The organism is Agilicoccus flavus, assembly GCF_014857905.1.
GTDB classification, from domain to species: domain Bacteria; phylum Actinomycetota; class Actinomycetes; order Actinomycetales; family Dermatophilaceae; genus Agilicoccus; species Agilicoccus flavus.
On the sequence record NZ_JACYXE010000011.1, the window covers coordinates 114,139 to 158,099 of the forward strand.

General features: G+C 74.9%; 38 protein-coding genes, 2 pseudogenes and 1 other annotated feature (1 of these 41 running past the window's edge). Of the genes and pseudogenes, 24 read left to right on the plus strand and 16 right to left on the minus strand.

The window, feature by feature from the left end; translation table 11 throughout:
- Positions 1-563, minus strand: a pseudogene (locus ICW24_RS16085) (IS3 family transposase) (it extends 734 nt beyond the left edge of the window).
- Positions 137-286, minus strand: a sequence feature (AL1L pseudoknot). (Overlaps the previous pseudogene by 150 nt.)
- Before the next feature lie 55 nt (positions 564-618).
- Positions 619-855: pseudogene (locus ICW24_RS16090) on the minus strand (transposase); the annotation flags it as partial.
- 318 nt (positions 856-1,173) lie between these two features.
- Between ICW24_RS16090 and ICW24_RS16095 the strand changes: the two are divergent.
- Together ICW24_RS16095 and ICW24_RS16100 are read left to right on the plus strand one after the other, a co-directional pair.
- A complete protein-coding gene (locus ICW24_RS16095; protein ID WP_226346741.1) occupies positions 1,174-1,902 on the plus strand; it encodes a class I SAM-dependent methyltransferase in 729 nt (242 codons plus the stop codon).
- Positions 1,899-3,461, plus strand: a complete 1,563-nt coding sequence (locus ICW24_RS16100) for an FAD-dependent oxidoreductase (protein ID WP_307781363.1) — start codon at positions 1,899-1,901, stop codon at positions 3,459-3,461. The genes ICW24_RS16095 and ICW24_RS16100 overlap by 4 nt, the downstream gene beginning before the upstream one ends.
- Positions 3,462-3,518: 57 nt before the next feature.
- Here the strand turns inward: ICW24_RS16100 and ICW24_RS16105 are convergent, their stop codons facing one another.
- From ICW24_RS16105 to ICW24_RS16130, 6 genes are all read right to left on the minus strand, one after another.
- A complete protein-coding gene (locus ICW24_RS16105) occupies positions 3,519-3,932 on the minus strand; it encodes a VOC family protein (RefSeq protein WP_226346742.1) in 414 nt (137 codons plus the stop codon).
- 80 nt (positions 3,933-4,012) lie between these two features.
- Positions 4,013-5,218, minus strand: a complete 1,206-nt coding sequence (locus ICW24_RS19790; protein WP_226346743.1) for an FAD-dependent oxidoreductase — start codon at positions 5,216-5,218, stop codon at positions 4,013-4,015.
- Complete coding sequence (locus ICW24_RS16115) at positions 5,212-7,389, minus strand: DUF5914 domain-containing protein (RefSeq protein WP_226346744.1); 2,178 nt, start codon at positions 7,387-7,389, stop codon at positions 5,212-5,214. The genes ICW24_RS19790 and ICW24_RS16115 overlap by 7 nt, the downstream gene beginning before the upstream one ends.
- A 10-nt stretch (positions 7,390-7,399) precedes the next feature.
- Positions 7,400-8,932, minus strand: a complete 1,533-nt coding sequence (gene crtI / locus ICW24_RS16120) for a phytoene desaturase family protein (RefSeq protein ID WP_226346745.1) — start codon at positions 8,930-8,932, stop codon at positions 7,400-7,402.
- Positions 8,929-9,615: an isopentenyl-diphosphate Delta-isomerase gene (gene idi, locus ICW24_RS16125; RefSeq protein ID WP_264176699.1), complete on the minus strand. Its 687-nt coding sequence runs from the start codon at positions 9,613-9,615 to the stop codon at positions 8,929-8,931. The genes crtI and idi overlap by 4 nt, the downstream gene beginning before the upstream one ends.
- A complete protein-coding gene (locus ICW24_RS16130) occupies positions 9,612-10,979 on the minus strand; it encodes a cryptochrome/photolyase family protein (RefSeq protein WP_226346746.1) in 1,368 nt (455 codons plus the stop codon). Before ICW24_RS16130 ends, idi begins: the two co-directional genes overlap by 4 nt.
- 106 nt (positions 10,980-11,085) lie before the next feature.
- On the opposite strand from ICW24_RS16130, the gene ICW24_RS16135 reads away from it, so the two are divergent.
- The 4 genes from ICW24_RS16135 to ICW24_RS16150 all read left to right on the plus strand — a co-directional run bounded on the left by ICW24_RS16135 (position 11,086) and on the right by ICW24_RS16150 (position 14,984).
- Positions 11,086-11,580 carry a MarR family winged helix-turn-helix transcriptional regulator gene (locus ICW24_RS16135; RefSeq protein WP_226346747.1) on the plus strand — a complete coding sequence of 165 codons (495 nt, stop codon included), beginning with the start codon at positions 11,086-11,088 and terminating at the stop codon, positions 11,578-11,580.
- Between the two features lie 262 nt (positions 11,581-11,842).
- Complete coding sequence (locus ICW24_RS16140) at positions 11,843-12,322, plus strand: pyridoxamine 5'-phosphate oxidase family protein (RefSeq protein WP_226346748.1); 480 nt, start codon at positions 11,843-11,845, stop codon at positions 12,320-12,322.
- Positions 12,323-12,368: 46 nt separating this feature from the next.
- Complete coding sequence (locus tag ICW24_RS16145; RefSeq protein WP_226346749.1) at positions 12,369-13,643, plus strand: MFS transporter; 1,275 nt, start codon at positions 12,369-12,371, stop codon at positions 13,641-13,643.
- A 9-nt stretch (positions 13,644-13,652) separates the two neighbouring features.
- Positions 13,653-14,984: a glycosyltransferase gene (locus ICW24_RS16150; RefSeq protein WP_226346783.1), complete on the plus strand. Its 1,332-nt coding sequence runs from the start codon at positions 13,653-13,655 to the stop codon at positions 14,982-14,984.
- 441 nt (positions 14,985-15,425) lie between these two features.
- On the opposite strand, the gene ICW24_RS16155 is transcribed toward ICW24_RS16150, so the two are convergent.
- Positions 15,426-15,881 (minus strand): DUF3817 domain-containing protein, encoded by a 456-nt coding sequence (locus ICW24_RS16155; protein ID WP_226346750.1) that lies wholly within the window; start codon positions 15,879-15,881, stop codon positions 15,426-15,428.
- A 450-nt stretch (positions 15,882-16,331) separates the two neighbouring features.
- Here ICW24_RS16155 and ICW24_RS16160 point away from each other — a divergent pair, with 450 nt between their 5' ends.
- From ICW24_RS16160 to ICW24_RS16170, 3 genes are all read left to right on the plus strand, one after another.
- Entirely contained in the window at positions 16,332-17,621 is a 1,290-nt protein-coding gene (locus ICW24_RS16160) for a DMT family transporter (RefSeq protein WP_226346751.1), read from the plus strand.
- Positions 17,618-18,796 (plus strand): glycosyltransferase, encoded by a 1,179-nt coding sequence (locus ICW24_RS16165; RefSeq protein WP_226346752.1) that lies wholly within the window; start codon positions 17,618-17,620, stop codon positions 18,794-18,796. Before ICW24_RS16160 ends, ICW24_RS16165 begins: the two co-directional genes overlap by 4 nt.
- A gap of 479 nt (positions 18,797-19,275) precedes the next feature.
- On the plus strand, positions 19,276-19,737 hold the full coding sequence (locus ICW24_RS16170; protein ID WP_226346753.1) for an MOSC domain-containing protein: 462 nt from the start codon (positions 19,276-19,278) through the stop codon (positions 19,735-19,737).
- A 321-nt stretch (positions 19,738-20,058) separates the two neighbouring features.
- Here ICW24_RS16170 and ICW24_RS16175 read toward each other — a convergent pair whose 3' ends face one another.
- Together ICW24_RS16175 and ICW24_RS16180 are read right to left on the minus strand one after the other, a co-directional pair.
- A complete protein-coding gene (locus ICW24_RS16175; RefSeq protein WP_226346754.1) occupies positions 20,059-21,204 on the minus strand; it encodes a DNA glycosylase AlkZ-like family protein in 1,146 nt (381 codons plus the stop codon).
- Positions 21,205-21,283: 79 nt separating this feature from the next.
- Positions 21,284-22,201, minus strand: coding sequence for an N-acetylglucosamine kinase (locus tag ICW24_RS16180; protein WP_226346755.1), 918 nt, complete (start codon positions 22,199-22,201; stop codon positions 21,284-21,286).
- Positions 22,202-22,391: 190 nt separating this feature from the next.
- Here ICW24_RS16180 and hutH point away from each other — a divergent pair, with 190 nt between their 5' ends.
- Positions 22,392-23,957, plus strand: coding sequence for a histidine ammonia-lyase (hutH, locus tag ICW24_RS16185; RefSeq protein WP_226346756.1), 1,566 nt, complete (start codon positions 22,392-22,394; stop codon positions 23,955-23,957).
- A gap of 54 nt (positions 23,958-24,011) precedes the next feature.
- On the opposite strand, the gene hutG is transcribed toward hutH, so the two are convergent.
- A complete protein-coding gene (hutG, locus tag ICW24_RS16190; protein WP_226346757.1) occupies positions 24,012-24,989 on the minus strand; it encodes a formimidoylglutamase in 978 nt (325 codons plus the stop codon).
- Between the two features lie 180 nt (positions 24,990-25,169).
- Between hutG and hutU the strand changes: the two genes are divergently transcribed.
- From hutU to ICW24_RS16210, 4 genes are all read left to right on the plus strand, one after another.
- A complete protein-coding gene (hutU, locus tag ICW24_RS16195; protein WP_226346758.1) occupies positions 25,170-26,861 on the plus strand; it encodes a urocanate hydratase in 1,692 nt (563 codons plus the stop codon).
- Complete coding sequence (hutI, locus tag ICW24_RS16200) at positions 26,861-28,078, plus strand: imidazolonepropionase (RefSeq protein WP_226346759.1); 1,218 nt, start codon at positions 26,861-26,863, stop codon at positions 28,076-28,078. The genes hutU and hutI overlap by 1 nt, the downstream gene beginning before the upstream one ends.
- A 27-nt stretch (positions 28,079-28,105) precedes the next feature.
- A complete protein-coding gene (locus ICW24_RS16205) occupies positions 28,106-28,864 on the plus strand; it encodes an IclR family transcriptional regulator (protein WP_226346760.1) in 759 nt (252 codons plus the stop codon).
- A gap of 300 nt (positions 28,865-29,164) precedes the next feature.
- Complete coding sequence (locus tag ICW24_RS16210; protein ID WP_226346784.1) at positions 29,165-30,439, plus strand: YjiH family protein; 1,275 nt, start codon at positions 29,165-29,167, stop codon at positions 30,437-30,439.
- Positions 30,440-30,475: 36 nt separating this feature from the next.
- Here ICW24_RS16210 and nagB read toward each other — a convergent pair whose 3' ends face one another.
- Positions 30,476-31,261: a glucosamine-6-phosphate deaminase gene (nagB, locus tag ICW24_RS16215; RefSeq protein WP_226346761.1), complete on the minus strand. Its 786-nt coding sequence runs from the start codon at positions 31,259-31,261 to the stop codon at positions 30,476-30,478.
- A 114-nt stretch (positions 31,262-31,375) separates the two neighbouring features.
- Here nagB and ICW24_RS16220 point away from each other — a divergent pair, with 114 nt between their 5' ends.
- The 4 genes from ICW24_RS16220 to ICW24_RS16235 are packed head-to-tail and all read left to right on the plus strand — an operon-like array spanning position 31,376 to position 35,027.
- The gene (locus ICW24_RS16220; protein ID WP_372360874.1) at positions 31,376-32,671 is read left to right on the plus strand and encodes an NRAMP family divalent metal transporter; all 1,296 of its coding nucleotides are present in this window, start codon (positions 31,376-31,378) and stop codon (positions 32,669-32,671) included.
- Positions 32,672-32,719: 48 nt separating this feature from the next.
- Positions 32,720-33,478, plus strand: coding sequence for a LamB/YcsF family protein (locus tag ICW24_RS16225; protein ID WP_226346762.1), 759 nt, complete (start codon positions 32,720-32,722; stop codon positions 33,476-33,478).
- Entirely contained in the window at positions 33,478-34,170 is a 693-nt protein-coding gene (locus ICW24_RS16230) for a 5-oxoprolinase subunit B family protein (RefSeq protein ID WP_226346763.1), read from the plus strand. The genes ICW24_RS16225 and ICW24_RS16230 overlap by 1 nt, the downstream gene beginning before the upstream one ends.
- On the plus strand, positions 34,167-35,027 hold the full coding sequence (locus tag ICW24_RS16235) for a 5-oxoprolinase subunit C family protein (RefSeq protein ID WP_226346764.1): 861 nt from the start codon (positions 34,167-34,169) through the stop codon (positions 35,025-35,027). The genes ICW24_RS16230 and ICW24_RS16235 overlap by 4 nt, the downstream gene beginning before the upstream one ends.
- 33 nt (positions 35,028-35,060) lie before the next feature.
- Here ICW24_RS16235 and ICW24_RS16240 read toward each other — a convergent pair whose 3' ends face one another.
- Complete coding sequence (locus ICW24_RS16240; protein WP_226346765.1) at positions 35,061-35,972, minus strand: LysR family transcriptional regulator ArgP; 912 nt, start codon at positions 35,970-35,972, stop codon at positions 35,061-35,063.
- Between the two features lie 73 nt (positions 35,973-36,045).
- On the opposite strand from ICW24_RS16240, the gene ICW24_RS16245 reads away from it, so the two are divergent.
- The 5 genes from ICW24_RS16245 to ICW24_RS16265 all read left to right on the plus strand — a co-directional run bounded on the left by ICW24_RS16245 (position 36,046) and on the right by ICW24_RS16265 (position 40,770).
- The gene (locus ICW24_RS16245; RefSeq protein WP_226346766.1) at positions 36,046-37,083 is read left to right on the plus strand and encodes a DMT family transporter; all 1,038 of its coding nucleotides are present in this window, start codon (positions 36,046-36,048) and stop codon (positions 37,081-37,083) included.
- 72 nt (positions 37,084-37,155) lie between these two features.
- Positions 37,156-37,941, plus strand: a complete 786-nt coding sequence (locus ICW24_RS16250; protein WP_226346767.1) for a putative hydro-lyase — start codon at positions 37,156-37,158, stop codon at positions 37,939-37,941.
- 63 nt (positions 37,942-38,004) lie between these two features.
- Complete coding sequence (locus ICW24_RS16255) at positions 38,005-38,829, plus strand: PIG-L deacetylase family protein (RefSeq protein ID WP_226346768.1); 825 nt, start codon at positions 38,005-38,007, stop codon at positions 38,827-38,829.
- Between the two features lie 80 nt (positions 38,830-38,909).
- Positions 38,910-39,743: a CPBP family intramembrane glutamic endopeptidase gene (locus ICW24_RS16260; protein ID WP_226346769.1), complete on the plus strand. Its 834-nt coding sequence runs from the start codon at positions 38,910-38,912 to the stop codon at positions 39,741-39,743.
- 1 nt (position 39,744) lies between these two features.
- Positions 39,745-40,770 (plus strand): NAD(P)H-binding protein, encoded by a 1,026-nt coding sequence (locus ICW24_RS16265; protein ID WP_226346770.1) that lies wholly within the window; start codon positions 39,745-39,747, stop codon positions 40,768-40,770.
- 92 nt (positions 40,771-40,862) lie between these two features.
- Here the strand turns inward: ICW24_RS16265 and ICW24_RS16270 are convergent, their stop codons facing one another.
- Both ICW24_RS16270 and ICW24_RS16275 read right to left on the minus strand, forming a co-directional pair.
- Positions 40,863-41,261, minus strand: a complete 399-nt coding sequence (locus tag ICW24_RS16270) for a hypothetical protein (protein ID WP_226346771.1) — start codon at positions 41,259-41,261, stop codon at positions 40,863-40,865.
- Positions 41,262-41,523: 262 nt separating this feature from the next.
- Positions 41,524-42,552, minus strand: coding sequence for a GNAT family N-acetyltransferase (locus ICW24_RS16275; RefSeq protein WP_226346772.1), 1,029 nt, complete (start codon positions 42,550-42,552; stop codon positions 41,524-41,526).
- A 104-nt stretch (positions 42,553-42,656) separates the two neighbouring features.
- Between ICW24_RS16275 and ICW24_RS16280 the strand changes: the two genes are divergently transcribed.
- Complete coding sequence (locus ICW24_RS16280) at positions 42,657-43,406, plus strand: YsnF/AvaK domain-containing protein (RefSeq protein WP_226346773.1); 750 nt, start codon at positions 42,657-42,659, stop codon at positions 43,404-43,406.
- Positions 43,407-43,961: the final 555 nt, after the last annotated feature.

Genomic DNA, 43,961 nt, shown 5'->3' on the forward strand with positions numbered 1-43,961 from the left:
CCAGCTCAGCGTGGATCTTCCGGGCTCCGTAGACGCCGAGGTTGGCCTTGTGCGCGGTCCGAATGTCGGTGATCAGCTCAGCGTCACGGACCGCTCGTGCCGAAGGCGGCCGCTTCTGGGCGGCGTAGTAGGTGCTCGGGGCGATCTGCACGCCTGCGTCCTTCAAGACGCCGCAGATCGGCTCGACCCCGAACGCCTCGCGGTACTGGTCGACGTAGTCGACGGCCACCGCGGTGGGCACCTCTACCTGATCTTGCGGTCGAGCTCCGCGGCCGCGAAAAAAGCTGCGGACGTCTTCAGAATCTCGTTGGCCCGGCGCAGTTCACGGACTTCACGCTCAAGCTCGGCCAGCCGTTGCGCGTCATCGGTCGTGGTGCCCGGTCGAACACCGCCGTCGATCTCGGCCTGCCGGACCCAGGTCCGCAGCGCTTCGGGATGCACCCCAAGCTGGTCGGCGACCCCTTGATCGCCCCACGCGCGGACTCCGGGTCCTTCCGGGCGTCCATCGCCATCCGCGTCGCCCGCTGCTGGAGCTCAACGCTGTACTTCCTCGGTGCCGCCATGACTCTCATCATCCTTCCCAGGATTCAGAGCCTCCATCAGACCCGGGGCGATTCAGGTCTTCGTCCGCGTTCCGTTGCGGGGGTTGCCGCTGCCACGCCCTGCGACGGCGTGCTTGTCATACCCCAGATGGGTCGACATCTCCTCATCGAGGGCGGCCTCGATCACGGACTTCGTCAGTGCTTTGAGCAGACCGTTCGGGCCCGTCAGCGCCACCACGGAGTCCTGGGCCTGACGGACCAGGCCGGTGATCACCGCAAGCTCGTCCTTCGACAGCTCACGATCCGCTCCCAGGGACGCCGGCTGCGTCGGCACCCCCGCCGCGGCGTTCTGCTGTTCCTCATTGGGTCCACGCCCACCAGTGTCTCGGTCATGGAACGACCCTTCAGCTCCTGCAGGAGCACTCGGGCCGGTTACACCGTTTCTGCGACAGTCCCGCTGCCCGGCCCCTCGGCCGGGCGCTTCGCGGACGAGACGATCGGCCGCCGCATGCGGTGCGCACCCCCGGGGTGGCCGGCGCGTCGTGATCTGACAAGGTGGTGCCACTCTCACGGTCACGGTGGCCGACGCCGGAGGCGTCGCCGTCGACCGGCCGGACGAAAGGACCCACACGTGGCCGAGCAGCTCGACCTCGAGACCGGATTCGACGAGGCGGCGCCGAGGTACGACCTCCTCGTCGCCCTCAACCCCGGCTACCACCACCACCTGCGGGCCGGCGCCCGCGACCTCGTCGACCCTCTGGCCGCCGACGCCGGGGGCGCGTCCAGCCTCGTCGACCTCGGCTGCGGGTCGGGGGCCTCGACGATCGCACTCACCCTCGCCGCGCCCGGCGCCCGGGTCGTCGGCGTGGACGCCTCCTCCGGGATGCTCGCCCAGGCCCGCCGCAAGCCCTGGCCCGACGGCGTCGAGTTCATCCACTCCGCGGCCCAGCGCTTCGACGCGGTGCTCGCGGACCGGGGGATCGGCGCGGTCGACGGCGTCTTCGCCGCCTACCTCCTGCGCAACGTGCCCGATCACCAGCGCGACGACGTCGTCACCGCGGTCGCCTCGGCCCTGCGCCCCGGCGGACGGTTCGTCACCCAGGAGTACTCGGTGGCCGGGCGGCCGCTCGCGATCGGCGTCTGGAGCCTCGTGTGCTGGCTCGTCGTCGTGCCCCTGTCGGTCATCGTGCGGGGCCACCCGCGCCTGTACCGCTACCTGTGGCGCAGCGTGCTCGACTTCGACTCCACCGCGGTCCTGGCCGACCGCTTCCGCCGCGCGGGCCTCGTCGACGTCCGCGTGAGCACCGTCGGCGGCTGGCAGCGGGGCATCCTGCACACCGTCAGCGGCCGTCGACCGTGAGCGCCGCCGAGCCCGGCGCCCGGTTCCCCGGCCGCGACCCCCGCGCCGTCCGCCACCCCGGCGCCCCGGGCGCCCGGCGCGTGGAGCAGGACCGTCACGTGGCCGTCGTCGGCGGCGGCATCGCGGGTCTGGCCGCGGCCGCCGGGCTCGCCGAGCGCGGGGTGCGCGTCACTCTCCTCGAGGCGTTGCCGCAGCTCGGCGGGCGCGTGGCCGCCTGGCCGGTCGGTCAGGGCGACGGCTCATCGTCCGCGCCACGGACGATGAGCCGTGGCTTCCACGCCTTCTTTCGGCAGTACTACAATCTGCGCGCCCTGCTGCGGCGGGCCGACCCGGAACTGTCGCGGCTGCGACCGGTGCCCGACTACCCGCTCGTGCGCGCCGATGGGGTCCGCGACTCGTTCGCCGCCATCCCCCGCACGCCGCCGTGGAGCCTGATCGGGTTCGTCCGGCAGAGCCCGACCTTCCCGCTGCGGGCGCTCGCGCGCGTGGACCTCCGGGCGGCCCTCGACCTCGTCGACGTCGACTACCCCGCCTCCTACCCCGCCTACGACGGGGTCAGCGCGCAGGACGTGCTCGACCGGCTCCGGTTCCCGCAGGACGCCCGCCACCTCGCGCTCGAGGTGTTCGCCCGCTCGTTCTTCGCGCACCCGAGCGAGTTCTCCGGTGGCGAGCTCGTCGCGATGTTCCACACGTACTTCACCGGCTCGGCCGAGGGCCTCCTCTTCGACGTGCCCGACGACGACTACGACACCGCCCTGTGGGGTCCGCTGGGCGGGTATCTCGCCGGGCTCGGGGTCCGGACGCGCACGTGGTCGGGCGTCGACCACGTCGACCTGACCGGGGAACGCGCCGCCGTGCACGTCTCGGGCGAGCGGATGGAGGTCGACGGCGTCGTCCTCGCCACCGACCCCCGGACGACCCGCCGCCTCGTGGGGGAGGGCGCCGGGCTCGACGCGGCGTGGCGGGACCGCGTCCTCGCCGGCCGCAACGCCCCCCCGTTCGCGGTGAGCCGGCTGTGGCTCGATCGCCCTGTCGACCCGCGCCGCGAGGCATTCCTCGGGACCGCGGGCTACGAGCTGCTCGACAACGTCACCGTCCTCGAGCGCTTCGAGGCCGGCGCCGCGCGCTGGTCCGACACGCACGGCGGGTCGGTCGTCGAACTGCACGGCTACGCCCTCGACCCGGACCGCGACCCCCGCGTGGCCGACCACGCCTGGGTGGCCGCCACCCTGCGGGACGAGCTCGCCGCCGTCTACCCCGAGACCGCGCAGGCGCAGACCCGGCACGAGGAGCTGCTCGTCCTCGACGACTGCGGCCTCGTCGGCACGTCGCCGTGGGCGGAGCGGCCGGGGGTGCGCACCCCCGACCCGCGGCTCGTCCTCGCCGGCGACGCCGTGCGCACCGACCTGCCGGTCGCGCTCATGGAACGCGCCGCGACCACCGGCCTCGAGGCCGCCAACGAGCTGCTGGGCGGGTGGGGCGCCGCGGGGCACGACCGCTGGAGCGTGCCCATGCGCGGGCTCTTGCGCCGCCTGCCCGGCCGGGGCCGGCGACGCTGAGCCTCGCTGAGGGCTGCGCGGGCCGAGGTCGTCGTGACCTGTCGAGGGGCGACGGCATCACTCGGGCGCGTGGCAGACGGCCTCCACGTTGACGCCGTCGGGGTCGTTCACGAACGCGCCGTAGTAGGTGGGGTGGTACTCGGCGCGCACGGCGGGGGCGTCGCGCGACGTGGCTCCGGCGGCGAGCGCCGCCTCGTGGAAGGCGCGGACGTCGTCCCGCGTGGGCACGGTGAACGCGACATGCGGGGGCGGGTCGGACGGGCGGCCCTGCACGAGCCAGAAGAACGGCTTGTGCTCCCACCCGAAGCCGTGCATCCACGGGCCGTCGGGACCGGTCGCGCCGGGCGGGACGTCCATGAGGCTGACGATGCCGATTGACTCCAGGGCGGGTGCGTAGAACGCGAGCGCGCGTTCCATATCGGAGACGACGATGTTGAGGTGATCGAGACGGGAGCCGGTGAAGTCGGGCACGGGAACCTCCGGGGCGGATCGGCGGTGGACGCGCTTACTGTGCCCGGCCCAGCGGACGGATCCTGTCCGCTGACCCGTTCCTACGATCGGCGCAGCAGCGCCGCGGCCCGGCCGGCGAGCGACACGGCCCCCAGGGTCGCGGCGGTGGGGACCCGGCCCCGCAGGCGGCGCTGCCACGTCAACGGAGCCAACGACTCCGCGACGGCGGCGGGCGCGTAGCCGAGCATCTCGGCGTACGCGCGCTCGACCGCCTCGGGCACGGCCTCGGGCAGCGACTCCGTCTCCCGCAGGGCCCGGGCGAGGCCGCCGGCGTCTCGGATGGCCGTGCTACCGCCCACGCCGCCCGTCGCGGGCATCGGGTGCACCGCGTCCCCGAGCACCGCGACCCGACCGGCCGAGCGCACCCAGTCCTCGCTCGGCGCCCAGAACGGGAAGCTCGCCACCCCGTCCGGGTCGGAGGCCGCGACGAGGTCGCGCAACGGGGCGGCCCACCCCCGCAGCCGGCGCACGGCCTCGGTGCGCAGCTCGGCGCCGGTGGCCCCGCGCAGGTCGGCGCCGAAATGGCGCGGGGCGGCCGCGATGCTCCACAGCAGTTCCGGGCGATCGGGCCGGCTGCGGTCGAGGGTGAGGAACGCGCCGAGGCCGTCGGGACCCAGCGCGAACGCCGGCCCCGTGAGCAGCGGCGACGCGGCGCGAGGGCCGCCCCAGCCGGCGACGGCGTCGACGTCGACGCCCGCCGTGCCCGCGATGGCGACGACGTCCACGGGGCGGCACGTCGCACCGCCCCGCAGCGGCCGCGCCACGCTCGAGCCCGTCCCGTCGGCGGCCACGAGCAGGTCGAACCGGTCGCTGCGCCCGTCGGAGAACGACACGGTCACGCCGTCGCCGTCGGCGGCCCAGGCGGTCACCCGGGTGCCCCACCGCACCGCTCCCGCCTCCTGCGCGAGGACCTCCCGCAGCCTCGGCCGCGCGACGAGCAGCGCGGGCCCGTCGTCGACGGGCAGGACGATCCGCGCCCGCAGCCGCGCGTCGAGGACCGCGAACGTCCGCAGGGCACGCTCGTCCTCGCCGGCCCCGCGGAGCTCCCGCCACAGCCGCGGGGGCAGCGTCGCGGACAGCACGTCCACCGCGGGAGTCGTCAGGTGGATGCGGTACCCGCTCGTGTCGCCGGGTCCGGCGGAGGGGTCGACGAGCGTGACGTCCCAGCGCTCGTCGAGCGCGCAGGCGAGGGTCGCTCCGGCCAGGCCGGCGCCGGCGATGCAGACCCTCGCCCGAGGGCTCACCACGGCCCGCCGCCCTCGTCGCCGAGGCGGTCGGGCCGTTCCGTGCGCTCGGCGCGCCGCTCGATCCGGCGCGCACGCACGAGGTGCCGGCGCTCGGCGTACTCGAGGTCGTCGACCCACAGCTGTCGCTGGGTGCGTTCCATGAGGGGCCGGACGATCGGCGCGAGCCGCCGTGCGAGGGCGAAACCGGGCCGGGGGGAGTGGGCCACCGTCGCCTCGACCATCATCGTCAGCGGCCGCCCGTCGCAGTCCACCCCGAACGGCGTCGCGTGGGTCTCGACGACGCTGCCGGCGCCCTCGCCCTTCGTGATGTGCATCGCGATCGTGCGGGCGTCCGGGCACGTGAACTCCGCCGTCACCGGCACGCCCCACGTCTTGTCGAGGCGGAAGGTCACGTCGGTGACGAGCCGGTCGTCGGTACTCGCCTCCTCGTCGACGACGAGGTGGCTGAACGCGTACGGGTGGAACCACGCGCCGTGCCACGGGTCGAGGCGGTTGGCGATGATGTCGGCCGGCTCGCAGCGCCCGGGGACGGCGATCACCGACGCGATCGACGCCGCGGCCGGCGGGCGAGCGGTGAGGGTGGGCGCGTCGGCGGGCTCCTCGCCCGGGGTGGGCAGCCGCACCCACAGCAGCACCCCGTCGTCGAGCGCCGGGTAGGGGGACCACAGCCGGTCCCCGTCGGCGTTCAGGGCGAGCCCGTGCCACCGGCACAACAGGCTCGAACCGACGACGGTGCACCCGTGCAGGCTCGCGCCCATGTGCGGGCACTCGCCGGGCCCGGCCACGAAGCGCCCGTCGGCTCCCCGCCAGAGCACGACCTCGCGCCCGAGAACGGTGCGCACGACCGACGTCGCCCCCACGTCGGTCGACGCGCCGACGACGTGCCACCCGCCCGGGTCGCGCTGCTGGGCGCGGCGCAGGGCCTTCGCGATCCGCGGCACGCTCGCCTGCCGCCACGTCGTGCGCAGGTGCGCCTCGTCGGGCTGCGGCATCCGCTTGATCGGGATGTCGGGGCGGGCGAGCACCCGCGCGAGGCGGGACCCGCCGCGCTCCTCTCGCACGTCGGGGTCGAACGCCGGGGCCGTCCCCGCCCCGCGGGCGAGCACGTCGGCGACAACGATGGCCTTGTCGGCCCGCGAGACCCGCTGCCGCTGCGAGAAGACGTCGTAGTCGGCCCGCTCGATGCGGGTGAGGATCTCGGAGTACATCCGGTGCGCGACGGCGACGCATCGCCCGGACGCACCCGGCAGGAGGTCGATGCCCGGGCGCGCCTGTTCGTACAGCTCCCGGTTGCGGGCGATCTGCGCCGCGAGGAACGCGCGCCACGCCGGGGTCACCTCCCGCGACCACGGGTCGGCGCCGTACGCGGCGAGCTCGTCGGCGGGCAGGTAGACCCGGCCGCGATCGAGGTCCTCGCCCACGTCGCGGAGGAAGTTCGTCAGCTGGAACGCGAGCCCGAGGGCCCGCGCCGGGCCGCGGGCCGCCTCGCGGTCGGCCGGCTCGAGGACCGGCAGCATCATCTCGCCGATGACGGCCGCCGACCCCTCCATGTAACCGTCGCGCAGCTCGGCCCAGCTCGCCCATGAGTCGCGCGTGAGGTCGAGGCGCATCGCGCCGAAGAACCGGTCGAAGCAGTCGAGGGGGATGTCGCGGCGCGTGATCGTGTCGACGATCGCCGCCATGATCGGGTCGTCCACGCGCCCCGGGCCCGCGGCCAGGGAGTCGCGGAACCACGCCTCGAACGCCTCGAGCCGCTGCTTCGGACCGACGCCGCGCACCGACGCGAGCAGCCGCGGGTCGAGGTCGTAGCCGTCGAGGCCGGGTCCGTCGTCGTGGGCCGCGTCGCGGGCGGCGATCGCGTCCCCGTCCGACCCCGGCGTCAACACGTGCGTCCCGTCGAGCAGACCGACCTTCTCGGGTTCGTCGACGATGTCGTCGGCGAGGCGGCACAGCGCGTACACGGCGTAGACGTCCCGGCGCTGCGCCGGCGCGAGGAGCTGCGTGCCCCACCAGTACGTCGTGCCGTGGGCCCGGGTGATGTCCGCGCACCGCTCGTACCCCACGCGCAGCCGCTCGGAGGCCACCCGCTCGCCGGCGGCGCCCTGGAGGGAACTCGTCGGCGTCGCCTCGGCGCGGCCCGGTCGCGTCCCGGGGAGAACCCGCAGACTCATCGCACGCTCCTCACGCGTCGTACGCCGCGACCCGCGCGGCGGCCAGCTTTCCGGAGATCAGCACCATCGGGACGCCGACGCCCGGCACGGTGCCCGAGCCCGCGAAGAACACGCCGGGCCGCCGCTTCTCGACGTTGGGCGGCCGGAACGGGCCCGTCTGCGCGAACGTGTGCGCGAGGGCGAACGGCGTGCCTGCCGCCATGCCCTGCGCCTCCCACTGCACGGGCCCGACGAACTCGTCGGTGACGACGTCGGTCGGGTAGCCCTCGGCGTCGAGGAACCCCAAGAGCCGCTCCTTCATCCGCGGCTCCTCCGCGGCCCAGTCGATGCGGCCGACGGCGAGGTTCGGCACCGGCTCGAGCACGTACAGCGTCGAGCACCCGTCGGGCGCCGCCTCCGTGTCGTGCAGCGAGTGCGCGGTGACGAGCCGCGACGGGTCGCTCATGAGCGTGCCCCGCTTCAGCAGGTCGTCGAAGGCGCCCTCCCACTCCGCTCCGAAGTGGATGTTGTGGTGGGCCGCCTGCGGCGGCAGCTCGCCGCGGACCCCGAGGTGCCAGACGACGGCCGACGGCGAGTAGTCGCCGCCGCGGACGCCCGCGACGCCGCGCGGCGGGGTGAGGTCGGGCAGCAGCCGTTCGTAGGCCACGGGCAGGTCGGGGGTGAGGACGACCGAGGCGGCCTCGATCCGCTCCCCGCCCTCGAGCTCGACGCCGGTGACCTCGCCCGACGCGGCGGTCGTCAGCCGCGACACGCCCTGCCCGTAGCGGAACTCGACCCCGGCCCGTTCGGCCGCGGCCGCCATCGCGGCCGGCACGGCGCGCATGCCGCCTGCCGGGAACCAGACCCCCTCGATGGAGTCCATGTACGTGATGACCGCGTAGATCGCGAGCGCGTCGTTCGGCGCCAATCCGGCGTACATGGCCTGGAACGAGAAGAGGCGGTGCAGCCGTTCGTCGCGGAACCGCCGCGCGATGGCGGGCCCCAGCCGGCCGAAGCCCCCGAGCCGCAGGAGCTCCGCCGCCGCCCGCGGACTGCGCAGCAGGTCGATCGGGGAGTCGAAGTTCGCGTCGATGAAGTGCGGCATCTCGGCGATGTACAGCTTGCGCAGCCAGACGACGAACTCGTCGAAGGCGGCGGCGTCGAGGCTGCCGCTCTGGGCCGCGATCTCGGCGCGCATCGCCTCGTGGCCGTGCCGGACGTGCAGGGTCGATCCGTCCGCGAACCGGCCGCGGTAGGCGGGGTCGAGCAGCGTGAGGTCGAGCTCGTCGTGCACGCGGGTGCCGACGGCCCGCATCGCCTCGTCGATGAGGTCGACCATGGTCAGCACGGTCGGGCCGGTGTCGAAGGTGAACCCGTCTCGGACGAGGACGCCGTTCCGGCCGCCGGGGCCGTCCTCGCGCTCGACGACGACGACCTCGCGGCCCTGGGCGCGCAGGTGGCAGGCGGCGGACAGGCCGGCGAGGCCGGCGCCCACGACGACGACCGGGCGCCCTCGGCCGGATCGGTCGCCCCGGGCGGGCCCGGTCCGGTGCGTCGGGCTCATCGCGGCACCTCGTTGGGGTGGACGGCGCGCAGGCGGGCGCCGAGGGGGGTGGCCACGAGGCGGGCGTCGACGTGCGGCACCTGCAGGACGGACCACGGGCTGAACACGGCCGGCGTCGCGGCGACGGCCCGGGCGTAGTCGGCCCAGGGGATCCAGGAGTGCTCGACGACCTCGGCCGGGTCGGCCCGCACCGGGCCGCGCGCGGTGCCCACGTAGACCGGGCACACCTCGTTCTCGACGACGCCGCTCGCGTCCACCGCCCGGTAGCGGAAGTCGGGGACGACCGGGGTCACGTCCTGCACGTCGAGCCCCAGCTCCTCACGCACCCGCCGACGGACCGCGACGACCGGGTCCTCGTTCGGGCGGGGGTGCCCGCAGCAGGAGTTCGTCCACACGCCCGGCCACGTCTTCTTGCTCAGGGCGCGGCGCGTGATGAGCACCCGCCCCTCGTCGTCGAAGAGGTGGATCGAGAACGCGAGGTGCAAGGGGGTGTCGGAGCCGTGCACGGCCAGGCGCGGTGCGCGCCCGATGGCGGTGCCGTCCTCGTCGAGGAGGACGACGTCGTCGTCGGTGCCGGAAACTGCCGTGGTGCCGGCGAGGTGGGTGGCGCCGGTGATGTCGGTGTCCGCGGTGGGCTGCGGGTCGGTCCGGGCGATGTCGGGGCGGGGGGCGGGTGCGGTCATGCCGTGGCGGCCTCGTACCGGGCGAGCGTCTCGCGACGCTCCTCGGCGTGATCGACGATGGGTCGGGGATACCCGTGATCGTAGGCGCCGTCCGCGGTCCAGGGCTCGTGGACCGCCTTCCCGCGGACGTGCGCCAGCTCGGGGACGTAGGTGCGGACGTAGTCGCCGTCCGGGTCGAACTTGTGCCCCTGCGTCACGGGGTTGAACACGCGGAAGTACGGCGAGGCGTCGGTGCCGGTGCCGGCGACCCATTGCCAGCCGTGGTTGTTCGAGGCGAGATCGCCGTCGCGCAGGTGGTCGAGGAAGTGGCGCGCGCCGTGCGGCCACCAGATGTGCAGGTCCTTGGTGAGGAAGGACGCGACGACCATCCGCACCCGGTTGTGCACCCAGCCCCGGGTGAGGAGCTGGCGCATCCCGGCGTCGACGAAGGGGTAGCCCGTCGTGCCCGTGCACCACGCCTCGAGCGCCTCGCGGGCCGCGCCGTCGGTCTCCGGGTCGTCGTAGCGCAGCTGGGCGAGGGTGTCGCGGTAGTCGTGCCACGCCGACCTCGGGTGGTGCCAGACGACGTCGGCGTAGAATTCGCGCCACGCGAGCTCGGTGACGAACTTCTGGGCCGACGTGCTCGCGCCGGCCTCGTGGGCGGCGATGTCGGCGAGCATCGTGCGCGGGTGGATCGTGCCGTACTTGAGGTGCTCCGACATGCGGGACGTGACGTCGAGGTCGGCCCGGTCGCGCTCGGAGCCGTACGTGGCGAGGTCCTCGTCGAGGAACTCGCGCCACCGGGTGAGCGCCGGCACGTCCTGCCCGGGCGCGTCGTCGATCTCCGGCAGCGCGTCCAGGCCCTCGGAGTCGACGCGGCGGCAGAAGCGCAGGCCTGCCGGAGCGCTCTCCGGGGCAGGCCAGCCGTGGTCGCGCCACGCCCGGGAGAACGGGGTGAACACCTGATACGGTGAGCCGCTCGTCGTGCGGACCTGACCGGGGGAGACGGCGTACGGGGTGCCGGCGGCGTGCATGGGCACGTCGCCCAGGGCATCATGGACGCGGCGCCCGCGGAGCCGGCCGTAGGGGGTCGACTCGCCGCTGACGTGCACGCTGCTCGCCCCGGCCTCTTGCACGACCCGGGGCACGACGGTGGCCGGATCGCCGCTGCGCACGACGAGCGAGCCGTCGTACTCCTCGTGCGCCTGGACGAGGGCCCAGCGCAGCGAGGCGAGCCGGGCGCGGCCCGCGCTCGCGAGCAGCGTGGGGTCGAGAACGAAGAGGGGAAGGACGTCCCCGCCGGTGGCGGCTTCGTGGGCGGCGTGAAGTGCGGGATGATCGTGCAAGCGGAGGTCTCGACGGAGCCACAGCACTGTCGTCGCCACCCGTGATTCCTTCCCCGATCGAGGGCGACGGTGTCACCATCGACGAAGGACTGCGGCCGCCCGGCGCAGTCGGCATCATTCGACCATCGAACGACAAGGTTGGCAAATGGGGACCCCGAGCAAGACCTCGGCCGCGGTGGGTCATCCCGTCATCGAGCGCGTCCGCGCCCTGTCGGTCGAGACGCAGAATTACGTCGACGCCGTCGCGCGCCGCCTCGGCCTGCACCGCTCCGACGTGGCCGCCATCGGCTCCCTCACCGCCGCGGAGCGCGCCGGTGAGACCGTCACGCCCGGGGAGCTGGCCCGGCGCGCCCACCTGTCGGCCGCCGCGATCTCCGCCATGCTCGACCGCCTCGAGCGGGCGCACCACCTCCGTCGCGACCGGCACGAGACCGACGGACGGCGCGTCGTCGTCGACCTGACGCCGTTGGCCCGCCGCACGAGCCGCACGATGTTCCGCCCGCTCCTCGACGCCCAGCAGGAGACCCTGACCGGGTACACCGCCGAGGAGCTCGACATCGCCGCCCGCGTCATGGCCGACCTCACCGAGGCCGCCCGCGTGGCGAGCGCCGGGTCGTTGCCCGAACCGCCGCGGGACTGAGCGGTTCTCACCGGCCGGCGTCCCCCGCCCCGACCGGCCCGAGCATGCGACGGCCCTGCTCGTCGACCCCGCTCGACGGGGGCGGCCCCGATGTGCGCGATCCCGGCATGAGGGCGCGGGGTACCGGGTAGGTCTTCCTACGACGGTCGAAGGATCGTCGTCGCACGCTTCCCGCGTGCGCCTCAGCCACCGGCCCGGGCCGGCCGGCGTGCCCCGGCGACGGGCGCCCGGCCACGCGGGCCGATCACGTCAGGAGTGACGCATGACGGACAAGGACGGGGCCGCGAAGGTCACCGAGCTCATCAAGGGCCAGAAGGTCGCGATGCTCACGCACGTCGACGGCACGGGCCGGCTCGTCGCGCAGCCGATGGCCACGCAGGACGTCGACTTCGGCGGCGACGTGTGGTTCATCGCCGAGCGCAACTCCGCGAAGGTCGCGGACCTGCGCGTCAACCCGAAGGTCAACGTCGCCTACTCGGGCAAGGGCACCTGGGTGTCGGTGGCCGGCACGGCGGAGGTCGTCGACGACGTCGACCGCCTCCGCGAGTACTGGGACTCGTTCACCGACGCGTGGATGCAGGGCGGGCCCGAGAACCCGAACAACATCCTCATCCACGTCGTCGCGGACACCGCGGAGTACTGGGACACCCCCGGCGGGGCCGTCACCCAGGTCGCGAACTTCGTCAAGGCCAAGGCGACGGGCAGCCGTATCGAGGGTGACAACGAGGTCGTCGACCTCTGAGGTCGGCGCCGCAAGCGACGCCACGCGTGCCACGAGGCCGGGACCGATGAGCCGTCTGCGCGGGATCGCGCTCGCGGCCGGTCTCGGCCTCGCGCTGCTCGCGGCGGCCCTCGACCAGAGCATCGTCGCGACCGCGCTGCCCACGATCGTCGACGACCTCGCCGGGGACGCGGCGGGTCAGGCCCTCGCCTGGGTGGCCACGTCGTACGTGCTCGCGGCGACGCTCGCGATGCCGGTCCACGGCCGGATCGGCGATCGCTTCGGCCGACGCCGCGCGCTCGTGGGGGCGCTGGCGGTCTTCCTCGCCGGCTCGATCGGCGCGGCGCTCGCCCCGACCGTGGCCGCGCTCGTCGCGACGCGGTTCGTGCAGGGCCTCGGCGGGGGCGGCCTCCTCGTGCTCGTGCAGGCGTGCGTCGCGGACGTCGTGCCCGAGCGCTCGCGGGCGCCCTACCTCGCGGCCGTCGGCGCCGTGTTCGCGATGTCCTCCGTCGCGGGGCCACCCCTCGGCGGGTGGCTGGCCGAGGGGCCCGGGTGGCGCTGGGCGTTCTGGCTGAACGTCCCGATCGCGCTCGCGGGGCTGGCCGTCGTGCTCGCCGTGCTGGCGCCCGGCGCGCCGGCCCGGGCGAGCACGGACGACGCGCGTGGCGCACCGGGCGCACCCCGGGCGTGGTGGCGCCGGCGGAACGTGCGCCTGGCGATGGGCGGCGGGCTCGTGCTCGCCGTCGTCTTCTTCGGGGTCGTCGCGTACGTGCCCGCCTACCTGCAGTACGCGCTCGGGCTGTCGCCGTCCGCGGCCGGGCGGTGGATGCTCGTCCTCATGGGCGGCCTCGGGGTGGGCACGCTCGCCGCCGCGGGCGTCGTCCGGGTGACCGGGCGGTACCGGAGGCTGCCCCTGCTGGGCGCGGGATTCGCCGCGGCGGGCCTGCTCGTCCTGTCGACCGCGCCGCCCGATGCCGGGATGCCGCGCGTCGCGGCGGGGCTCGCGCTCGTCGGCCTCGGCATCGGCGTGACCTGGGACGTCCTGCTGCTCGCCGTGCAGGCCGACGCCCCCGCGGACCAGGTCGGGACCGCCACCGCGGCCTACGGGTTCGCCCGCGAGGTGGGGGTGACGATCGGGACCGCCCTCGTGGGAACGGTGTTCGCGTCGCGGGTCGCCGTTCTCGTCGGGACCGGTCGGCCGGCGGCCGACGACTACTCGCGCGCCTTCCTGCCCATTCTCGCGGCCGGGGTGCCGATCCTCGCGCTCGCGGCCGTGGCCTTCGCCTTCCTGGCACCGGTTCCGCTCGCCCGCCGAAGCACCGCACCGGCCGACCGGGAATGATGCGTGGTGATGCGCCTCCTCGCCCCGACCCCGCCGCTGTTCGGCCACGTGCTCCCGACGGTGACGCTCGGGGCCGGCCTCGCGCGGCGCGGCCACGACGTCACCGTCCTCACCGGCGCGCGGTACGCCCAGGTGGTGCGCGACTGCGGGCTCACCTTCCGCCCGCTCCCGGCGGAGATCGACTACGACGACCGGGACCTGGGGGCGTTCCTCGCCGCCCGCCACGACCGCGCGCGGCGCCCCGCGCGCACCCGCCTGGCCGCCGCGCGCCGCGACATCATCGGCTTGTTCGTGGAGACCCTCGGGGAGCAGCACGCGGCCCTCGACGCGGAGCTCGCCGACGAGCCGGTCGACGCCGTGCTCGCGGACGGCTCGTTCCTCGGGGTGCTGCCGCTGGCCCGCCGGCCGCGGGCGCAGCGGGTCCCCGTCATGGCCGTGTCGGCGACGCCGCTGTCGGTGCGCAGCGTCGACTGCGCCCACTTCGGGTCCGGCCTGCAGCCCGGCGACTCGGCCTTCACGCGGATGCGGAACCGGCAGATCGATTGGCTGCTGCGGCACGGGCCCCTCCGCCCGGTCCAGGAGGCGATGGACGCGGCGCTCGCGCCCTTCGGTGTCGCGCCCGGGACCGCCAACTACTTCGACCAGCTCCTCGCCACCGACCGCGCGTTCCACCTCGCCCCGGCGGGGCTGGAGTACCCGCGCCGCGACCGGCCCGACCTCGTCCGCTTCGTCGGGCCGCTGCGGTACGACGAGCCGACGGTGGAGCTGCCGGACTGGTGGCCGGAGGTGACGAGCGCGCGGCGCGTCGTCCACGTCACCCAGGGCACCCTCGACACCCGCGACCCGACGAAGTTGCTCGTGCCCGCCGTCCGCGGCCTGGCGGGCGCCGACGCCCTCGTCGTCGTCTCGACCGGGCGTCGGCCGGTGGGGGACCTGCTCGCGCACCTGCCGGGCGGGTTGCCGGCGAACGTGCGGGTGGCCGAGTTCGTGCCGTACGACGCCCTGCTGCCGCACACCGACGTCGTCGTCACCAACGGCGGGTTCGGCGGCGTGCAGCGGGCTCTCGCGCACGGGGTGCCGCTCGTCGTCGCGGGGGAGGGCGAGGACAAGCCGGAGGTCGCGGCGCGGGTCGCGTGGGCGGGGGTCGGCCTCGACCTGCGCACGGGTCGACCGTCGCCTCGGCGGATCGCCCGCGGGGTGGGCCGGGTCGTCGGCTCGGACCGCTTCGCCCGGGGCGCCGCCCGGCTGCGCGACGAGATCACCGCCCTCGGCGACCCGGTCGAGGCCGTCGACGCCGAGCTGCGCGCGGCCTGCGCGGACCGGGGCGCCACCCGGCGCTGACCGCGCCGCGTCACCACCCTGGCGCAGAGGTCGTGAGCCCGACGCCGGTCGGGTCGGACCGCCACGCGGGCCGCTGTCGACGACGGGGCACGCCCGCCCGAGACCGTCAGGGGCCCAGAAGCTGCGCGCGCCCGACGGTCGCACGACTCGCGCCCCGGCCGCAGCCGGGCTCGTCGTCGGCGCGACGACCGGTCACGTTGCCCCGTTGACGGTCTCGCGGGCGACGCCGCGCGGCGACTCGGGGGAGTGTCGGCCGACCGCCGCGATCACCCTCGGCACTGCGGCCCCCGGACCGGACGAGCGCGCGGCCGCCGTTCGCGGGGCGTGACGACCGGGTGGGGTCGACGTCGCCGTTGCTGCGGTCGAACGGCTGCGGGCCCGCCCAGGACCGCGCCTTCGTCGCCCGGACGCAGCTCGGCGTCCTCGACCCGCCTACACCCGTCAGTGGTTCGCGGCGGGCGGGCCGACGAGGAGCGCGACCCCCGTGAGGGCGAGGACGGCGACGACGCCGGTGAGCAGCGCCGCGCCGGGACGCGCCAGGCCGGCGGCGACGACCCGCTCGAGGCCACCGCGTGCCGCCTCCCGCGAGCGCAGGCGCCACGTCGCGGCGAGGGCTCCGCGACGCTCGGCCCACCGGTCGAAGGGGATGGTCGCAAACGGGGGGATCGCCGCGGCCAGCCCGAGGAGCGTGCGGCCGGCGCTCCAGCGCCCGTCGATCGCGACGACGATCGTGGTCAGGCAGTACGCGATGAAGACGACCCCGTGCACCATGCCGAACACGCGCACCCCGAGATCCGTCGTCTGGGTGACGTACTTGAGGAACATGCCGGTCAGCAGCAGGAACCACGTCACCGCCTCCGCGATCGCGACGGAACGGAACAGGCGAAGCGGCGACACGGACGGACTCCTCGGACGGCGGGAACAGCGGGCGGACCGCGGCGGACGACGACGGCCAGCGTACGGACCGCGGCTGAACGCCCCCTCGACGCGACGGGCCCCGGCCTCCTCGGCGCCGGGTTCGTGGGCCGGCCTCGGCGCGGGTGTCGAGACGGCGTGACGACGACGGCGCGCGTCCACAGGCCGTGACGACGGGCCCGGGCCGGAGGGCCTCGTCGCCTCTCGGTCTCTCGCCGAGCTCGCGGGGCGTCGCGGGCCCGGTTGCCAGGACGCATCGCGTCGGTGCCCGGGGCCCGCGTGTCACGTGCGACCTCGGTCGTAGACGGGTCTCATCCTCCCGGCCGGGCGGGTCCTACCGGGGGCTGTTCCGCCGCGGTGGGTCTCGCGGGAGCGTGGTCGCATGAGCTCGCAGAGGTCGGCCCGAACCCGCCCCGCCCGCGCGGGTGCCCGATGAGCGCACTGGTCGCCGTCGCGCTCGCCGCTCTCGGCGCATGCGCCCTCGCGTGGTCGTCCGTGTTGCAGCACGCCGGCGTGGGGCGGACCGCCGCCGGCGGGCGGACCCTCGGGGCCGGGATGTTCGCGCGCCTCGTGCACGACCGTGTCTGGCTCGCCGGCGTCGCCCTGCTCGGGGTGGGCGTGGCGCTCCACGTCGCGGCCGTGGCCACCGCCCCGATCAGCCTCGTCCAGCCCGTGGGCGTCCTTGCCGTGCCGCTGACGGTGTTCCTCGGGGCGCGGCACGCCGCGTCGCGCGAACGGGTGGCCGGGCGGTACCGGGCCGCGTGGCTCACGGTCGCCGCGACGGTCGTGTTCGTCGCCGTGGCCGCGCCGTCCGCGGCGTCGCCCGTGCTGCTCGACCTCGCGACGATGCCCGCTGTGCTCGGCGCGGCTGCCCCGCTCGTCGTCGGTCTGGCCCTGCTCGGCGTCCGTGGTCCGCAGCGGTGGCGCGGCCCCGCCCTCGCGGCCGCGGCGGGCGTCGCGTTCGGGGTCGCGACCGCCCTCGTGCGGTGCATCGCCGTGCTCGTCGAGACCGACGGCCTCGCCGACCCGGCCCTCCTGGGGACCCTCGGCGGTGCCGCCGCCGCCGGGTACGCGGTCGGCGCGTGGTGCGTCCAGCAGGCGTACCTCGTCGGCCGCCCCGAGACGGTCATGGGCACCCTCACCGTCGTCGACCCCTTTGCGGCCGTCGCCGTCGGGATGCTCGCGCTGGGGGAGGGGGCCCGCCTCGGCCTCGACGACCGCATCGGCCTCGCCGGGGCGGGCGCCCTCGCCGTCCTCGGCATCGCGCTGCTCTCGCGGCCCGGCGACCCGACCCCCGCCGACGACACCGGCGCCCCATCTCCGACCCGCGACGGCGGGGCCCGCGACCGTGCGGCCCACGACGGCCGGATCGCCGAGCCGGTCGGGGGCGGTTCGGGCCCGCTCACCCACCGGATGGCGCGCGCGGTCGCCGGCGGCACGCCCCTGCCCGTCCGCCGCGCCGCCGGGCGTGACGTCGCAGCCGATCCTCGACCCGAGTTCGACCCTCGCCTCGGTCTCGACGACGATCGCCTGGGCTCCGACGATCGCCTGGGCTGCGACGATCGCCTACGCTCCGACGATCGCCTGGGCTGCGACGATCGTCTGGGCTCCGACGATCGCCCGGCCTCCGACCATCACCCGGCCTCCGACCCGTCGTCCCCGCTCACGTTCGTCCCGTCCCCCCGACCGCGCCGCGGTCCCTCCGAGAGGTCGATGGCATGAGGATCCTGATCGGCACCGACACCTTCACCCCCGACGTCAACGGGGCGGCGGTGTTCACGGCGCGCCTGGCCGACGGCCTCGCCGAGCGCGGGCACGACGTCCACGTCGTCGCCCCGAGCACCGACCGCCGCTCCCGCGTCGTCGCCGGCGACGTCACCGAGCATCGCGTCGCCTCGCTGCGCTGGTCGCGGCGGCACCCGCTGCGCGTCGTCGACCCGGTTCGGGCCGACGCCGTCGTGGCGGCGGCCGTCGCCGACGTCGCCCCCGACGTCGTTCACGTGCAGGGGCACGTGCTCGTCGGGCGGCGGCTCCTGCGCCGCGCCGCGGCGGCGGGTGTGGCCAGTGTCGCGACGAACCACGTCATGCCCGAGAACATCGCCGCGCAGGTGCCGATCCCGGCGCGCTGGCAGGAACCGATGTGGGCGGCGGCCTACCGCGACCTCGCGCGAGTGCTCGACGCCGCCGATGTCGTCACCGCCCCCACCCAGCGCGCCTGCGACCTGCTCGCCGAGCGCGCGGGCCTGCACCGGGCCCGGCCCATCTCGTGCGGCATCGACGCGGCCCGCTTCGGCTCGCTGCGTCGCCACCGCCGTCCCGACGGGCCGGTGCGCCTGCTGTTCGTGGGCCGGCTCGAGAAGGAGAAGCGGATCGGGGAGCTCGTCGACGCCGTCGTCGGGCTTCCGGATCGGCTCGACGTGCGGCTCGACGTCGTCGGCGACGGGACCATGCGCCGCGCCTGGGCGGCCCGCGCCGCCGCCTCCGGGCGCCCCGACCGTTTCGACTTCCGCGGGCACGTCGGCGACGTCGAGCTGTTGCACGCCTACGCCGATGCCGACGTGTTCTGCATGCCCAGCACGGCCGAGCTGCAGAGCCTCGCGACGCTCGAGGCGATGTGCGCGGGCACCGCCGTCGTCGCCGCCGACGCGATGGCGCTCCCGCACCTCGTCCGGCCCGGCGTGAACGGCGAGCTGTACCGGCCCGGCGACGTCGCGGAGCTCGGCGCGCACCTGACCACGCTGGTCGACGACACCCGTCGGCGCGACGCCTACGCGGCGGCCGGTCGCCTCATCGCGGAGGGGCACGGCCTCGCCGCGACGCTGCGCGCCTTCGAGGGCGTCTACGAGGAGGTGGTGGCCGCCCGCCGTCCGCACCGTCGCCTCGGGCTCGCCTCCTGAGCCGGGGCCCACGAACCGGTGGCGGGGCCCGCAGAGAGGGGGCGGGCCCCGCCGCCGTCACCACGCAGTCTGCGACCACCGCCGCCCGCCCTGCCGCGCCGGCGTCAACCGTCCCCGGCCACCGCGTCCGCCCGCCGCCCGGCCCGCGGCCCGGCAGACGCAAGGCACCCGGACCCTGGGCGCTTCACCCCCGGCTATCGGGTGCGGTTGCGTCACCGGCGGCGGTCGGCCCCCGGCTCGCGGTCCTGCCGCGCGTCGGACACTCTGCACGACGAACGCCCCGATGCCGCCGCCATGGCCGACCTGCTGGTCGACCTCGCCGCGCGGTGCGGGTCCACCCGTGGCCGCCCCGCACCGGCACCGGTGTACGCGCTCCCTCGGAGGGATCAAGTCGTCGTGGCCGGTCGATCCCTCGGGCGTGATCACGGCTCGACCGACGGCTGCAACGCCAAGCCCGGTGGCGTGCCTAGGCTGGTGAGATGAGCGATGTCGTCGTCACCGCCATCCACGTCGCCAAGGGGCGGAGGCTGCCGACGCGATCCGTCCCCGCCGTCGAGGCCGAAGCCGGGCGGGGGCTCGTCGGTGACCGGTACCACGGCAGCAAGCACCGGCACGTGACGGTGCAGTCGGCGCCCCAGCTCGAGGAGGCGGCCGAGCGACTCGGCGCCCCGATCGCCCCGGGTTCGACGCGGCGCAACGTCACCCTGTCGGGCGGCGACATCCCCACCCGGCCCGGTGAGCGGATGCGCATCGGCGGGGTGGAGCTCGAGGTCGTGCGTGTCGCCGCCCCCTGCCGGATCCTCGACGACGAGATCGGCCCCGGCGCCGCGCGTGCCCTGCACGCCCGCGCCGGGACGGTGTTCCGGCTCCTGTCGTCCGGCACGATCCGCGTGGGCGACCCCGTCGACCTCGACGCCCCGCCCCCACCCGACGTCGCCTGACCGTCCGGTCATCCATTCGGGGCAGGGGGCGCTGCGAGCCATCGCCGGGGCGGCACGCTGCCGCTGCCGATGACGGACTGGCCGGCAGACCTCAACGGCTGGCACATCGGCGGCAACGTCTCGTCCGTACAGGCCGGTCGGGCCCGGTTCCGGCGAACGAAGAACCATTCGGGCCGGGTCGATGGGACCGTTCGCGGCGTCCGGCCCTGTGACCTGCGGTTGCTCCCGCAAGCCCCCGGTCGACCCGGCCCGAATGGTTCTTGCCGCGTCGTGCTCGCCGGCACCGCGCAGGAGAAGGGGTCGTCGTGGGGCGGACCTCTGTCAGGCGAGCCCGGCGAACTCCAGGCCGCGCGCGGCGGCCACGACCTCTCCCTGCGCGCGGGCGGCGTCGAGGAGGGCGGGGTCGGGGCGCTCCCACCAGGTCAGGCGCAGCGCGAGGCGCCCCTTGGCCGCGGTGGGCCGCCACGTCCCGAGTAGCTCGCCGCCGCACGCGAGAGCGCCGGGGCGTCCGAGGACCGGCCACAGCTCCTTGCCGCGTTCCTTCTGCGGGAGCAGCAGCTCGCGGTCCTTGGCGGCGGTGAACAGGTCCATGGGGCCGAGGAAGCGCAGGCGGTCGGGGTCGAGATCCGGGTCTGCGGCATCGAGGGCGCCGGCGTCGGCGTCGAGGATCCAGGCGGCGGTGCCGTCGCGGTCGACCCCGACGACGTCGTCCGGCCACGCGTTCTTCAGGTCGGTCACGGGCGCGTCGAGGAAGGTCGCGACGTCCTTCGCGGTCGCAGGCCCGAGCAGGTGCAGGTAGGCCCGCACGACCTGCAGGTGCGCCGGCGCCGCGCCGGGGTCCTCGGCCGGGCCGACGCGGCCCTTCGGCCAGCCCGGGATCCGGCGGAGCACGGGCGGGCTCGTGCCCGGCTCGATCTCCAGGCCCGCGTGCAGCGGGGCGAGCCGGAACGCCATCTCGTGGGGGTGACGGGCCCCGCAGGGGCGGCAGTCGGCGAGGTAGGCGTCGTCGAGTTCGGGCGTGATCGCCGCCGACACGGTCCCCTTCGCGGCGGGCCGGCCCACCGCCTCGCGCTGGGCGCGCCCGAGCCGGCCCAGCGCCTCCCGCACCGGCACCCCGGCGGCCGCGAACGTCCGCCCCGCCGCCATGATCCGTTTCGCCGCGTCCTTCTCGGAGAACGGGGCGAGGGCGGTGGCGACGTCCGGGAGTTCGGCCCGCCGGTAGAGGTGCGGCGCCCCGCGCAGGGACCACACGAGCGCGGTGGCCTCGTCGAACCCGGCGAACGCCGCCCGCGCCTGTCTGACGTCGACTCCCCGCACGACCAGCGACAACGCCCCGGACGACCCCGGCCCGTCCTGCACCCCGAGGTCGAGCACCGGCGTGTCGAGGACGGGCACGGATCCCGGATCGGCGTCGAGCCCCTGGACCAGCCACCGGTAGGCGAGCACCTGCCCCCGCGTCACCTTCATGGGGACAGTGTGCCGCGCCGACCGTCGCGTGGTGAGGTCACCGATCGGGGCCGCTGCCGCGACCTGGGCGGCCTGGCCCTCAGAGCCGCGGCGGGCGCAGGTCGAGGTCCAGGGAGTCGGCGGCGGCGACGCAGGCCCCGGCGACGGGATGGGCGGCGAAACCGGCGACCTCTACGCCCGCGGCGACGGCTTCGCGCAGCGGCCCCGCCGACAGCAGGCCGCCGGCGAGCACGACCGGGCCGGCGTCCGCGGTCCCGCCGGCCAGCTCGCCGACGGTGCGCAGCAGGGCGCGGGCGGCCTCGGCGACGATGTCGGCGGCGACCTCGTCGTCTCCGGCCCGGGCGAGGGCGACGGGTGCGAACCGGCCCCAGGCGGCGGGCGGCACGCCGTCCGTCGCGCGGACAAGATCCTGGCCGTCGGCGGGTCGCGAGGCGACGGCGGGGATGTCGAGCAGGTCGAGGACGGGTGTGGTGAGCGCAGTCGGACGACCCCCGTCGAGGTCGGCCGCCACGGCGCGCAGCACCCGCCGACCGATCCACACCCCCGACCCGGCGTCGCCGAGGAGCCAGCCGAGCCCGTCGCGCCTGGCGATCGGCTCCCAGCCCGCGAAGGGGACCGCGACGGCCCCGGTCCCGGCGAGCAGCAGGCGGCCCTTGGGACGGCGGGCCGCGCTGCGGTAGGCGATCTGCAGGTCGGGGACGACGATCGGGGCGGCGCCGATCCCGGCCGCGCGAGCGGCGCGGCGCACGAGCGCCTCGACCTCCGCGCGGCGCGCCTCGGTACCCGCGATCCCGACGCAGAGGGCATCGGGCGGCCCCGCTGCGGACCCCGCCAGGCAGTCCCGCAGGGCGGAGGCGACGTTCGTCGCCGGATTCCCGACGGCCGAGCGCACGTTCGCGCCGGCGGCCCGCCCGCGTCCGAGGACCTCGCCGTGCTCGTCGCAGGCCACGGCCCTGGTCGAGGTGCCCCCCGCGTCCACTCCCACCAGCGTCGTCATCGAGCCCATCCTCCCCTGGACGATCGTGGAGGGCGGCGAGGGGATGCACGGGCTGTGGGCTGGAGTCCCTGGCCACCCCGATCATGGGCTGAGCGTCGGCGCCGCGGCGAGCCCACACATGTCCCAGATGTGGGACGAACGCTGCGCCACGGGGTCGAACCTGCGCCCCGGCGCGCGCTGCACTAAGGGTATGACGACAGCAGCGCAATCGCAGACCGTCGAGGTGGGCACGCGCCCGCTGGGCATTGACGAGGTGGTCGCCGTCGCCAGACACGGCGCCGGCGTTCGCATCGCCGACGCGGCGTGGGCCGCCGTCGACCGCGGCCGGGCCATCGTCGACGCGCTGGCCGGCGACCAGGTCGCGCACTACGGGATCTCGACCGGGTTCGGCGCGCTGGCCACGCGGCATATCCCCACTGATCTCCGCACCCGCCTTCAGAGCTCGCTCATCCGCAGCCACGCCGCCGGCACCGGGGCGCCGGTGGAGACCGAGGTCGTGCGGGCGCTCATGCTGCTCCGCCTGCAGACCCTGGCCACCGGCCACACCGGGGTGCACCGCGAAACCGCGGCCGCCTACGTAGCGCTCCTCGAGGCGGGCATCACCCCTGTCGTACACGAGTACGGCTCGCTCGGCTGCTCGGGCGACCTCGCACCATTGGCCCATTGCGCGCTGGCGGTGATGGGCGAGGGCGTGGTGCGCGACCGGGAGGGTCGCGAGATGCCCGCTGCTCAGGCACTCGCGGCCGCGGGGATCGAGCCGGTGGTGCCGGCCGAGAAGGAGGGCCTGGCCCTCATCAACGGGACCGACGGGATGCTGGGGATGCTCTGCCTGGCCGTCACCGACCTCCGCGCGCTGCTGCGCGCCGCCGATATCGCCGCGGCGATGAGCGTCGAGGGCCTGCTCGGCAGCGATGACGTGTTCGCCGCCGACCTGCAGGCCCTGCGACCCCAAGCCGGCCAAGCCGACTCCGCCGCCAACCTGAGGGCGCTGCTGCGCGGCAGCGGGATCCGCGACTCCCACCGGGATCCGCAGGCCTGCACCCGGGTGCAGGACGCCTACTCGCTGCGGTGCGCTCCGCAGGTGGCAGGTGGGGCCCGCGACACTGCCGCGCACGCCGCGCAGGTGGCCGACGCCGAGCTCGCCTCGGTCGTCGACAACCCGGTGATCACCGACGACGGGCGGGTGGAGAGCAACGGCAACTTCCATGGCGCCCCGGTCGCGTACGTGCTCGACTTCCTCGCGATCGTCGCCGCCGACGTCGCGAGCATGAGCGAGCGGCGCACCGACCGGTTCCTCGACAAGGCCCGCAACAACGGACTGCCGCCGTTCCTTGCGGATGACCCCGGCGTGGACAGCGGGCACATGATCGCCCAGTACAGCCAGGCCGCGATCGTCTCCGAGCTCAAGCGCCTCGCCGCGCCTGCCAGCGTCGACTCGATCCCCAGCAGCGCCATGCAGGAGGACCACGTGTCGATGGGGTGGTCGGCGGCCCGCAAGCTGCGTCGCTCGCTCGACGGGCTGACCAGGGTGCTCGCCATCGAGGTGCTCACCGCCGCGCGCGGCATCGAGCTGCGCGCGCCTCTGCAGCCCTCGCCCGCGACGGGAGCTGTCGTCGGTGCCCTGCGCGGCGCGGGCTGGGAAGGCCCGGGTCCGGACCGCTGGCTGGCCCCCGAGATCGAGACCGCGGTGCGGCTGGTCGCCTCCGGTGCGGTCGTGCAGGTGGCCGAGCAGGCGATGGGGGAGCCATTGCGGTGACTCGCGAACAGGGCCGGCGCACTCCCGCACCGGGCCCCTCGGGGGTGCGCGCGCTCAGCCCTGCGGTGAGCGCTGCGGTAGGCAGCCCACCATCTCGTGGACGAGCCGGGCGGCCGTGCGCGCGGTGCGGCCGTCGATATCCCGCGGCGGGCACAGCTCGACGATGTCGACGAGCGCGAGCCGCCCGCTGAGCGCCACCCGCCGGCACACCTCGAGGATCACCTCGACCGGCACCCCGACAGCGGCGGGCGCGCTCACCCCGGGTGCTTGTGCGGCGGGCAGCACGTCGAGGTCGATCGAGAGATGGACCGCGTCGACGCCGGCGACGAAGGCGTCGACGAATGCGGTGATCCGGTCCAGGTGGCGCGGCTGGCAGTTCCGGTCCAGCAGGTACCGCACCCCGAGCGTGTCCGCGGTGTCGAAGAGCGTGCGCGTGTTGGCGGCCTCGCTGATACCGACCACGCCGTAGCGCAGGGTGCGGCCTGCGGCCGCCTCGGCGCGGGCCATCTGCAGGAACGGCGTGCCGGAGGTCGGCCGGTCGGCCTCACGTAGGTCGAAGTGGGCGTCGAGGTTGAGCACCCCGACCCGGGCGTCGGCGCAGCGCGCGGACGCCGACCAGCCCAGGTAGCTTGCGTAGGCCGTCTCGTGACCGCCTCCGAGAGCGACGACGAGACGGTGGGCGTCGAGCGCGCCGGCCACCACCGCGCCGAATTCGCGCTGCCCGTCGGTGAGCACGTCCTCACCGCCGCCGGGCAGACCGACCGTGCCGAGGTCGACGACGACGTGGTCGGTGTGCACGGGCAGCGGGGCGAGAGCCCGACGTAGCTCGTCCGGAGCGACGGCGGCGCCGGGCCGACCGGCATTGCGACGCACGCCCTCGTCGGAGGCGAACCCCAGCAGGGCAACGTCGCCCGGCTCGTCACGGGCACCGGCGCCGCCCATCCGTATCCGCTGGTGCCAGCGGACGTGTCCCGGGTCGTCTCCGTCGTTGCGGCCCGTCCAGATCGAATGGTCGACGGGGGTTCTCGGCATGGCTCCTCCTCTGGATCGCTCCATTCCATCGTGACCCGGCGCGGTGGTCGACGCGGGACGACGTCCGCCACCCGCGTCCCGCATATGGGACGGCAACTGTCTCCGAGCCCCTGGCCGCGCGCCCCGCGGCCCGGTGTCATGGATGGCGGAACAGTTCACTGACCGACCCAAGGAGCGACGATGGCCCTCCCCGGAGCCCGTGAAGTCCGCGCCCCCCGCGGCACCGACCTGACCGCCACGTCGTGGCAGACCGAGGCACCGCTGCGGATGCTCATGAACAACCTCGACCCTGAGGTGGCCGAGCGCCCCGACGACCTCGTCGTCTACGGTGGCACCGGCCGCGCCGCCCGATCCTGGGAGGCGTTCGACGCGATCGTGCGCACCCTGCGCGGCATGGACGACGACGAGACCCTGCTCGTGCAGTCGGGCAAACCCGTCGGCGTGTTCCGCACGAACGTCTGGGCGCCGAGGGTTCTCATCGCCAACTCCAATCTCGTCGGCGACTGGGCGACGTGGCCGGAGTTCCGGAAGCTCGAGGCCGAGGGCCTGATGATGTACGGCCAGATGACCGCCGGCTCCTGGATCTACATCGCCACCCAGGGCATCCTGCAGGGCACCTACGAGACTTTTCACGCGGTCGCCGCCAAGCTGCACCGCGAGGGCCGGGCGAGCGAGCCCACGCTGGCCGGCACCCTGACCCTCACGGGCGGCTGCGGCGGCATGGGCGGCGCGCAGCCGCTGGCCGTCACCCTCAACGGCGGCGCCGTTCTCATCGTCGACGTCGACAAGGCCCGGCTGGAGCGCCGCCGCGTCAAGCGCTATCTGGACGAGGTGCAGACCGACCTCGACGCCGCGCTGGCCTCGGTGCTCGCCGCCAAGAGTGAACGCCGCCCCCTGTCCGTGGGACTGGTGGGCAACGCCGCCGACGTCTTCCCCGAGATCCTGCGCCGCCGACGCGCCGGTGAACTCGTCGTCGACATCGTCACCGACCAGACCAGCGCGCACGACCCGCTCTCCTACCTACCGGTCGAGTACGCGATGGACGAGTGGGAGCGTGAGGCCCAGGCCGACCCCGAGGGCTTCACGAAGAAGGCCCGCGAGTCGATGGCCGCCCAGGTGCAGGCCATGGTCGAGTTCGGCGACGAGGGCGCCGAGGTGTTCGACTACGGCAACTCGATCCGCGACGAGGCCCGGCACGCCGGCTACACCCGCGCGTTCGACTTCCCCGGGTTCGTGCCCGCCTACATCCGCCCGCTCTTCTGCGAGGGGCTCGGCCCGTTCCGCTGGGTCGCGCTCTCCGGCGACCCGCAGGACATCGCCGTGACGGACCAGGCCATCAAGGAGCTCTTCCCCGACAACGAGCACCTGCACCGCTGGATCGACGCGGCAGGGGAGTACGTGGAGTTCGAGGGCCTCCCCGCCCGCATCTGCTGGCTCGGCTACGGCGAACGCCACCAGGCCGGGTTGCTCTTCAACGACCTCGTGGCACGTGGAAAGGTCACGGCGCCCATCGTCATCGGCCGCGACCACCTCGACTCCGGGTCCGTCGCCTCGCCCTACCGGGAGACCGAGGCCATGGCCGACGGGTCCGACGCCATCGCCGACTGGCCTCTGCTCAACGCACTCATCGCGACGAGCTCGGGCGCGACGTGGGTCTCGATCCACCACGGCGGAGGAGTGGGGATCGGCCGGTCGATCCACGCCGGTCAGGTCGGCGTCGCGGACGGCACCGAACTGGCCGCCAAGAAGCTGACGCGACTGCTGACCAACGACCCGGGCATGGGCGTTATCCGACACGCCGACGCCGGCTACGACCGGGCGGTCGAGGTCGCCCGCGAGCGCGGCGTGCGCATCCCGATGCGGGAGGGCTGATGGGCAGCGAACTCGTGACCGGCATCGGGGAATTGTGGGTCGCCGACCCGGACGCGCCCGAGCCCTTCGTCCTCGACGGCGCCCTTGTGCTCGCCGACGGGGTCGTCGCCTGGCTCGGCTCGGCCGATGCCGCGCCGGAGGCGGACCGGCACACCGACGTGGGCGGGCGGGCCGTGCTGCCTGGCTGGGTCGACAGCCACTCCCACCTGGTGTTCGCCGGCGACCGGGCCGCCGAGTTCGCGGCCCGGATGGCGGGTGAGGCGTACGCGGCCGGCGGCATCGGCGTCACGACCGCGGCGACGCGCGAGGCGAGCGATGCGGAATTGAGCGCGCTCGTCGCCGACCGGGTGCGGGACGCGGTGGCCGGCGGCACGACATACCTCGAGACCAAGACCGGCTACGGGCTTTCGGTGCCGCAGGAGCAACGCGCCGCGCGCATCGCGGCGGGCCTCGTCGACGAGGCGACCTACCTGGGCGCGCATCTCGTGCCCGCCGGACCCGACGGGGAGCCGAGAGAGGCGGAGGCGTACGTCGACCTCGTGTGCGGCCCGATGCTCGCGGCGGTGGCTCCGCACGTGCGTTGGGCGGACGTGTTCTGCGAGGAGGGCGCGTTCACCCCCGAGCAGTCGCGTCGGGTGCTCACCGCGTGCCGCGACGCCGGGCTGGGGCTTCGGGTGCACGGCAACCAGCTCGGGCACAGCGGCGGCGTCGCGCTCGCGGTCGAGGTCGGCGCGGCCAGCGTCGACCACGTCAACTTCGTGACCGACTCCGACGTCGAAGCGCTGGCGGTGTCGCAGACGGTCGCGACGATCCTGCCGGCGTGCGACCTGTCGACCCGAGCGCCGCTCGCGCCCGCCCGCGCGCTGCTCGACGCGGGTGCCACGGTGGCCATCGCCTCGAACTGCAACCCCGGGACGAGCTATACGACGTCGATGAACTTCTGCGTCGCCACCGCCGTGTTGCAGCAGCGGATGACCGTGCCGGAGGCCGTGCTCGCCGCCACCTACGGCGGCGCCCGCGCGCTGCGCCGCGACGTTCACACGGTCGCGGACGGGGGTGCGAGCACGGGCGACGCCCGCCCCCCGGTCGGAACCTTGCGCGTCGGGGCCCGCGCCGACCTGCATGTCCTCGACGCGCCGTCCGCGACGCACCTGGCCTACCGGCCCGGCATGCCGCTGACCTGGGGCGTCTGGCGCGCTGGCGTCCGCGAGGTCTGAGGGCTCCGCATGAGTGAGGATCGGCGGATGGACACCAGCCCGGCCGTCGCCCACGCCCTGGGCATCCTCGGCGCGCTCGCCGCGGGTGCCGGGCCGCAGTCGGCGGCGGCGCTCGGCCGGGCCGTCGGGGTGCCGCGGAGCACGACGTACCGGATCCTGACCACGATGACCGATTCCGGCTACGTCGTGCACGTGCCGGGAGCCGGGTACGCCCTGGGCCCCGCGGCCCGCGAGCTGGCCTGGGCCTATCAGCGGCAGGCGCCGCTGCAGCGCGTGGCCGGCCCGTTGCTGAGCGAGCTCGCAGACCGGGTAGGGCACAACGCCCACTTCAGCATGCTGCAGGGCAACGACGTGCTCTACGTCATCGAGGAACGCGTCAAGGGCCGCCCCTGGCTCGTCACGGACGTCGGGGTGCGGCTGCCCGCCGAGCTGACAGCCAGCGGCCACGCGATGCTGGCGCACCTCAGCTCGGCCCAGATCAGCGCGCTCTATCCCGCCAAGAACGTGTTGGCCGACCGCGGCACCGACGGGCCGACCACGGTGAGTCAGCTGCGCCGCCGCCTGGCCTACGTGCGCGCGGCGGGTTTCGCCACGGAGTCGCAACTGGTCACGGCGGGCCTGGACTCGGTGGCCGTCGCGGTCGTCGACCGCGTGGGGCACCCGCTCGCGGCCGTCGCCGTGACGTACCCGACGCAGACTCCCCAGGCCGAGGTCGCGCAGATTCTCGAGCGCGTACGCCGGACAGTGGCCGCGATCGGCGCCCGTCTGGACCGGCGACCCGCGTAGACCGGGAGGGCATGGCCCGCTCGCCTCGGATATCCCGGATCTGGGACGCCTCGTCCGCCTCGGGGCATTGTGCGGTACCCGGGAGACCGGTGCAATGGAGAAGTCCACGTCGTCGGCGCCGCTCGACCGGGCGCGCCCACCCCCGGACGGCCCCGAGCGGGTCGCGGCCCCGACCGCTCCGCGCACGAAACCGCCTTGAACGACCCACCACAGCCTGCCCACGACCCCCTCGCCCCCTTCAGATGCAAGGAGTGACCCGTGAACAGCCAGACCAGTGCCGCGAGCCCACCCCCCGCCCGGATGTGGAAGTTCTTCGTGCTGTCGGCGATCGGCATCGTCATGTTCTTCGTCCCGGTCACGATCGCAGGCCGTGACACCATCCCACTCGACCACATCGTCTCCGGGGTGCGCGCGGCTGTGCCCGGCGTCCTGCCCTGGTACGCCCTCGCGCTGATCGCCGCCGGTGCCGCCCATCCCTTCGTCACCGGACGCTGGCGGCGCACCGCGACGGACATCGTCTTCTCGTTCGCGCGCCTGGTCGGTCTCGTCGTCGGGGTCATGCTCGTGTTCGGCATCGGCCCGGACTGGTTGTTCGCGAAGGAGATGGGCCCGTTCCTGCTCAACGCCCTCGTGATCCCCGTCGGGCTGCTCGTGCCGATCGGCGCGGTGTTCCTCGCCCTGCTCGTCGGGTACGGGCTCATGGAGTTCATCGGCGTGATCGTGCGGCCGTTCATGAAGCCGGTCTTCCGCACCCCTGGCCGCTCCGCGATCGACGCGGTGGCCAGCTTCGTCGGCTCCTACTCGCTGGCGCTGCTCATCACCAACCGGGTCTACCTCGAGGGCAAGTACACGCGGCGCGAGGCCATGGTCATCGCCACCGGCTTCTCGACCGTGTCCGCGACGTTCATGATCGTGGTCGCCGACGCCCTCGACCTCATGGGGCACTGGACCCTGTACTTCTGGTCGACGCTGCTCATCACGTTCGTGGTCACGGCGATCACCGTGCGCATCTGGCCCCTGTCGGGCGAACCGGACGAGTACGCCCCGGACGTGACCCCGCAGCCCGAGGAAGATGTCCAGGGCAGCCGAATCGCCGCGGCCTGGCGGGCCGCCCGGGCGACGGTGGCCGCCGACCCGGGGGTGGCCCGCACCATCGCGTCGACCTTCAAGGACGGGATCGTCATGGCGATGGCCATCCTGCCCTCGATCCTGTCGATCGGGTTGCTCGGGCTCGTCCTCGCCGAGTACACCCCGCTGTTCGACGTCATGGCCTACCTGTTCTACCCGGTCACGGCGCTGCTGCAGATCCCCGAGCCGATGCTCGTCGCCAAAGCGGCAGCGCTCGGGGTCGCAGAGATGTTCCTGCCGGCGGCGCTCGTCGCCGGTTCGGCGCCGGCGGTCAAGTACGTGGTCGCGGTCGTCTGCGTCTCGCAGATCATCTTCTTCTCCGCGATGGTGCCCAGCCTGGTCGGCACCCAGATCCCCGTGTCCATCCCCCGACTGATCGGGCTGTGGTTCGTCCGCGTGGTGCTCAGCCTGGTGCTCACCATCCCCCTGGCCCACGTGCTCTTCTGACCACACCGGACGCGTGGGCGCGAGCGACCCCGCGGGTCAGAGCCCCTGCCACGCCGGCTTGGCGGCCCAGGCCTCGCGGACGTAGGAGCCGAGCTGGAGGCGGGAGGCGGCGGCGTCGTCGAGCAGGACGGTGACGTGGGGGTGCATCTGGAGGATCGTCGCGGGCCAGAGGGCCGAGATCGCGCCCTCGACGAGGTGGTGGACGGCCTCGGCCTTGCCGCGGCCCGTGGCGACGAGCACGAGGTGGCGGGCCTCCATGATCGTGCCGACGCCCTGGGTGAGGCAGTGGCGCGGGACGGCCTCGGGGTCGTCGTCGAAGAACCGGGCGTTGTCGGCGCGCGTCTGCGCCGTGAGCGTCTTGATGCGGGTGCGGGAGGCGAGGCTCGACCCGGGCTCGTTGAAGGCGATGTGGCCGTCGCTGCCGATGCCGAGGAGCTGGACGTCGATGCCGCCGGCGTCGGCGATGGCGCGCTCGTAGGCCGCGCACTCGGCGGGCAGGTCGGCGGCCGAGCCGTCGGGCCCGTGCACCCGCGCGGGGTCGACGTCGAGGCGCGCGACGACGTCCCGGTCGATCTCGCTGCGGTAGCGCCGCGGGTCGCCGGGGGGCAGGCCCACGTACTCGTCGAGCATGAACACGTTCGCGGCCGCGAAGCTCAGCTCGCCCGCGGCCACCCGCCGCCCCAGCTCGGCGTACACAGGCTGCGGGCTGGAGCCCGTGGCCACCCCGATCGCCGGTCGCTCCCGCACCCGCAGGGCCGCGGCGACCGCGTCGGCCCCGAGTCGCCCCAGTTCCTGCGGCCGGCTCGTGACGATGACCTCCATGCCCGCCATCCTCGCGCAGGTCCGTCGCCGGGGCACGCGGGTCCGCCGCGCGTGGGTCGCCCCGGCGGTAGCCTTGGGCCACCAGCACGCCCGAGCTCTCGAAAGGCGATCCCGATGCGCGAGGCCGGCCCCTCCCCCGACGGACCCGACGGATCCGATCGCCCACGCGATCCCGAGCGTCCCGATCGAGGTGACGTCGGGGCCGCGGAGTCGGCGGCGCCCGCCCCGCTGAAGACGCGGGAGATCCTCCTCGGCGCGATCTTCCTCATGGCGACGAGCGCGATCGGGCCGGGCTTCATCACCCAGACGACGACGTTCACCGTCCAGCTCGGCGTCGCGTTCGCGTTCGCCATCGTCGTGTCGATCCTCGTCGACATCGCCGTGCAGATGAACGTGTGGCGCGTCATCGGGGTCTCGGGGATGCGCGCGCAGGAGATCGCCAACGCGACGATCCCCGGTGCGGGCTGGGTGCTGGCGGCGCTCGTGGTCCTCGGCGGCCTCGTCTTCAACATCGGCAACATCGCGGGGACGGGCCTCGGGCTCGACGCGCTCGCCGGCCTCGACCCGAGGATCGGCGGGCTGATCTCGGCGGTCATCGCCGTCGCGATCTTCCTCGTCAAGCGGGCGGGTGCGGCCCTCGACCGGATCGTCGTCGTCCTCGGCTTCCTCATGATCGTGCTCACGGCGTTCGTCGCGTTCACGACGAACCCGCCCGTCGGGCGGGCGCTGACCAACGTCGTCCTCCCCGAGCGCATCGACGCGCTCGCGATCACGACGCTCATCGGCGGCACCGTCGGCGGGTACATCACCTACGCCGGCGCGCACCGCATGCTCGACGCGAAGATGACCGGGCCGGACCACGCCCGCGACGTCGCGCGCAGCTCGGTCGTCGCGGTCGTCGTCACCGGGATCATGCGGATCCTGCTCTTCCTCGCGATCCTCGGCGTCGTCGCGACGGGCGCGAAGCTCGACCCGACCAACCAGGCCGCGAGCGCGTTCCAGGCCGCCGCGGGACAGGTCGGCCTGCGCGTGTTCGGGATCATCCTCTGGGCGGCGGCGATCACGTCGGTCATCGGGGCGTCGTACACGTCGGTCTCGTTCCTCACGTCGACCCGCACCCCGGCGCGGACGCGCAACCTGCTCACGGTCGGGTTCATCGTCGTGTGCACCGTGCTCTACCTCGTCCTCGGCAAGGCGCCGACGACCCTGCTCGTCTTCGCGGGCGCGTTCAACGGGGTCGTCCTGCCGCTCGGGTTCACGGCGATCATCGCGGCGATCCTCTTCCGGCCCGCCCTGCTGCGCGGGTACGTCTACCCGACGTGGCTCAAGGTCGCCGGCGTCGCCGCGTGGCTGCTCACGCTGTACCTCGGGTGGTTGTCGCTGTCGGGCCTGTCGAAGCTGTGGAGCTGAGGCGGCGCACGGGTTGTCGGCACGCACGCCTGGAGGCAGGGTGGGGCCATGATGTGCATTGACCTCAACTCCGACCTCGGCGAGGCCTTCGGCTCGTGGACCATGGGCGACGACGAGGCGATGCTCGACGTCGTGAGCAGCGCGAACGTCGCGTGCGGCTTCCATGCGGGTGACCCGAGCGTCGCGCGCCGGACGTGCGCCGAGGCCGCCCGCCGGGGGGTCACGGTGGGTGCGCACGTCGCCTACCGCGACCTGCCGGGGTTCGGGCGACGCTTCATCGACGTCGACCCCACCGAGCTCGTCGCCGACGTGCTCTACCAGATCGGGGCGCTCGACGCGATGGCCCGGGCCGCGCGCACGTCGGTGCGCTACGTCAAGCCCCACGGCGCCCTCTACAACACGATCGTCCACCACGAGAAGCAGGCCGCGGCCGTCGTCGAGGCGATCCGCGAGTACGACGACTCCCTCGTGCTCATGGGTCTGCCGGGGGCGCTGTCCCTGCAGCTCGCCGAGAAGGCGGGCCTGCCCACGGTCGTCGAGGCGTTCGCCGACCGCGGGTACCTGCCCGACGGCACGCTCGCCCCGCGGCGCGAGCCCGGCGCGGTGCTGCACGACCCCGTGCAGGTGGCCGACCGCATGGTCCGGCTCGTGCGCGACGGGACGCTCGAGGCGGTCGACGGCTCGCAGCTGCGCATCGGGGCGCACTCGATCTGCACGCACGGCGACTCCCCGGGTGCGGTCGAGATGGCGCGGGCCGTGCGCGAGCGACTCCTCGGTGCCGGCGTGCAGATCCGGGCGTTCGCCTGATGCGCGTCCACCGGCTGGGGGACGTCGGGATCCTCGCGGAACCCGGCGACCTCGACCGCGTGCTCGCCCTCGACGCCCTCGTGCGGGCCCGGCGCGAGGCGGGCGACCCCGGTCTCGTCGACGTCGTGGACGTGGTCCCCGCCGCCCGCACCCTCATGCTCTCGGCCGACGCGGGCGCCGACCTGTCGGCCCTCGCAGCGTCCGTGCGCGCCCTCGCCGCCGGCCCCGAACCCGGCGCGGCGAGCGACCCGGAGCGGTCCGGACCGGGCCACGACGCCGGCGAGCCCGTCCGGATCGAGGTCCGCTACGACGGCGACGACCTCGAGGACGTCGCGCGGCTCGCCGGGCTCGAACCGGCGCAGGTCGTCGCCGCGCACACGGGCACGACGTGGCGCGCGGCGTTCGGCGGCTTCGCGCCCGGCTTTTTCTACCTCATGCCACACGAGCACGGAGATCCGCCCGGGGACGGCCCCACCCTGCCCTCGCTGCCGCGCCGCGACGAGCCCCGCACCAAGGTCCCGGCCGGCGCGGTCGGCCTCGCGGGCGAGTTCAGCGCCGTGTACCCGCGCGCCTCGCCGGGCGGATGGCAGCTGATCGGCCGCACGGACGCCGTCATGTGGGACGTCGACCGCGACCCACCGGCGCTGCTCGCGCCCGGCGCGCTCGTCCGCTTCGTCGAGGTGACGTCGTGAGCGCCGCCGGGTGGACGGTGCGCGCCACCGGCCCCCGCGCCCTCGTGCAGGACCTCGGCCGCCCGGGCCTGGCGCACCTCGGCGTCGGCCGGTCCGGCGCCGCCGACCGCCGTGCGCACCGCCTCGGCCAGCGGCTGCTGCGCAACGACGAGACCGCCGCGAGCATCGAGGTGACGTTCGGCGGCTTCGAGGCGGAGGTCGGCGCCGACGTGCTCGTCGCCGTCACCGGCGCGCCGGCGGTCGTCACGGTGGACGGTGCGCCCGTCGGGTACGCCGCCCCCGTGCGGGTCCCGGCGGGGTCGGTGCTCGCCGTCGGGGTGCCCGAACGCGGGCTGCGCACCTACGTCAGCGTCCGCGGCGGGTTCGCCGTGGACCCCGTCCTCGGCTCGCGCGCCACCGACCTGCTCTCGGGCGTCGGCCCGCCCCCGCTGGCCGAGGGGGACGTCCTGCCGATCGGTGCCGCTCCCACCGACTTCCCGTACCTCGACGTCGCGCCGGTGCCCGCCCCGCCCGACGACGTCGTCCTGCGGGTGGCGCCGGGCCCGCGCCTCGACTGGCTCGCCGACCCGGGCGAACTGTGGACGGAGTGGACCGTCTCGGGCCGCAGCGACCGCGTCGGTCTCCGGCTCGAGGGGCGGACGCTGCGCCGCGTCGCCGAGCGGGAGCGCGACGAGCTGCCCAGCGAGGGCGTCGTCCGCGGCTCGATCCAGGTGCCCCCGGGCGGAGAGCCCGTCCTCTTCCTCGCCGATCACCCCGTGACCGGGGGCTACCCCGTGGCCGGGGTCGTCCTCGACGCGGACACCGACCTCGCCGCGCAGGCCCGGCCGGGGCAGCGCGTGCGCCTCGTGCGCGCCTGAGCGCCCGCGGGGCTGCCTGGCTCCAGCGGCCGCTCACTCGGGCGGTGGGGGGCGCAGGTGGACCCGGGCCGCCTCCGTGACGAGGGTCGTCAGGCGGGCGAGCGTGGGGGAGTCGATGCGCCAGCGGTGCCAGAACAGCGGCACGTCGATGTCGTCGGCCCCCGCGATCCGCACGAGGGAGCCGTCGGCGAGCGGCCGGCGCACCTGCGGCAGCGGGATCGCACCCCACCCGAGACCGCAGAGCGCGGACGCGAGGAAATCGGCGTTCGAGGGCACGTGATGGGCGGGCGGGTCGGCGTCCGGGTGCCCGGCGCGGCGCAGGAGCTCGTACTGCAGGTCGTCGTCGGGGCCGAACCGGAGCATGGGGATCGAGGGGAGGTCGTCGGCGCGGGCCGAGCCCAGCCCGAGGCGAGCGAGCAGATCGGGTGAGATGACGGGCACGTACGGCATGACCCCGAGCGGGGTCGCCGAACACCCCTGGATGGGGTGGGGGTCGACGCTCACGGCGGCCATGACGTCGCCCGCCCGCAGCAGGTCGGCCGTGCGGGTCTCGTCCTCGACGCGCAGGTCGAGCAGGAGGGCGCCCTCGGCGGCCACGTCGGCGACGACCTCCGAGAACCACGTGCCGAGCGTGTCGGCGTTGACGGCGACCGACACCCGGATCAACCCCGGCGCCCCCGCCCCGTCGGACCGGGCGAGCGCGTCGAGGCACTCGGCCTGGAGCAGCGTCGTCTGCCGCGCGAGACGCAGCACCGTATCGCCGTCGGTGGTGGGCGTGACGGGCCGGCTCCGGCGCACGAGCGCCCGGCCGAGGTGCCGCTCCAGCCCCGAGATGCGCTGGCTCAGCGCCGAGGGCGTCACCCGCAGCCGGGCCGCGGCCTGCTCGAACGAGCCGGCGTCGCACACCGCCGCCAGGGCCTCGAGCTGCAGGCTGCTGAGCATCATGTTGAGGAAGCCTAAGCCTTGCCCGATAACCCTCGCTCGACTGATCTGACCTCGGGTCCGTACCGTCGTGGACATGCAGACGACACACGCGACGGACACGACGGCGGGGGCGGGCACGAGCAGCGGTGCGCCGCGCCGCGCCGGCCGCCTCGTCGGCGAGGGCGGCCTGGCCACCCTCGCGCTCGTGCTCGTCACCGCCGTGTGGGGCTCGTCGTTCTTCCTCATCCACGACCTCGTGGGCACGCTGCCGCCGGACGACCTGTCCGCGGTACGGTTCGCGATCGCCGCCGTGGCGATGCTCGGCGTCTTCGGCCGGCACCTGCGCGGACTTCGGCGGGCGGACGTCGTGGCGGCGCTCCTCATCGGCGTCGTGTACGGCCTCGCGCAGATCCTCCAGACGTACGGCCTCGCCCACACGGAGGCCTCGACCTCGGGCTTCCTCACCGGGCTGTGCGTCGTGCTCACCCCCCTCATCGCGCTCGTGCTGTGGCGCGAGCGGCTGCCGGGAGCGACGTGGGCGGCCGTGGGGCTGTCGGTGCTGGGGCTCGCGGTGCTGTGCTTCGGCGGCGGCGCGGGCATCGGCGGCCTCGGGCCGGGCGAGCTGCTCACCCTCGCCTCCGCCGTCGCGTACGCGCTGCAGATCGTCGGGATGAGCAGGTACGTCGAGCCCGCGCGGGCGAACGGCATGGCCGTCGTCATGATGCTCGGGGTCGCCCTGACCTGCGGGGTCGGCGGCGTCGCCGACGGGCGGGTGGAGCTGCCCGCCGACTCCGGCGCCTGGCTCGCGGTGGTGTGGATGGCGCTGTTCGCCGGCGCCCTGGCGATGTGGGCCCAGGCGTGGGCGCAGGCCCGGATGCCCGCGACCCGGGCCGCCATCGTCATGACCCTCGAGCCGGTGTTCGCCGCGACCTTCGCCCTGCTCTGGGGCGGCGAGACGCTCACCGGCCGGCTCCTGGTCGGCGGCGGCCTCATCCTCTCGGCGATGCTCGTGGCCGAGCTCGTCGGTGCCCGCGCGCAGGAGTCGCACGAGGACGCTGCCGTCGACGTCACCGCCGACGACGCCACCGCCGATTCCGGCGCCGTCGCCCCGGCCGACCCGGCCCGGGCGTAGGGCCCCGCAACGGCCCGGGGCCCCGGGGTGTCTGCGAACCTGGAGGCCCGACCTCGCAGGCAGGAGCCGACGATGCCCGACGAGCCCTCCTCCAGGACCCCTGCCCAGGCGCGGGCCCTGTTCCGCGACGGCCTCGTCACCCCGACGTCCGGGTGGGCGGCCGGCTACGCGCAGGCCAACCTCGTGTCGCTGCCCCGCGACCTCGCCTACGCGTTCCTCCTCTTCGCCCAGCGCAACCCCAAGCCGTGCCCGGTCCTCGACGTCCTCGACGCCGGCGAGGTGTCCGGGCCGATGCTCGCGGGCGACGTGCGCACCGACATCCCCCTCTACCGGGTCTTCGTCGACGGCGAGCTCGTGGCCGAGGTGCCCGACGCGCGGGAGTACTGGCGCGACGACCTCGTGAGCTTCCTGATCGGCTGCTCCTTCACGTTCGAGCACCCGATGCGGGCGGCGGGGGTGCCGCTGCGGCACGTCGAGCAGGGCTGCAACGTCCCGATGTACGCCACGTCGCGGGCCTGCCGCCCGGCCGGGAGCCTGCGCGGCCCGCTCGTCGTGTCGATGCGGCCGATCCCCGCCGACCGGGTGGCCGACGCGGTCCGCATCACGTCGCGGTACCCGGCCGTCCACGGGGCGCCGGTGCACGTCGGGGACCCGGCGGCCCTCGGGATCACCGACCTGGACCGGCCCGACTTCGGCGACCCGGTGACCGTGCGCGACGGGGAGATCCCCGTGTTCTGGGCCTGCGGGGTCACGCCGCAGGCCGCGGTCATGGCCTCCCGGCCGCCGTTCGCGATCACCCACGCGCCGGGGCACATGCTCATCACCGACGCCCCCGACGCCGACTTCCAGGTGCCCTGAGCCCCGCGGCGGGGCGGCGGTGACGGTGACGGTGACGGTGGCGGTGTCGGTGTCGGTGACACGATGGTGGCTGTGTCGACCATCGTCTATCTCCACGCCCACCCCGACGACGAGGCCTCGCAGACCTCCGGCCAGATGACCCTCGCCTCGCGCGCGGGGCACCGGGTCGTCGTCGTGTACGCCACGAACGGCGACCACGGCGAGGTGCCCGACGACCTGGTCCCCGGCGAGACCCTCGTGGCGCGGCGGCGGGGTGAGGCGCAGGAGTCGGCCACGGTCACGGGGGCCGCCCGCGTCGCCTGGCTCGACTACGCCGACTCCGGCATGACCGGCTGGGATCAGAACGCCGACGAGACGTGCTTCCACGCCGCCGACCTCGACGAGGCCGCCGGGAGGCTCGCGGCGATCCTCGACGAGGAGGACGCGGATGTCCTCGTGGGCTACGACTGGCACGGCGGGTACGGCCACCCCGACCACGTCAAGGTCCACCGCGTGGCCCACCGCGCCGCGGAACTCGCCGCGCGTCGGCCCCGGCTCCTCGAGTCGACGATGAACCGGGACGCGTTGCGCCGCAGCGCCGCCGCCGCGAAGGAGGCCGGCCTCGAGGGTGTCATGGGGGACTTCGACCCCGACGGCCCGATGGACGACGGCAACCCGATGGGCCTGCCGGAGGACGAGATCCACTGGGCGGTCGACGTCTCCTCCGTCGTCGACGCCAAGCGCGCCGCGCTCGCCTGCCACCGCAGCCAGAAGACCGACATCGAGGGATTCCTCGCGATCCCGGAGGACGCGTACGCGCTCGCCTTCGGCGTCGAGTTCCTCGCCGAACCGGGCGGGACCGGTCCGATGCGCGTGGGGTGGCCGTTCGGCGAACCCACCCCGGGCTGAGCTCGTCGGATGCCCATCCGAGTGCTTCGAACATCGAAAGAGCGTAGGGTCGTGCCCGGTCCGAGTCGGGAGGGGATGTCGTGAGGTCACCGGTGGCGGAACTGCGCGCCTTCTTCACCGCGGCGCTCGTCGACCCCGTCCCGCGCGACCATCTGCAGTCCGACGCGGCCGTGCGCCGCCGGCGCGTCGTCGCCGTCGTCACGCTCATCGTGGGCTCGGTGATCCTCTCCTACTCGCTGCGCATCCCGCCCGGCGACCCGCGGTTCTACACCTGGACCATCGTTCTCGCCGCCGTGTGGACGATCGGCGCCTTCGCCTCCGGGCCCCTGCACCTCGGGCACGCGTGGACCCGATCGGGCCGGGTGGGCGAGTCGGGCGAGGTGGAGAGGCGCACGGCGACCCCGGCGGACGCAGCGACCCCGGCGGACGCGGCGACCTCGGCGGACGCAGCGACGACGGCGGGTGACGCCGAGGTGGCCCGCCCCTTCGTCCAGTCGCTCGCGCTCGCGGCGCTCGTCATCGCCGTCTTCATCGCGGGGGCGCTCGTCGTGGGCCGCATCCCCTTCCTCGCCGACTCCGTCGACGAGCTGCTCGATCACGCCCGCGTCGGGTCGTTCGCCGTGGTCACCGTCATCACCCTCGTCAACGGGGTGGCCGAGGAGCTGTTCTTCCGCGGGGCCCTGTTCGCGGCCGTCGGGCGGCGCCACGCGGTGGCGGTGACGACCGTCGTGTACGCCCTCACCACCGTCGGCACGGGGGTGCCGCTGCTCGTCGTCGCGGCCGTCGTCCTCGGCCTGCTCGCTGCGCTGCAGCGGCGGGTCACCGGGGGCGTGCTCGGGCCGATCATCCTCCACGTGACCTGGTCGGCGGCGATGCTCGCCGTCCTCCCTCCCCTTCTCGACCTCGTGAGGTGACATGTCCTCCACCGTCCTGCTCACCGGCGTCACCGGTTACATCGGCGCCCAGCTCGTCGAGCCCCTGCTCAAGCGCGGCTACACCGTCCGCGCCCTGACCCGCTCGGCGGGCAAGCTCGCGGACGCCCCGTGGGCCGACCGCGTCGAGGTCGTGGAGGGCGACGCGACGAAGGACGCCGACCTCGACCGCGCGCTGGACGGCGTCGACGTCGCCTACTACCTGCTGCACTCCATGGACGGCGAGGGCGACTTCCGCGCGCGCGACCGCCGCCTCGCGCAGCAGTTCACCGACGCCGCGGCGCGGGCCGGGGTCGGCCGCATCGTCTACCTCGGCGGGCTGCACCCGCGCGACGAGGAGCTGTCCGAGCACCTCGCCTCCCGCAAGGAGGTCGGGGAGGTGTTCCTCGCCGGACCCGTCCCCGCGGCCTGCCTGCAGGCGGCCGTCATCCTCGGCGACGGGTCGGCCTCGTTCGACATGCTGCGCTACCTCACCGAGCGGTTGCCGGCCATGGTGGCGCCGCGCTGGCTGCGCAACCGGATCCAGCCCATCGCCGTCGACGACGCCGTCTTCTACCTCGTCGGCGCGGCCGAGCTCCCGCCGGAGGTCGACCGCACGTTCGACATCGGCGGCCCCGAGGTGCTCACGTACGCCGACATGATGCAGCGGTTCGCCAAGGTGACGGGCCGGCGGCCGCGGATCGTCGTCACCCTGCCGGTGCTCACGCCGGGTCTCGCGAGCCACTGGGTCGGGTTCGTCACGCCGGTCTCGGCGGGGGTGGCCAAGCCGCTCGTCGGCAGCCTCATCCACGAGGTCGTCCGCAGCGAGACCGACCTCGACGGGTACACCGGGCTGCCGGAGGGCGGGCTCACGGGGTTCGACGACGCCGTGCGCGCGGCCATGCGCCACGCCGAGCCGTCGCCTGGCCCCGGCGGTGTGGCGGTCGGTGGCGTCGTCCTCGGCGCGGCCGCCGCGGCCGGGGCGGTGGCGGGGGTCCTCGACGCGGTCCGCTCCCGCCGGAAGAGCTGACCCGCACTCCCGACCGCCCCTGAACGCCCGGACGCCGACCCCCCCTCGCGGGTGGGTCGGCGTCCTCGTGCTGCGCGCGACAGGTCGGCGGTTCAGCCCTCGCCGTCGAGGAGGCGCTGGTCGGCGCGCTCGTCCTCGTGCAGATCCTCGTTCGAGACGTGCGTGTGGGCGGACCGGGCGATGCGGTCGGCGATCTTCTCCAGTTCGACCGGGGGGATCTCGATGCCGGACTCGCCCATGAGGCGCCCGAGGTGCTCGTGGACGGCCTCGACGTCGGTGCCGTGGCCCGCGAGGGACACGCGCTCGACGGACGCCTGGAAGTTGCGGGCCGCCTCGACGCCGTGACGGTCGATGAAGGCCTGGTTGACGAAGATCTCGCTGTCGCGTTCGCCCGCTCCGCCCGTCGACTCGAGCCGCGGTGCGCCCTCGGCGGAGTCGCCGGCCGGGCTGTCGTGGTCGGGGCCGCGCTCGTGTCGGCTCTTCTCGCTCATGTCCGTCCTCGTTCCGGGTCGGGGGGCGTCCGGTGCGATGCCCTGTGGATTCCCAGTATCCCCAGCGGCGGCCACCGGGGCGCGCCGGGCGGGGCGCGTCGTCGCGGCGGGCCCGCCGGGCGGTCCGTCCGACCGGTCAGCGGCTCCTTGCCCGGGGTGCGTCGGCGCGAGGGCGCGGACCCGACCGTGCGATCGCGCGGCGCGGGCCGCCGCGCCCAGAGGGGTGGTGCGCTCAGAGGGGTGATGCGCGCAGAAGGGGACGTCAGAGGGTGACGTCCCGGTGCCACGACTGCGTGACGTACGACGTCTCCCAGCCGAGCGAGCGGTACAGGCCGTCGGCCCCGGTGGGTGAGTCGTCGTCGACCTCGAGGCCGATCCGGTTGCGTCCGCGCTCGGCGGCGTCGGAGATCGCCGTGTTCAGCAGGGCCTTGGCGACGCCGCGCCCGCGGGCGACCCGATCCACCCCGATGTAGTCGACGTAGCTGCCGGCGACCCCGTCGGCGTCGGGCGCGAGGACGGACCCGACGAGGGCGCCGCCCGCCACCTCGCGGCCGTCGACGTCGATGACGGCGAGCCACCACTGGTCCCAGGCGTGCCCGGGATCCTCCTGGAGGCGGTGGACGAACTCGGGGAAGCTCTCGCGGTAGGAGTTGAAGTGGTCGGCGAACGACTCCTCGAGGACCTGGTGGATCGCCTGGACGTCGCGCGCCAGCGGGAGGCCGTTCGTCCGGCGCCGCACCCGGCGGACCCGGACCCCGGGCCGGGGAGGCGTCAGCACCCCGGGGTGGTGCTCGTCGCCGGTGACGGGTCGACTCATCTGCAGCCAGGTGCGCGTGTGGCGGTAGCCGGCCGCCGCCAGCCACCGCTGCTGCCGCGCGTCGGCGGCGAACGCGCCCGTGTCGATCTGCGTCCCGGGGAGTCGGCGCCGGCGCGGCACGACGAGCGACACCCGCTCGACCCACGCGAAGAGCGCGGACGCCACGGCGTCCTCGACGTCGAGACCGGGTTCGACCGTGACGTGCACGAGGGTGCGGCCGGCGGCCCGGTCGTGGACGGCTGCCCACGCGCGCACCACCTCCGCCGGGTCGACGGCCACGACCTGGCGCCGCGTCCACGAGCCGGCGAGCGTCACCTCGGAGACGACCGTGGCCACGTCCGGGGACGCCGAGCCGGTGGCGGCCCGGTGCACGTCGGCGCGGAGCTCGGCCAGCACGGCCAGGTCGCGTTCGTCCGGCTCGCGCATGAGCCAGCCGTCGGGCAGGGCGGTCTCGTCCGGGAAGGTGTCGGGCATGGGCCCATGATGTCGCGCTCGAGGCCCGAGCCGGGTCGTGAGGTTCGGGGTGGGAGTGTCCGGGTAGTGGCAACCGCAATAGGCCCACCTCGAGAGGACACACCATGGACACCACCGCGGGCACGCCCCGACCGGGCTTCGGCGACGACCGGGACGAGCGAGACGACCGCCGGTCCGCCGGATCCGACGACTCGATGCTCCTGCGCGAGGAGCGCCTGAACGTCCGCACGGTGCGCGAGGAGGCGGGTCGCGTCCGCCTCCGCAAGCGCATCGTCGAGGAGGAGCGCACGCTGACCGTCGTCGTGCAGCGCGAGGAGGTCGACATCCTCGAGGACGACGCCGACCCGCGGGGGGCCGGTCCGGCCTCGGGACGCGAGGCCGACCGGGAGCGTGGGGTGGGCTCGGCTCGCACCCGCGGAGCAGACGACCCGGCCGCGGCCGCCCAGGCCGAGTACTCGCGTGCCGCCGCGATGACGGGCTTCACCCCCGACGCCGCGGGCATGCCCCTCCCGATGGAGGCCACCGCGGGCGGCGTGGACGACGGCGCGCAGGCGGGCGTTCACGGCGGCGGGCACGAGGCCGGGCGCGGCGACGGGCACCGCACGGGGCGCGGCGACGGACGCGCCGGCGTCGACGGCACCGACGACGCGGCCGAGATCGTCCTCTACGAGCAGCGCCCGGTCGTCACGCTCGAGTGGGTGCCGGTCGAGCGCGTGCGGCTCGAGCGACGCACCGTCGTCGAGGAGGAGACCTTCTCCGGCGAGGTGCGACGCGAGGAGGTCGACGTCGACATCGACGACGCCAGCGGCCCGGGTCGCGCCCCCGGCGACGACCGCCTCCCGCCCACCGCCTGACGCGAGGCCGCTGCGCCGGGCCCGATGGATTCGGCCGCCGCGGGCCGGCGAGACGTCCCGACGTCCCGACGTCCCGGCGCCCAGGTGCAGGCTGCGGCCGCAGCTCCTCGAACCACGCGCGGACGACTGTGTCTCGCTCGTGATGGTGGCCGCGTCCGACTGCACCGGCGCACCGTCACCTTTGCCGCTGGTATGGGCGGTCGCTCTCCGGCTCCGGTGTACTCGCGAGTTCGTGTGCCGTCGCCGCAGATGCTGCTGGTCGCGCTCCGGTGCACTCGCGCTCCGGTGCACTCGCGCTCCGGTGTACTGGCGAGCGGGCGGGCTGTCGGTGCGGGTGCTGGTGGTCGCGTTCGGGTGTACTGGCGAGCGGGCGGGCTGTCGGTGCGGGTGCTGGTGGTCGCGTTCGGGTGCACTCGCGAGCTCGCGTGCCGTCGCCGCAGCGTTGGCCGACCCGTCCGCAGGGCAGACGTTTCCCCCGGATGTCCCCGGCCGCTGGTGCTGCTCGTCCCGCTCGGGCACAGTTGCAAGCTCGCGCGACGTCGCCGCTCAGAACGA

Coding starts and splice junctions, on each gene's coding strand:
- ICW24_RS16210 (WP_226346784.1), top strand. CDS start 29,165: ATGTGGAAGTTCTTCGTGCTGTCGGCGATCGGCATCGTCATGTTCTTC.
- nagB (WP_226346761.1), bottom strand. CDS start 31,261: ATGGAGGTCATCGTCACGAGCCGGCCGCAGGAACTGGGGCGACTCGGG.
- ICW24_RS16140 (WP_226346748.1), top strand. CDS start 11,843: ATGACGGACAAGGACGGGGCCGCGAAGGTCACCGAGCTCATCAAGGGC.
- ICW24_RS16220 (WP_372360874.1), top strand. CDS start 31,376: ATGCGCGAGGCCGGCCCCTCCCCCGACGGACCCGACGGATCCGATCGC.
- ICW24_RS16165 (WP_226346752.1), top strand. CDS start 17,618: ATGAGGATCCTGATCGGCACCGACACCTTCACCCCCGACGTCAACGGG.
- ICW24_RS16205 (WP_226346760.1), top strand. CDS start 28,106: ATGGACACCAGCCCGGCCGTCGCCCACGCCCTGGGCATCCTCGGCGCG.
- ICW24_RS16145 (WP_226346749.1), top strand. CDS start 12,369: ATGAGCCGTCTGCGCGGGATCGCGCTCGCGGCCGGTCTCGGCCTCGCG.
- hutG (WP_226346757.1), bottom strand. CDS start 24,989: ATGCCGAGAACCCCCGTCGACCATTCGATCTGGACGGGCCGCAACGAC.
- hutI (WP_226346759.1), top strand. CDS start 26,861: ATGGGCAGCGAACTCGTGACCGGCATCGGGGAATTGTGGGTCGCCGAC.
- ICW24_RS16160 (WP_226346751.1), top strand. CDS start 16,332: ATGAGCGCACTGGTCGCCGTCGCGCTCGCCGCTCTCGGCGCATGCGCC.
- idi (WP_264176699.1), bottom strand. CDS start 9,615: ATGACCGCACCCGCCCCCCGCCCCGACATCGCCCGGACCGACCCGCAG.
- ICW24_RS16175 (WP_226346754.1), bottom strand. CDS start 21,204: ATGAAGGTGACGCGGGGGCAGGTGCTCGCCTACCGGTGGCTGGTCCAG.
- ICW24_RS16270 (WP_226346771.1), bottom strand. CDS start 41,261: ATGAGCGAGAAGAGCCGACACGAGCGCGGCCCCGACCACGACAGCCCG.
- ICW24_RS16115 (WP_226346744.1), bottom strand. CDS start 7,389: ATGAGTCTGCGGGTTCTCCCCGGGACGCGACCGGGCCGCGCCGAGGCG.
- ICW24_RS16170 (WP_226346753.1), top strand. CDS start 19,276: ATGAGCGATGTCGTCGTCACCGCCATCCACGTCGCCAAGGGGCGGAGG.
- ICW24_RS16275 (WP_226346772.1), bottom strand. CDS start 42,552: ATGCCCGACACCTTCCCGGACGAGACCGCCCTGCCCGACGGCTGGCTC.
- crtI (WP_226346745.1), bottom strand. CDS start 8,932: ATGAGCCCGACGCACCGGACCGGGCCCGCCCGGGGCGACCGATCCGGC.
- ICW24_RS16135 (WP_226346747.1), top strand. CDS start 11,086: ATGGGGACCCCGAGCAAGACCTCGGCCGCGGTGGGTCATCCCGTCATC.
- hutH (WP_226346756.1), top strand. CDS start 22,392: ATGACGACAGCAGCGCAATCGCAGACCGTCGAGGTGGGCACGCGCCCG.
- ICW24_RS16180 (WP_226346755.1), bottom strand. CDS start 22,201: ATGACGACGCTGGTGGGAGTGGACGCGGGGGGCACCTCGACCAGGGCC.
- ICW24_RS16250 (WP_226346767.1), top strand. CDS start 37,156: ATGCCCGACGAGCCCTCCTCCAGGACCCCTGCCCAGGCGCGGGCCCTG.
- ICW24_RS16150 (WP_226346783.1), top strand. CDS start 13,653: ATGCGCCTCCTCGCCCCGACCCCGCCGCTGTTCGGCCACGTGCTCCCG.
- ICW24_RS16245 (WP_226346766.1), top strand. CDS start 36,046: ATGCAGACGACACACGCGACGGACACGACGGCGGGGGCGGGCACGAGC.
- ICW24_RS16255 (WP_226346768.1), top strand. CDS start 38,005: ATGGTGGCTGTGTCGACCATCGTCTATCTCCACGCCCACCCCGACGAC.
- ICW24_RS16240 (WP_226346765.1), bottom strand. CDS start 35,972: ATGATGCTCAGCAGCCTGCAGCTCGAGGCCCTGGCGGCGGTGTGCGAC.
- ICW24_RS16230 (WP_226346763.1), top strand. CDS start 33,478: ATGCGCGTCCACCGGCTGGGGGACGTCGGGATCCTCGCGGAACCCGGC.
- ICW24_RS16265 (WP_226346770.1), top strand. CDS start 39,745: ATGTCCTCCACCGTCCTGCTCACCGGCGTCACCGGTTACATCGGCGCC.
- ICW24_RS16225 (WP_226346762.1), top strand. CDS start 32,720: ATGATGTGCATTGACCTCAACTCCGACCTCGGCGAGGCCTTCGGCTCG.
- ICW24_RS16280 (WP_226346773.1), top strand. CDS start 42,657: ATGGACACCACCGCGGGCACGCCCCGACCGGGCTTCGGCGACGACCGG.
- hutU (WP_226346758.1), top strand. CDS start 25,170: ATGGCCCTCCCCGGAGCCCGTGAAGTCCGCGCCCCCCGCGGCACCGAC.